The 57378-nt window shown below is 68.5% G+C and carries 53 protein-coding genes and 1 tRNA gene (2 of these 54 only partly in view); 28 read left to right on the top strand and 26 right to left on the bottom strand.

Annotated features, from left to right (window positions below; genetic code table 11):
- A protein-coding gene (locus K4B79_RS18430; RefSeq protein WP_232027825.1) for a serine hydrolase domain-containing protein crosses the window boundary here: on the bottom strand, window positions 1-1346 show its 5' portion. It extends 40 nt beyond the left edge of the window; 1346 of the gene's 1386 nt are visible here — the first part of the coding sequence; the start codon lies at window positions 1344-1346; its stop codon lies beyond the left edge, outside the window.
- Window positions 1347-1420: 74 nt separating this feature from the next.
- The gene (dnaB, locus tag K4B79_RS18435) at window positions 1421-2899 is read right to left on the bottom strand and encodes a replicative DNA helicase (protein ID WP_232027827.1); all 1479 of its coding nucleotides are present in this window, start codon (window positions 2897-2899) and stop codon (window positions 1421-1423) included.
- Between the two features lie 460 nt (window positions 2900-3359).
- Between dnaB and K4B79_RS18440 the strand changes: the two genes are divergently transcribed.
- A complete protein-coding gene (locus K4B79_RS18440) occupies window positions 3360-4697 on the top strand; it encodes an MATE family efflux transporter (protein WP_232027828.1) in 1338 nt (445 codons plus the stop codon).
- Window positions 4698-4833: 136 nt separating this feature from the next.
- Here K4B79_RS18440 and rplI read toward each other — a convergent pair whose 3' ends face one another.
- The 4 genes from rplI to rpsF all read right to left on the bottom strand — a co-directional run bounded on the left by rplI (window position 4834) and on the right by rpsF (window position 6566).
- Window positions 4834-5280: a 50S ribosomal protein L9 gene (gene rplI / locus K4B79_RS18445; protein WP_057609128.1), complete on the bottom strand. Its 447-nt coding sequence runs from the start codon at window positions 5278-5280 to the stop codon at window positions 4834-4836.
- 18 nt (window positions 5281-5298) lie between these two features.
- Window positions 5299-5535, bottom strand: a complete 237-nt coding sequence (rpsR, locus tag K4B79_RS18450; RefSeq protein WP_003949403.1) for a 30S ribosomal protein S18 — start codon at window positions 5533-5535, stop codon at window positions 5299-5301.
- A gap of 59 nt (window positions 5536-5594) precedes the next feature.
- On the bottom strand, window positions 5595-6197 hold the full coding sequence (locus K4B79_RS18455) for a single-stranded DNA-binding protein (protein ID WP_232027829.1): 603 nt from the start codon (window positions 6195-6197) through the stop codon (window positions 5595-5597).
- A gap of 78 nt (window positions 6198-6275) precedes the next feature.
- A complete protein-coding gene (gene rpsF / locus K4B79_RS18460; protein WP_017240415.1) occupies window positions 6276-6566 on the bottom strand; it encodes a 30S ribosomal protein S6 in 291 nt (96 codons plus the stop codon).
- A gap of 276 nt (window positions 6567-6842) precedes the next feature.
- Here rpsF and K4B79_RS18465 point away from each other — a divergent pair, with 276 nt between their 5' ends.
- The 3 genes from K4B79_RS18465 to K4B79_RS18475 all read left to right on the top strand — a co-directional run bounded on the left by K4B79_RS18465 (window position 6843) and on the right by K4B79_RS18475 (window position 9562).
- Window positions 6843-7154 carry a hypothetical protein gene (locus K4B79_RS18465; RefSeq protein ID WP_232027830.1) on the top strand — a complete coding sequence of 104 codons (312 nt, stop codon included), beginning with the start codon at window positions 6843-6845 and terminating at the stop codon, window positions 7152-7154.
- A gap of 180 nt (window positions 7155-7334) precedes the next feature.
- Entirely contained in the window at window positions 7335-8456 is a 1122-nt protein-coding gene (femX, locus tag K4B79_RS18470; RefSeq protein ID WP_232027831.1) for a peptidoglycan bridge formation glycyltransferase FemX, read from the top strand.
- A gap of 74 nt (window positions 8457-8530) precedes the next feature.
- Complete coding sequence (locus K4B79_RS18475; protein WP_232027832.1) at window positions 8531-9562, top strand: alanine racemase; 1032 nt, start codon at window positions 8531-8533, stop codon at window positions 9560-9562.
- Between the two features lie 103 nt (window positions 9563-9665).
- Here K4B79_RS18475 and K4B79_RS18480 read toward each other — a convergent pair whose 3' ends face one another.
- Window positions 9666-11165, bottom strand: coding sequence for a glycosyltransferase family 87 protein (locus K4B79_RS18480; RefSeq protein ID WP_232027833.1), 1500 nt, complete (start codon window positions 11163-11165; stop codon window positions 9666-9668).
- Between the two features lie 290 nt (window positions 11166-11455).
- Between K4B79_RS18480 and K4B79_RS18485 the strand changes: the two genes are divergently transcribed.
- Window positions 11456-11908 carry a DUF2690 domain-containing protein gene (locus tag K4B79_RS18485; protein ID WP_232027835.1) on the top strand — a complete coding sequence of 151 codons (453 nt, stop codon included), beginning with the start codon at window positions 11456-11458 and terminating at the stop codon, window positions 11906-11908.
- A gap of 93 nt (window positions 11909-12001) precedes the next feature.
- Here K4B79_RS18485 and K4B79_RS18490 read toward each other — a convergent pair whose 3' ends face one another.
- Window positions 12002-14674: a transglycosylase domain-containing protein gene (locus K4B79_RS18490; RefSeq protein ID WP_232027837.1), complete on the bottom strand. Its 2673-nt coding sequence runs from the start codon at window positions 14672-14674 to the stop codon at window positions 12002-12004.
- 353 nt (window positions 14675-15027) lie between these two features.
- Between K4B79_RS18490 and K4B79_RS18495 the strand changes: the two genes are divergently transcribed.
- The 3 genes from K4B79_RS18495 to K4B79_RS18505 all read left to right on the top strand — a co-directional run bounded on the left by K4B79_RS18495 (window position 15028) and on the right by K4B79_RS18505 (window position 18228).
- On the top strand, window positions 15028-15711 hold the full coding sequence (locus K4B79_RS18495) for a PadR family transcriptional regulator (protein WP_232027839.1): 684 nt from the start codon (window positions 15028-15030) through the stop codon (window positions 15709-15711).
- A gap of 44 nt (window positions 15712-15755) precedes the next feature.
- Window positions 15756-16838: an inositol-3-phosphate synthase gene (locus K4B79_RS18500; RefSeq protein ID WP_232027841.1), complete on the top strand. Its 1083-nt coding sequence runs from the start codon at window positions 15756-15758 to the stop codon at window positions 16836-16838.
- A 103-nt stretch (window positions 16839-16941) separates the two neighbouring features.
- Window positions 16942-18228: an MFS transporter gene (locus K4B79_RS18505; RefSeq protein WP_232027842.1), complete on the top strand. Its 1287-nt coding sequence runs from the start codon at window positions 16942-16944 to the stop codon at window positions 18226-18228.
- 91 nt (window positions 18229-18319) lie between these two features.
- Here the strand turns inward: K4B79_RS18505 and K4B79_RS18510 are convergent, their stop codons facing one another.
- Window positions 18320-19786: a CCA tRNA nucleotidyltransferase gene (locus K4B79_RS18510; RefSeq protein ID WP_232027843.1), complete on the bottom strand. Its 1467-nt coding sequence runs from the start codon at window positions 19784-19786 to the stop codon at window positions 18320-18322.
- A 279-nt stretch (window positions 19787-20065) separates the two neighbouring features.
- Between K4B79_RS18510 and K4B79_RS18515 the strand changes: the two genes are divergently transcribed.
- The 7 genes from K4B79_RS18515 to trxA all read left to right on the top strand — a co-directional run bounded on the left by K4B79_RS18515 (window position 20066) and on the right by trxA (window position 29902).
- Window positions 20066-22432: a DUF6049 family protein gene (locus K4B79_RS18515; RefSeq protein WP_232027844.1), complete on the top strand. Its 2367-nt coding sequence runs from the start codon at window positions 20066-20068 to the stop codon at window positions 22430-22432.
- Between the two features lie 47 nt (window positions 22433-22479).
- Window positions 22480-24792: a murein biosynthesis integral membrane protein MurJ gene (murJ, locus tag K4B79_RS18520; protein WP_232027845.1), complete on the top strand. Its 2313-nt coding sequence runs from the start codon at window positions 22480-22482 to the stop codon at window positions 24790-24792.
- Between the two features lie 119 nt (window positions 24793-24911).
- On the top strand, window positions 24912-26630 hold the full coding sequence (locus tag K4B79_RS18525; protein ID WP_232027846.1) for a protein kinase family protein: 1719 nt from the start codon (window positions 24912-24914) through the stop codon (window positions 26628-26630).
- 46 nt (window positions 26631-26676) lie between these two features.
- Window positions 26677-27402, top strand: a complete 726-nt coding sequence (gene sigM / locus K4B79_RS18530) for an RNA polymerase sigma factor SigM (RefSeq protein ID WP_232027847.1) — start codon at window positions 26677-26679, stop codon at window positions 27400-27402.
- The gene (locus K4B79_RS18535) at window positions 27399-28352 is read left to right on the top strand and encodes an anti-sigma factor family protein (RefSeq protein ID WP_232027848.1); all 954 of its coding nucleotides are present in this window, start codon (window positions 27399-27401) and stop codon (window positions 28350-28352) included. The genes sigM and K4B79_RS18535 overlap by 4 nt, the downstream gene beginning before the upstream one ends.
- Window positions 28353-28554: 202 nt before the next feature.
- On the top strand, window positions 28555-29523 hold the full coding sequence (trxB, locus tag K4B79_RS18540; protein ID WP_232027849.1) for a thioredoxin-disulfide reductase: 969 nt from the start codon (window positions 28555-28557) through the stop codon (window positions 29521-29523).
- Window positions 29524-29569: 46 nt separating this feature from the next.
- On the top strand, window positions 29570-29902 hold the full coding sequence (gene trxA, locus K4B79_RS18545; protein ID WP_019073362.1) for a thioredoxin: 333 nt from the start codon (window positions 29570-29572) through the stop codon (window positions 29900-29902).
- A 75-nt stretch (window positions 29903-29977) separates the two neighbouring features.
- On the opposite strand, the gene K4B79_RS18550 is transcribed toward trxA, so the two are convergent.
- From K4B79_RS18550 to rpmH, 9 genes are all read right to left on the bottom strand, one after another.
- Window positions 29978-30595 carry a GNAT family N-acetyltransferase gene (locus K4B79_RS18550; RefSeq protein WP_232027851.1) on the bottom strand — a complete coding sequence of 206 codons (618 nt, stop codon included), beginning with the start codon at window positions 30593-30595 and terminating at the stop codon, window positions 29978-29980.
- Window positions 30596-30920: 325 nt separating this feature from the next.
- A complete protein-coding gene (locus K4B79_RS18555; RefSeq protein ID WP_232027852.1) occupies window positions 30921-32015 on the bottom strand; it encodes a ParB/RepB/Spo0J family partition protein in 1095 nt (364 codons plus the stop codon).
- Window positions 32012-33085, bottom strand: a complete 1074-nt coding sequence (locus K4B79_RS18560) for a ParA family protein (RefSeq protein ID WP_269463641.1) — start codon at window positions 33083-33085, stop codon at window positions 32012-32014. The genes K4B79_RS18555 and K4B79_RS18560 overlap by 4 nt, the downstream gene beginning before the upstream one ends.
- A gap of 265 nt (window positions 33086-33350) precedes the next feature.
- Window positions 33351-34067 (bottom strand): 16S rRNA (guanine(527)-N(7))-methyltransferase RsmG, encoded by a 717-nt coding sequence (gene rsmG / locus K4B79_RS18565; protein WP_232027853.1) that lies wholly within the window; start codon window positions 34065-34067, stop codon window positions 33351-33353.
- A gap of 125 nt (window positions 34068-34192) precedes the next feature.
- Entirely contained in the window at window positions 34193-34705 is a 513-nt protein-coding gene (locus K4B79_RS18570; protein WP_232027854.1) for a Jag family protein, read from the bottom strand.
- A gap of 15 nt (window positions 34706-34720) precedes the next feature.
- Window positions 34721-35995 (bottom strand): membrane protein insertase YidC, encoded by a 1275-nt coding sequence (gene yidC / locus K4B79_RS18575; RefSeq protein ID WP_232027855.1) that lies wholly within the window; start codon window positions 35993-35995, stop codon window positions 34721-34723.
- Between the two features lie 3 nt (window positions 35996-35998).
- Entirely contained in the window at window positions 35999-36352 is a 354-nt protein-coding gene (gene yidD, locus K4B79_RS18580) for a membrane protein insertion efficiency factor YidD (protein ID WP_232027856.1), read from the bottom strand.
- On the bottom strand, window positions 36349-36720 hold the full coding sequence (gene rnpA / locus K4B79_RS18585) for a ribonuclease P protein component (RefSeq protein WP_232027857.1): 372 nt from the start codon (window positions 36718-36720) through the stop codon (window positions 36349-36351). Before rnpA ends, yidD begins: the two co-directional genes overlap by 4 nt.
- A 21-nt stretch (window positions 36721-36741) precedes the next feature.
- Window positions 36742-36879 carry a 50S ribosomal protein L34 gene (rpmH, locus tag K4B79_RS18590; RefSeq protein ID WP_018846094.1) on the bottom strand — a complete coding sequence of 46 codons (138 nt, stop codon included), beginning with the start codon at window positions 36877-36879 and terminating at the stop codon, window positions 36742-36744.
- Between the two features lie 383 nt (window positions 36880-37262).
- On the opposite strand from rpmH, the gene dnaA reads away from it, so the two are divergent.
- The 10 genes from dnaA (at window position 37263) to K4B79_RS18640 (ending at window position 51073) form a co-directional block, all read left to right on the top strand.
- Complete coding sequence (gene dnaA, locus K4B79_RS18595) at window positions 37263-39269, top strand: chromosomal replication initiator protein DnaA (protein WP_308280443.1); 2007 nt, start codon at window positions 37263-37265, stop codon at window positions 39267-39269.
- Between the two features lie 890 nt (window positions 39270-40159).
- Complete coding sequence (gene dnaN / locus K4B79_RS18600; RefSeq protein ID WP_232028337.1) at window positions 40160-41290, top strand: DNA polymerase III subunit beta; 1131 nt, start codon at window positions 40160-40162, stop codon at window positions 41288-41290.
- A gap of 131 nt (window positions 41291-41421) precedes the next feature.
- Entirely contained in the window at window positions 41422-42297 is an 876-nt protein-coding gene (gnd, locus tag K4B79_RS18605; RefSeq protein ID WP_232027860.1) for a phosphogluconate dehydrogenase (NAD(+)-dependent, decarboxylating), read from the top strand.
- Between the two features lie 51 nt (window positions 42298-42348).
- Window positions 42349-43470: a DNA replication/repair protein RecF gene (gene recF / locus K4B79_RS18610; RefSeq protein WP_232027861.1), complete on the top strand. Its 1122-nt coding sequence runs from the start codon at window positions 42349-42351 to the stop codon at window positions 43468-43470.
- Window positions 43467-44021, top strand: a complete 555-nt coding sequence (locus K4B79_RS18615; protein WP_232027862.1) for a DUF721 domain-containing protein — start codon at window positions 43467-43469, stop codon at window positions 44019-44021. The genes recF and K4B79_RS18615 overlap by 4 nt, the downstream gene beginning before the upstream one ends.
- A gap of 375 nt (window positions 44022-44396) precedes the next feature.
- A complete protein-coding gene (gene gyrB, locus K4B79_RS18620; RefSeq protein WP_232027863.1) occupies window positions 44397-46445 on the top strand; it encodes a DNA topoisomerase (ATP-hydrolyzing) subunit B in 2049 nt (682 codons plus the stop codon).
- Between the two features lie 42 nt (window positions 46446-46487).
- Window positions 46488-49097 (top strand): DNA gyrase subunit A, encoded by a 2610-nt coding sequence (gyrA, locus tag K4B79_RS18625; protein ID WP_232027864.1) that lies wholly within the window; start codon window positions 46488-46490, stop codon window positions 49095-49097.
- An 18-nt stretch (window positions 49098-49115) separates the two neighbouring features.
- Window positions 49116-49955: a DUF3566 domain-containing protein gene (locus K4B79_RS18630; RefSeq protein ID WP_232027865.1), complete on the top strand. Its 840-nt coding sequence runs from the start codon at window positions 49116-49118 to the stop codon at window positions 49953-49955.
- A 133-nt stretch (window positions 49956-50088) separates the two neighbouring features.
- Window positions 50089-50162: transfer RNA gene (locus tag K4B79_RS18635), tRNA-Ile, on the top strand.
- 683 nt (window positions 50163-50845) lie between these two features.
- A complete protein-coding gene (locus K4B79_RS18640; RefSeq protein ID WP_232027866.1) occupies window positions 50846-51073 on the top strand; it encodes a helix-turn-helix domain-containing protein in 228 nt (75 codons plus the stop codon).
- 116 nt (window positions 51074-51189) lie between these two features.
- Here the strand turns inward: K4B79_RS18640 and K4B79_RS18645 are convergent, their stop codons facing one another.
- On the bottom strand, window positions 51190-51405 hold the full coding sequence (locus tag K4B79_RS18645) for a hypothetical protein (RefSeq protein WP_232027868.1): 216 nt from the start codon (window positions 51403-51405) through the stop codon (window positions 51190-51192).
- Window positions 51402-51800 carry a DUF6415 family natural product biosynthesis protein gene (locus tag K4B79_RS18650; RefSeq protein ID WP_232027870.1) on the bottom strand — a complete coding sequence of 133 codons (399 nt, stop codon included), beginning with the start codon at window positions 51798-51800 and terminating at the stop codon, window positions 51402-51404. The genes K4B79_RS18645 and K4B79_RS18650 overlap by 4 nt, the downstream gene beginning before the upstream one ends.
- A 230-nt stretch (window positions 51801-52030) precedes the next feature.
- Between K4B79_RS18650 and K4B79_RS18655 the strand changes: the two genes are divergently transcribed.
- The 3 genes from K4B79_RS18655 to K4B79_RS18665 are packed head-to-tail and all read left to right on the top strand — an operon-like array spanning window position 52031 to window position 53672.
- Window positions 52031-52291 carry a hypothetical protein gene (locus K4B79_RS18655; RefSeq protein ID WP_232027872.1) on the top strand — a complete coding sequence of 87 codons (261 nt, stop codon included), beginning with the start codon at window positions 52031-52033 and terminating at the stop codon, window positions 52289-52291.
- Entirely contained in the window at window positions 52263-52790 is a 528-nt protein-coding gene (locus tag K4B79_RS18660) for a DUF6879 family protein (RefSeq protein ID WP_232027874.1), read from the top strand. The genes K4B79_RS18655 and K4B79_RS18660 overlap by 29 nt, the downstream gene beginning before the upstream one ends.
- A 27-nt stretch (window positions 52791-52817) precedes the next feature.
- Entirely contained in the window at window positions 52818-53672 is an 855-nt protein-coding gene (locus K4B79_RS18665) for a helix-turn-helix domain-containing protein (protein WP_232027876.1), read from the top strand.
- Between the two features lie 56 nt (window positions 53673-53728).
- Here K4B79_RS18665 and K4B79_RS18670 read toward each other — a convergent pair whose 3' ends face one another.
- The 6 genes from K4B79_RS18670 to K4B79_RS18695 all read right to left on the bottom strand — a co-directional run.
- Window positions 53729-54013, bottom strand: a complete 285-nt coding sequence (locus K4B79_RS18670) for a hypothetical protein (protein ID WP_232027878.1) — start codon at window positions 54011-54013, stop codon at window positions 53729-53731.
- Complete coding sequence (locus K4B79_RS18675) at window positions 54010-54240, bottom strand: holin (RefSeq protein ID WP_232027880.1); 231 nt, start codon at window positions 54238-54240, stop codon at window positions 54010-54012. Before K4B79_RS18675 ends, K4B79_RS18670 begins: the two co-directional genes overlap by 4 nt.
- A 15-nt stretch (window positions 54241-54255) precedes the next feature.
- A complete protein-coding gene (locus K4B79_RS18680; RefSeq protein ID WP_232027882.1) occupies window positions 54256-55362 on the bottom strand; it encodes a peptidoglycan-binding protein in 1107 nt (368 codons plus the stop codon).
- Complete coding sequence (locus tag K4B79_RS18685; protein WP_232027884.1) at window positions 55362-55895, bottom strand: hypothetical protein; 534 nt, start codon at window positions 55893-55895, stop codon at window positions 55362-55364. The genes K4B79_RS18680 and K4B79_RS18685 overlap by 1 nt, the downstream gene beginning before the upstream one ends.
- A 63-nt stretch (window positions 55896-55958) precedes the next feature.
- Entirely contained in the window at window positions 55959-56465 is a 507-nt protein-coding gene (locus K4B79_RS18690) for a hypothetical protein (protein ID WP_232027886.1), read from the bottom strand.
- Between the two features lie 9 nt (window positions 56466-56474).
- On the bottom strand, window positions 56475-57378 hold the 3' portion of the coding sequence (locus K4B79_RS18695; RefSeq protein ID WP_232027887.1) for a hypothetical protein. The gene runs 2879 nt beyond the window's last position; only the last 904 of its 3783 coding nucleotides appear in the window; its start codon lies off the right edge, out of view; its stop codon occupies window positions 56475-56477.

The raw sequence follows: 57378 nt of genomic DNA on the forward strand, positions 1-57378 counted from the left end.
GGCACGGAAGCCCCGTCGTCGTACGGCTGACGCGTGAAAACGAAGGACCCGAGGTCCAGATGGCTCACCGACCCGTCCGGCCGCCGTACGGCCTTCAGGAGCTCTCCGGCGTAGTACCCCTCAAGGCCGGTCCAGGTGCCGTCGCCGTTCGCCCGGAACCGTGAGCGGCGCCCCTTGCCGGAGAGGGGTTCCAGGCTGACGAGACCGTCGGCCGTGAACCGCAGGCCGAACGGGTGCGTCCCCCAGTACCACTGGCCCGCCAACTCCACCACGGACGCGTCGACTTCGGGCAGCGGGCGCCAGGGTTCGGGGATCCGCGGCTCGGCCTCGGCCACGATCCCGACGAGATCGGCGGCCACGGTGGCCACCAGCGGACCCGAGGTGCAGTTGGCCAGCACGACGGCCGCGACGTCGTCCGCGATGCTGAGGGTGAGGCCGGCCAGGAAGCCGGGCAGGGAGCCCGAGTGTCCGACCAGGGCCCGCCCGTCCTGGTGCCGGATCTCCAGCCCCAGACCGTAGGCGTACCCGGCCGACAGATCAGCCGTCGCGGACGGTGCCGTCGGCGTTCTCATCTCCCGCAGCGACTCGGCACCCAGGACCCGGTCGTCCCCCTTCGCCAGGAAGGCGGCGAAGCGCGCCAAGTCACCGGTGGTGGACCAGAGTTGACCGGCCGGCGCCATCCGGCCCAGATCCTCGACCGGTTCCGGCAGCAGGGCGTCCGCCCAGGGGTGCACCGCCCAGCCGCCCGCGTGCGGTGCCTGCGGTCGGGTGGTGGTGCGGTCGAGGCCCAGCGGTTCGAGCACCTCGCCGCGCAGCACCTCCTCCCACGGGGCCCCGCGCAGCTTCTCGACGAGCGCGCCCAGCAGGGTGTATCCGGGGTTGGAGTAGTGGAAGCGCCGACCGGCCGGATGCAGGAAGGGCTGCTCCCCCAGGACGTCCGCGAGGTCCGGGCGCAGGGATCCGGGAGTGCGTTCCCACCACGGCGCGGGCGACTCGGCGGCCAGCCCGCTGGTGTGGGCGAGCAGCTCGGCGACGGTCGCCTCCCCCGCACCGGTGCCCGGGACGTGCTTCTCCAGCGGGTCGCCGAGGTCGAGCACGCCCTCGTCACGCAGTCGCAGGACCAGAACGGCGGTGAAGGCCTTGGTGATCGAGCCGATCCGGTACTGCACGTTCTCGTCCGGCCCGTGTCCGTCCACCGATGTCCGCGACCCGTGCCACACCGCTCGTCCGCCCCGCACCACCGCCGCGACCAGTGACGGGGCGCGCCCCTCGGCCTGGGCCACGGCGATCCGGTGCAGCAACGCCCGCCGTGTGCCGGGGAGCAGCTCTTCCTGAGGTGTCGTCATGGCCCCAGTCCACCCCGCGGGGCAACCGGGCGTCGAGCTCATTTGCCCCGCGCTGGGTCCGTCCCGGCGGTGGATCAGGTCTGCGCCATGTCCACGAAGCGCGAGTAGTGACCCTGGAAGGCGACCGTGATGGTGGCCGTGGGGCCGTTACGGTGCTTGCCCACGATGATGTCCGCCTCGCCCGCGCGCGGCGACTCCTTCTCGTAGGCGTCCTCGCGGTGCAGCAGGATGACCATGTCGGCGTCCTGCTCGATGGAGCCGGACTCACGCAGGTCGGACACCATCGGCTTCTTGTCGGTGCGCTGCTCGGGGCCACGGTTGAGCTGGGAGAGCGCGATCACCGGCACCTCCAGCTCCTTGGCCAGGAGCTTGAGGTTACGGGACATGTCCGAGACCTCCTGCTGACGGCTCTCGGAGCGCTTGGAGCCACCGGCCTGCATCAGCTGGAGGTAGTCGATGATCACGAGCTTGATGTCGTTGCGCTGCTTCAGCCGCCGGCACTTGGCCCGGATCTCCATCATCGACAGGTTCGGGGAGTCGTCGATGTAGAGCGGGGCGGCCGAGACCTCGGGCATCCGGCGGGCCAGGCGGGTCCAGTCCTCGTCCGTCATGGTGCCGGACCGCATGTGGTGCAGGGCCACGCGCGCCTCGGCGGACAGCAGACGCATCGCGATCTCGTTGCGTCCCATTTCGAGGGAGAAGATGACGCTGGGCAGGTTGTGCTTGATGGACGCGGCGCGCGCGAAGTCCAGCGCGAGCGTCGACTTGCCCATGGCGGGTCGGGCCGCGATGACGATCATCTGGCCGGGGTGCAGACCGTTGGTCAACGAATCGAGGTCCGTGAAGCCGGTGGGCACACCGGTCATCTCGCCGCTGCGCGAGCCGATCGCCTCGATCTCGTCGAGGGCGCCTTCCATGATGTCGCCGAGCGGCAGATAGTCCTCGCTGGTGCGCTGCTCGGTGACGGCGTAGATCTCGGCCTGGGCCCGGTTGACGATCTCGTCGACGTCGTCGTCGGCCGCATATCCCATTTGCGTGATGCGGGTGCCGGCTTCGACCAGGCGGCGCAGGACCGCGCGCTCGTGCACGATCTCCGCGTAGTACTCGGCGTTGGCCGCCGTCGGCACCGTCTGGACAAGGGTGTGCAGATACGATGCGCCGCCGACCTTGTTGATCTCGCCGCGCTTGGTGAGCTCGGCGGCGATCGTGATGGGGTCGGCCGGCTCGCCCTTGGCATAGACGTCGAGGATCGCCTGGAAGATCGTCTCGTGCGCGGGCTTGTAGAAGTCGTGGCTCTTGATGACCTCGACGACGTCGGCGATGGCGTCCTTGGACAGGAGCATGCCGCCGAGGACGGACTGTTCGGCATCGAGGTCCTGCGGCGGTACGCGCTCGAACGCCGTCCCCCCGCCGTCCCACTCACCGGTGTCCCGGCCGCGATCGTGCTGTTCGTCGCGGCCCCGTCCTCCGGCGCCGCGGCCGCGGGAGGCGGGCAGACGATCACTGGGACCGCTGTCGGCCCACGGGTCGTCCAAGGGCTCGGAAATGCTCACCGAGCCACCTCCTCCCGTCCGCCGAGCGGACCTAGCCGTGCCACTCTTTTCTACGGCACGGCACTGACAAATGAGATGCCCAACTCCGTTTCTGGCGCGTCGGTTTTGTGATGGTTTCCAGACCGACGAAACGGAGCGGGCGCCGGACCACCGTAGGCCCGCGGGCACCGTCAGCCAATCTGGTTATCCACAGGCCATGTGGACGACGGCCCGGATGCTGTGGAGAACTCCACAAAACCTGTGCACGACACGGTGGACAGGCCTGTGAACAAGCTCGGCGCGGCACTGCTGCACCTACCCTGAGCTGCCCTTTTCCCGTCCACCGGCTGTGCAGAAGAAAAACTTCCCCAGTCGGACCAAGATCAGTTCGAACTGTACACAGGAGTGGACGACACCAGAGGAGCAGTAAGGGTCAGTATCGGATTGCATCTCTTACCTGTGGACGATTAGATTAGTGCTCATGACACAGGCTCCCGCGACTCCCAGGGCCGTCCGGCGACAGCACGATCGGGAGATCGTCGCGCTGGCCGTTCCGGCCTTCGGCGCACTCGTCGCCGAGCCCCTCTTCGTCATGGCCGACAGCGCGATCGTGGGCCATCTCGGCACCGCGCAACTCGCCGGACTCGGCATCGCCTCGGCCCTCCTCACGACGGCCGTCAGCATCTTCGTCTTCCTTGCCTATGCCACCACGGCCGCCGTTTCCCGACGGGTCGGCGCCGGCGATCTCCAGGCCGCCATCCGCCAGGGCATGGACGGCATCTGGCTGGCCCTGCTGCTCGGCGCCGGCGTCATCGCCATCGTGCTGCCCACGGCACCGTCCCTCGTGGAACTCTTCGGTGCCTCCGGCACCGCGGCCCCTTACGCGACGACCTACCTTCGCATCTCGTCCCTGGGCATCCCGGCCATGCTCGTCGTCCTCGCCGCGACCGGAGTGCTGCGCGGCCTCCAGAACACGAGGACGCCGCTGTATGTCGCCCTCGCCGGCTTCATCGCCAACGCGGTCCTCAACGTCGGCCTCGTCTACGGTGCCGACCTGGGGATCGCGGGCTCCGCCTGGGGCACCGTCATCGCCCAGTGGGGCATGGCCGTCGTCTATCTCGTGGTGGTGGTCCGCGGCGCCCGTCGACACGGAGCCTCGCTGCGCCCCGACGCGGCCGGCATCCGGGCCTCCGCACAAGCCGGCGTCCCCCTGCTGGTGCGCACCCTCTCGCTCCGGGCGATCCTGATGATCGCCACGGCCGTCGCGGCACGGCTCGGCGACGCCGACATCGCGGCGCACCAGATCATCCTGTCCCTGTGGAGTCTGCTCGCCTTCGCCCTCGATGCCATCGCCATCGCCGGACAGGCCATCATCGGGCGGTACTTGGGAGCCGGCGATGCCGCGGGCGCCCGCCAGGCATGCCGTCGCATGGTGGAGTGGGGTATCGCGGTCGGGGTCGTCCTCGGCGTCCTGGTCGTGATCTCCCGCCCTCTGCTGCTGCCCCTGTTCACCAGTGACTCCGTGGTCAAGGACGCCGCCCTGCCCGCTCTCGTGATCGTGGCCCTCTCCCAGCCGATCTCCGGAGTCGTCTTCACCCTGGACGGAGTTCTCATGGGCGCCGGAGACGGCCCCTATCTGGCGTGGGCGATGATCCTCACCCTGGTGGTCTTCACTCCGGTCGCCCTGCTGATCCCGACGCTGGGCGGTGGGCTGACGGCTGTCTGGACGGCCATGACGCTGATGATGACGGTGCGGATGCTGACGCTCTGGCCACGGACACGCTCGGGCCGCTGGCTCGTCACGGGTGCGACGCGCTGACCGTTTCACGTGAAACATCGTGGGCCGTCACGTTTCACGTGAAACACCACGTGCCGCGATACCTCTCAGGCATGGAAGAGGGGCCGCACCCTCATGGGTGCGGCCCCTCTCACAACTGCTCGAACCGAGCGCAGCGTCAGGCCGCGACGACCTCGATGCTGACCTTGGCGGCAACCTCGGGGTGCAGACGCACGGACGTCTCGTGGGCGCCCAGGGTCTTGATGGGCGAGCCCAGCTCGATGCGGCGCTTGTCGACCTCGGGGCCACCGGAAGCCTTGATCGCGGAAGCGACGTCGGCGGGGGTGACGGAACCGAAGAGACGACCGGCGTCGCCGGAGCGGACGGCCAGGCGGACCTTGACACCCTCGAGCTGGGCCTTCACAGCGTTGGCCTGCTCGATGGTCTGGATCTCGTGGATCTTGCGAGCACGACGGATCTGCTCGACGTCCTTCTCGCCACCCTTGGTCCAACGGATCGCGAAGTTCCGCGGGATCAGGTAGTTGCGAGCGTAACCGTCCTTGACGTCGACGACGTCGCCCGCGGCACCGAGGCCGGAGACCTCGTGGGTGAGGATGATCTTCATGAGTCGGTCACCCTTCCCTTATCGCGCGGTGGACGTGTAGGGCAGCAGCGCCATCTCACGGCTGTTCTTGACGGCCGTGGCGACGTCACGCTGGTGCTGCGTGCAGTTGCCGGTCACGCGGCGGGCACGGATCTTGCCGCGGTCGGAAATGAACTTCCGCAGCATGTTCGTGTCCTTGTAGTCCACGTACGTGACCTTGTCCTTGCAGAAAGCGCAGACCTTCTTCTTCGGCTTGCGCACAGGCGGCTTCGCCATGGTGTATCTCCTGTGTGATCAAGAAGTGTGGGTACGCCCCCCACCCTCGGCCCGAAGGCCTAGAAGGGGGGCTCGTCCGAGTAGCCGCCGCCCTGCTGGCCGCCGCCGGAGTTTCCACCCCAGCCGCCGCCACCGCCGCCGCCCTGCTGGCCACCGGCGGGAGCGCCGGTCGCCCACGGGTCGTCGGCGGGAGCGCCGCCGCCCTGCTGGCCGCCACCGGAGCCACCGCCCCAGCCGCCGCCACCCTGGCCGCCACCGCCACCGCTGTAACCACCCTGGCCCCCGCGCCCGGCACCACCGGCGGTCTTGGTGACCTTGGCCGTGGCACTGCGCAGGCTGGCGCCGACTTCCTCGACGTCCAGTTCGTAGACCGTGCGCTTGACGCCCTCACGGTCCTCGTAGGACCGCTGCTTCAGCCGGCCCTGCACGATGACGCGCATGCCTCGCTGGAGCGACTCGGCGACGTTCTCCGCCGCCTGACGCCAGACCGAGCAGGTCAGGAACAGGCTTTCGCCGTCCTTCCACTCGTTGGTCTGACGGTCGAAGGTGCGGGGGGTGGACGCGACACGGAACTTCGCGACCGCCGCACCGGACGGGGTGAAGCGCAGCTCGGGGTCATCGACAAGATTGCCGACGACCGTGATGACGGTCTCGCCTGCCATGGGGGAACCTCTCGGCGGGTTTGCTCTGGCTGCTTGGTTGCTGCTACTCGAATCCCGAGATCAGCTGAGCGGAGGAGCTCAGTGGGTCTCGGGGCGGAGGACCTTGGTCCGGAGGACCGACTCGTTCAGGTTCATCTGGCGGTCGAGCTCCTTGACGACCGCAGGCTCGGCCTGCAGGTCGATGACCGAGTAGATGCCCTCAGGCTTCTTCTTGATCTCGTACGAGAGACGACGACGGCCCCAGGTGTCGACCTTCTCGACCTTTCCGTTGGCCTCACGGACAACGGAGAGGAAGTTCTCGATCAGGGGGGCGACGGCGCGCTCCTCCAGATCGGGGTCGAGGATGACCATCACCTCGTAGTGACGCATGTGGAACCCACCTCCTTTGGACTCAGCGGCCACGGTCGTTCCGTGGCAGGAGGGTTGTGATGCGTACGCAACAGTGTCCACCAGTAAATCAGCCGCCACTGACAACCGGGGTTCCTCGGGGGATTCCCGGGTCGTGACGTGGGCAGACACCGGTGCAGACGGTACAGAGTACCCGCACAGCGGCTTCCGGTTGAAATCAGGCCCCGGAGGCCGTCAATCTGTACACATCGGGTGTGTATGGCGCTACGATGCGCCGCCTTTCGCAGGAGGTGCCCCATGGCACAGGCATTGCGACCCAACACCGTCGGAGGGCTGTTCGCCACGGACGGCAAGCCCCACCCGCTCCAGGACACGCTGCTCGCGGTGACCCTGGTGCTGGGCATCACGTCGTTCGTCACGGCGATGTTCCACGACCTGCACCTGCTGAGCTCCTGGACCGGTCTGGTGGGGATCCTCACCGGCGCGTACGGGCAGTGGATCTCGGAGACGACCCGCGAGCGCTTCGGGCTGATCCTCGGCCTCGGCGCGTCGGGAATCGGCTTCTTCCTCGGCATGGCGCACGGCGGGCTCTTCGGCGGGGTCTTCTGACGCCTGGGACACCCTTCCCGCAATCCCTCATATCGGACCACGGAACGTCTCGGCGGCCACCAGGGCCGGGGCGAAGGTTCCATACGCCCAGTCGGGGCGCTCGCCAGGCGCAGTAGGCTTCGGCGCGAGAGCCGGAGCCCCTGTACCCATGGGGACACACCAGCCCGAGGAGCGCCCCGAATGAGCCTGACCCTGAGGACGATCAGCCGCGAGCAGCATCTGGCGTACATCCAGAGCCTGCCGTCGGCGAGCCACATGCAGGTTCCGGCCTGGGCAGACGTCAAGGCGGAGTGGCGTTCGGAGAGCCTCGGGTGGTTCGACGACAAGACCGGTGAGCTGGTCGGCGCGGGCATGGTCCTCTACCGACAGCTCCCCAAGATCAAGCGCTACCTCGCCTATCTGCCCGAGGGCCCGGTCATCAACTGGTTCGCGCCGAATCTGACCGAGTGGCTGGAACCGATGCTCGCCCACCTCAAGCACCAGGGCGCGTTCTCCGTGAAGATGGGCCCGCCGGTCATCATCCGGCGCTGGGAGGCCACCTCCATCAAGGCCGGCATCCAGAACCCGGACGTGAAGCGACTGCGCGACATCGAGGCCGACTTCATCGAACCGCGCGCCTTCGAGGTCGCCGACAAGCTGCGCCGTATGGGCTGGCAGCAGGGCGAGGACGGGGGCGCCGGATTCGGCGACGTCCAGCCCCGCTACGTCTACCAGGTGCCGCTGGCGAACCGGTCCCTGGAAGAGGTCCACAAGAACTTCAACCAGCTCTGGCGCCGCAACATCAAGAAGGCCGAGAAGGCGGGCGTCGAGGTCGTCCAGGGCGGCTACCAGGACCTGGAGGAGTGGCAGCGGCTGTACGAGATCACGGCCGTGCGCGACCACTTCCGGCCCCGCCCGCTGTCGTACTTCCAGCGCATGTGGACGGCCCTCAACACCGAGGACCCCAACCGCATGCGGCTGTACTTCGCGCGGCACAACGGCGTGAACCTGTCCGCGGCGACGATGCTGATCGTCGGCGGGCACGTCTGGTACTCCTACGGCGCCTCCGACAACATCGGCCGCGAGGTCCGGCCCTCGAACGCGATGCAGTGGCGGATGCTGCGCGACGCCTACGCGCTCGGCGCGACCGTCTACGACCTGCGCGGCATCTCGGACTCGCTGGACGAGACGGACCACCTCTTCGGTCTGATCCAGTTCAAGGTGGGCACCGGCGGCCAGGCCGCCGAGTACCTGGGTGAGTGGGACTTCCCGCTCAACAAGCTGCTCCACAAGGCGCTCGACATCTACATGTCGCGCCGCTGACGTCGCGTTCTTCGCTTCAATAGCTCCCATACCTCTGATACACCGCAGCGACCAGAAAGGTTCCAGGTCCGGCCATGGCGCTCACGCTCTACGTCGACACCGCGCGCTGGCGGGCGCACCACAAGCACGTGCAGGAGCAGTTCCCGGGCCTGGTGCCGGTCTGCAAGGGCAACGGCTACGGCTTCGGACACGAGCGGCTCGCGGAGGAGGCCACCCGGCTGGGCTCGGACGTCCTCGCCGTCGGCACGACGTACGAGGCCGCCCGGATCAAGGACTGGTTCGGCGGCGACCTGCTGGTGCTGACGCCGTACCGCCGCGGCGAGGAGCCCGTCCCGCTGCCCGACCGGGTCATCCGTTCGGTGTCGTCGATCGACGGGGTGTACGGCCTGGTGGGCGCCCGGGTGGTCATCGAGGTGATGTCATCGATGAAGCGGCACGGCATCAGTGAGCAGGACCTGCCGCAGCTGCACGCCGCCATAGAGAACGTGCGCCTGGAGGGTTTCGCGATCCACCTGCCGCTGGACCGTACCGACGGCTCGGACGCCGTCGAGGAGGTCATCGGCTGGATGGACCGGCTGCGCGCGGCCCGGCTGCCGCTGCACACGATGTTCGTCAGCCACCTCAAGGCCGACGAACTCGCCCGTCTCCAGCAGCAGTTCCCGCAGACCCGCTTCCGCGCCCGCATCGGCACCCGGCTGTGGCTGGGCGACCACGACGCCACGGAGTACCGCGGCGCGGTCCTGGACGTCACCCGCGTCTCCAAGGGAGACCGCTTCGGCTACCGGCAGCAGAAGGCGGCCTCCGACGGCTACCTGGTCGTCGTGGCGGGCGGTACGTCGCACGGGGTGGGCCTGGAGGCCCCCAAGGCCCTGCACGGCGTCATGCCGCGCGCCAAGGGCGTCGCCCGCGCCGGCCTGGCCACGGTCAACCGGAACCTTTCTCCGTTCGTCTGGGGCGGCAAGCAGCGCTGGTTCGCCGAGCCGCCGCACATGCAGGTCTCGATCCTGTTCGTGCCGTCCGACGCCCCCGAGCCCAAGGTCGGCGAGGAGCTCGTGGCCCATCTGCGGCACACCACCACGCAGTTCGACCGCATCGTCGACCGCTGAGCTCCGTAGAGGCAGCAGCCGAGGGTCGTAGAAGCAGCCGAAAGGCCGTACACGGAAGGTTCCGTGTACGGCCTTTGTCGTACGACGCCCAGGGACCGTTCGCTCAGAGCGAACCGTCGGCGGTGTCCTGTTTGCCCCACTCGACCCGGGGGCTCTCGAAGTGGGCCGCGTGCCGCGGCGGGTGGGCGGCGGGGCCCAGGACGAAGACGTCCTCGGCGCCGTCGAGCACACCGCCCGAGGGGTCGTCGTCACCGGCCAGGCGCACCACGTCCCGCTCGGGCATGAGGATGTCGCGCACGATCACGGCGCACAGGTAGAGCGTGCCCAGCAGGTGCACGGCGATGGCCCAGTGGTAGCCGTCGGTCGGCAGTCCCTTGTGGGCGTTGCCGCTGGTCGTGTAGGCGAGGTACATCCAGATGCCCAGGAAGTACGCCACCTCGCACGCCTGCCAGATCAGGAAGTCCCGCCACTTCGGCCGGGCCAGAGCGGCCAGCGGCACCAGCCACAGGACGTACTGCGGCGAGTAGACCTTGTTGGTGAGGATGAACGCCGCGACGATCAGGAAGGCCAGCTGGGCGAAGCGCGGACGGCGCGGCGCGGCGAGCGTGAGCGCCGCGATGCCGCCGCAGCACAGCAGCACCAGCAGCGTGGCCATCGTGTTGACGGAGTCGGTGGTGGGCGGGTTGGTCGAGTTCTGGGCCCAGATCAGCCAGAACGAACCGAAGTCGACGCCGCGTTCCTGGCTGAACGTGTAGAACTTCGACCAGCCCTCGAAGGCGAAGAGCATCACCGGCAGGTTCACGACCAGCCAGGCGACCGCCGCGCCGGCCAGGGCGGTCCCGAACTCCCGCCACTTGCCCGCCCGCCAGCACAGCACCAGCAGCGGACCGAGCAGCAGGAAGGGATAGAGCTTGGCGGCCGTGGCCAGGCCCAGCAGGACGCCGAAGGCGAGGGCGCGGCCACGCGACCACATGAGCATCGCGGCGGCCGTCAGAGCGACCGCCAGCAGGTCCCAGTTGATGGTGGCGGTCAGCGCGGCGGCGGGCGCCAGGGCGACCAGCAGGCCGTCCCAGGGGCGCCGGGCGTGCGTACGGGTCACGCAGACGACGATGACGGCGGCGCACACCATCAGCATCCCGGCGTTGACCATCCAGTACCACTGTTCCTGGTCCTGGATGGTGCCGCTGCCGGGCGTGAGCCAGGAGGCGACCTCCATGAACACGCCAGTCAGCACCGGGTACTCGAGGTACTGCATGTCGCCGGGCAGCCGGTCGAAGTACGGCACCAGCCCGTCGGCGAAGCCGCGTCCCTGGTAGAGGTGCGGGATGTCCGAGTAGCACGCGTGCGTGTACTGCGAGCTGGCGCCGAAGAACCAGGCGCCGTTGTAGCAGGGCGCCTTCTGGACCAGGCCGAGGGCGAACATCCCGATCCCCACCAGCGCGATCACCCGCACGGGAGTCCACCAGGACGTCCCGATGAGGGCACGCCGTCCGAGCGGGCCACCGATCAACTCGCTGCCGGCCGCGGCCACCTTGTCGTCCCGGGTGGGCCGTACCGTATCCGGCTCCTGCACGCGCGCCGGCGTCGATTCTGCACTGGGCATGGAGACATCCTGCCGTACGCCGCCGTAGGTGCCCCCCTGTGCCGCCCGGACGGTGTCACCGGACCCGCGGTCGCGGTCGGTGCATTGGCCGGGGAATACCCGGACCCACACGCCGGGAATCCGCCACGCGTGGCGCGTTTACGCCAATCTTTCGTCCCCGTATACGCAGAAATATCGGCATTGAAAAATCTTGCTGGTGTCCAGCGCCGACACATAAAGTGAGCGTCGCGAACCGGAATGCAGAATTTACCCGGAATTCTTCGCTTTATGCGAAAAGGCAAGGGGGAACGATGAGGACATCGACAAAGGTCAAGGCCGCCGCCGTCGCCGGAGCGGCGATGACCGCCGTACTGATCCCGCTGGGCGGGACCTCGTACGCGGCCGGCTGCAACAGCACCGGGTGCGACAACAAGGGCCCCATGACCATGGACTGCAGCGACCAGTACACGACCACGGCGCGGACGGTGAACAACAACAACCGGATCGCCGAGCTGAGATGGTCGAGCACCTGTGACGCGGCCTGGGTCCGTGTGCACAACGAGTCGAGCAACCCGATCTACGGCGCGTCCGGGTACATCGAGAAGTACAACTCGTCCGGGACGCTCCTCAGGTCGCTCTCCGTCGACGTGCCGAGTTCCGGGAACGACTGGTCGAACATGCTGGGCGGAGCCTCGTACCAGTACCGGATCTGCATCAGGTTCCAGGGTGACGAATACCCCATGAAGTGCAGCACCAAGTTCTGATCCGTTCCGGATGACAAAAAATATCGGGGCCCGCCGTTCGGCGGGCCCCGATATTCGTCATCCCGGTGTCATGCCGGGCTCGTCACCCGGCGGTCATCCGAAGATGCCTCCGTTGTTGCCGTTCCCTCTGCTGCTGCCGTCCGTCTCCGTGGGTGTCGGCGTGGGCGTCACGCCTCCACCCCCGTCCGTGCCACCGGTGTCCGTACCGCCGGTGTCGGTGCACTGCCAGTCGAACTGGCAGGTCGGCGTGGGCGTGGGCGTCGGGGACGGCGCGGTCTCGCTGGGCGTCGGACTCGGCGTCGGGCTGGCCGACTCAGTCTCGCTCGGCGTCGGGGTCGGCGTGGGCGTCGGGGCGGCGTTGACGACCTCACCGATGGGCTCCGGCGTCGGGAAGTCCATCACCGGCGCGCCCTCGAGTGCCTGCTCCATGTAGTCGTGCCAGATCTCGGCCGGGAACGACGCACCGTGGATCTTCTCCTGGCCACCCGTTCCGTACATCTTCAGGAACTGGCGGTTCTTCTTGGTCTCGTCGTCGTCCATCCGGAACATGCTGATCGCGGTGGACAGCTGCGGGGTGTAGCCGACGAACCAGGCGGACTTGTTGCCGTCCGTGGTACCGGTCTTGCCCGCCACGTCACGGCCGGGCAGCTGGGCGTTGGTACCCGTACCGTCGTCGACCACGGTCTTGAGGACGTCCGTGACGTTGTCCGCGACATTCTTCTCGAACACCTGGGTGGGCGCGGACTTGTGGGTGTAGACCGTGCCGTCCTTGTCGTTGACCTTCTGCACGGAGAACGGCTCGTTCTTCTTGCCGCTGGCCGCGAAGGTGGCGTAGGCACCCGCCATACGGATCGCGCTGGGGTCGGAGATACCGATGGAGAAGGACGGGAAGTTGGTGCCGGCCAGGCTGTTCTCCTTGACGCCGGCGTCCATCGCCGCCTCCTTCACCTTGTCCAGCCCGACGTCCATGCCGAGCTGCACGAAGGCGGAGTTCACGGACTCCCGCATCGCCTCACGGAGGTCGATCCGGTAGTTCGGGGGAGAGCCGTAGGACTGCTTACCGTCGTTCTCCTGGAGCCACTCCTTGCCCTTCTCGTTCTTCCAGATCGTGCCGTCGTAGTTCTTGATCTTCAGGTTGTTCTTGCCGTTGAACAGGCTCTTCGGGGAGACCTTGGTGCGCTCGTCCTGAGCCTGGGTCGGCCCGAGGTCCGGGTCGCGCACGCCCCACTTCATCGCCGCCGCGAGCACGAAGGGCTTGAAGGTCGAACCGACCTGGGCACCGGTGGCGTCGGCGTTGTTGGTGAAGTGCTTGGTGGCGTCCTCACCGCCGTAGATGGCCTTGATGGCACCCGTCGCCGGATCCACCGAAGCCCCGCCGAACTGGACGTGGGTGTCCGTGTCCGGGCGTTCCTTGGGCTTGATGTTCGCCTTCTGGACCTTCTGTACGGCCGTCTCGAGCTCCTTGACCTTCTTCTTGTCGAAGGTCGTGTAGATCGAGTAGCCGCCCGTCTGGAGCTTGTCGGCGGGAACGATGTCGTTGTTGATCAGGTACGCCTTGGCGAGGTCGACGAGGTAGCCCGTCTGGCCGCTCAGAGCGTTGTTGCTGCGCGGGTTCTGCCACCGGGGAAGCGTCGTGTACTTGGCCCGCGTCGCGGGGTCCAGGTGCTTGTACTCGACCATCTTGTCGAGGGTGTCCTGCATCTGCGTCAATGCACGCCGCTGGTTGGCCTCGGGGGTGGCGCCCGGGTCGATCGAGGTCGAACCCGCCGGGTCGTAGTACGTGGCGCCCTTCAGCATCGCCGACAGGAAGGCGCACTCACCCTCGTTCAGGTCCTTGGCGTCCTTGTTGAAGTACGCCCGCGCGGCCGCCTGGATCCCGTAGGCCCCGCGACCGTAGTACGCGGAGTTCAGGTAGCCCTCCATGATCTTGTCCTTCGACACGGTGGAGCCCACCTTGATCGAGACGAAGATCTCCTTGAACTTCCGCGAGACGGTCTGGGACTGGTCGTCCAGCATCGCGTTCTTCACGTACTGCTGGGTGATGGTGGAGCCACCCTGCGTCTGGCCGCCCCTGGCCATGTTGAACACGGCACGGGCGATGCCCTTGGGGTCGATGCCGCTGTCGCTGTAGAAGGTCTTGTTCTCCTGCGAGATCACGGCGTACTGCATCGCCTTGGGGATCTGCGCGAGATTGACGTTCTGGCGGTTCGTCTCGCCGCCGGTCGCGACCATCTCCGTGTTGTCGGACCAGTAGAAGACGTTGTTCTGGGCCGACGCGGTCTTCGCGATGTCCGGCACGCCCACCATGGCGTACGCGATGCCCGCGACGGCCACCATGCTGCCGAAGAACCCGATGAACAGGCCCGTCACGAGCTTCCAGGACGGCACCCAGCGCGCCACGCCGTACTTGCCCGCGCGGGGATAGTCGATGATCCGCTTCTTGTCGGGGACGGGTCGCCCCCGGCCGCGGCCGGGCCCGGCGGGGGCACCGCGGCGGCCCCGGCCCGCGGGCTCGGCAGCTCTGCGCCGGCTTCCGCCGCTTCTCTGGGCCGCCCGGCGGGCCTCGGCCCGGCCGCCTTGCGGACGATCCTCGCCTCCCGGGTCGTAAGAGTCCGACGCATGGGAACTCAGCCCATAGTCGGAAGGAGATCCGGTGGCGCCTCGCGGTGCCGCGCGGCGGCCGGAGGACGAACCGGACTGGCCGCGTCGGGCCGCGGCACGTCCGCCTCCCTGCGGCTGCGGCGGTTTGCGACGGTGCTCGCTCATCGAACGACTACTCCTCGGGCAGGCGCACCCTTGCGCGCCTGGAAACGGCGGCTGGTTTCCGGTCCCCCCGAAGTACGGATGCGGTCGCTTCTGCATTCACCCGTACTGCACCAAGGACAGTGACGCCCCCCAGGCGTCACTTGGTTCCCGGTGGCGTACATGGCGCACAGCCTACGCACCGTCAAAACCTGCCTAGCCCCGAAGTTCACCCCAAATCAGGCAACTTGCTTCCGATGAATCGTTGATGTGATCCCGTTCACCGATCTCCCACTTGCCGCATACACAAGGCCGTTCTATCGTCCTGATGTATCGAGTCGATACATCGGAGCGACATAAGGCGAGGAGGCGAGCGTATGAGCCGGCGTTCCGGGATCCTCGAGTTCGCCGTCCTCGGCCTGCTTCGTGAGTCCCCGATGCACGGCTATGAGCTGCGCAAACGACTCAACACCTCGCTGGGCGTGTTCCGAGCCTTCAGCTACGGGACCCTGTACCCCTGCCTCAAGACGCTGGTCGCCAACGGCTGGTTGATCGAGGAGCCGGGGAACACCCCCGAGGACGCCCTCGCCGCACCACTCGCAGGGCGTCGCGCCAAGATCGTCTATCGGTTGACGGCGGAAGGTAAGGAGCACTTCGAGGAGCTCCTCTCGCAGACCGGTCCCGACGCCTACGAGGACGAGCACTTCGCCGCTCGGTTCGCCTTCTTCGGGCAGACCTCGCGCGATGTGCGCATGCGCGTCCTCGAAGGTCGGCGCAGCCGGCTGGAAGAACGCCTGGAGAAGATGAGCATCTCTCTGGCGCGAACCCGGGAGCGCCTCGACGACTACACGCTTGAGCTCCAGCGCCACGGGATGGAGTCCGTGGAGCGCGAAGTGCGCTGGCTGAACGAGCTCATCGAGAGCGAGCGGGCCGGACGGGACCTGAAGGGTTCCGCCTCAGGGGGGTCCGCTCAGCACGACACCACATCTGGAGCGTCGGGCGATCTGCCCCGTCCCGGGGACACCCCCGGGACGGATTCGCCGGACGACACCGCCACGTGAGAGCCCCGTCAGGGCCTCACTCGTACACACAGGGAGCAACCGGAATGGGTTCGGTTCGCGTAGCCATCGTCGGCGTGGGCAACTGCGCCGCGTCGCTGGTTCAGGGAGTCGAGTACTACAAGGACGCCGATCCGGCGTCCAGGGTCCCCGGTCTGATGCACGTCCAGTTCGGCGACTACCACGTCCGTGACGTCGAGTTCGTCGCCGCGTTCGACGTCGACGCCAAGAAGGTCGGCCTGGACCTCGCGGACGCCATCGGCGCCTCCGAGAACAACACCATCAAGATCTGCGACGTGCCGAACACCGGCGTCACGGTCCAGCGCGGCCACACCCTCGACGGTCTGGGCAAGTACTACCGCGAGACCATCGAGGAGTCCGCCGAGGCCCCGGTCGACGTCGTCCAGGTCCTCAAGGACAAGCAGGTCGACGTCCTGGTCTGCTACCTGCCGGTGGGTTCCGAGGCCGCGGCGAAGTTCTACGCCCAGTGCGCCATCGACGCGCGGGTCGCCTTCGTCAACGCCCTTCCGGTCTTCATCGCCGGGACCAAGGAGTGGGCGGACAAGTTCACCGAGGCGGGCGTCCCGATCGTCGGCGACGACATCAAGTCGCAGGTCGGCGCCACCATCACGCACCGCGTCATGGCGAAGCTGTTCGAGGACCGGGGCGTCGTCCTGGACCGCACGATGCAGCTGAACGTCGGCGGCAACATGGACTTCAAGAACATGCTCGAGCGTGAGCGCCTGGAGTCCAAGAAGATCTCCAAGACGCAGGCCGTCACCTCCCAGATCCGCGACCGTGACCTGGGTGCGGACAACGTCCACATCGGCCCGTCCGACTACGTCGCCTGGCTCGACGACCGCAAGTGGGCCTACGTCCGTCTGGAGGGCCGCGCCTTCGGTGATGTCCCGCTGAACCTGGAGTACAAGCTCGAGGTCTGGGACTCCCCGAACTCCGCCGGCGTCATCATCGACGCCCTGCGCGCCGCGAAGATCGCCAAGGACCGCGGCATCGGCGGCCCGATCCTGTCGGCGTCGAGCTACTTCATGAAGTCCCCGCCGGTGCAGTACTTCGACGACGAGGCCCGCGAGAACGTCGAGAAGTTCATCAACGGCGACGTCGAGCGCTGACCGGCACAGCGAACCACGCACTGAAAAACGCTCCTGCCAGGGCTATCGAGGGTCTCCGGGTGGTATCGCCCGGGGACCCTCCCCGTATGTGAGGCTGTCCTCCATGTCCGTCGTGCGTGACCTGCGCGTCCTGCTCCGCCTGAGGAACTTCCGACGTCTGCTCGCCGTACGGCTGCTCTCCCAGGGGGCCGACGGCGTCTACCAGATCGCGCTCGCCGCCTACGTCGTCTTCTCACCGGAGAAGCAGACCTCCGCCACCGCGATCGCCTCCGCGATGGCCGTCCTACTGCTCCCGTACTCCCTGGTGGGCCCCTTCGCCGGCGTCCTGCTCGACCGCTGGCGCCGCCGCCAGGTCTTCCTCTACGGCAATCTGGTGCGCGCCGTGATGGCCACGGCCACCGCCGTGCTGATGATCAGTGATGTCCCCGACTGGCTCTTCTACGTCTCCGCGCTGTGCGTCACCGCCGTCAACCGCTTCGTCCTCTCCGGTCTGTCCGCCGCGCTGCCCCGCGTCGTCGACGCCGAGCGCCTGGTGATCGCCAACTCCCTCTCCCCGACCGCGGGCACTCTCGCGGCGACGGCCGGCGGCGGCCTCGCCTTTCTGCTGCGCCTGGTGGTCGCCGACTCCGACGCGGCCGTCGTGCTGCTGGGAGCCGGACTGTATCTCTGCGGCGCGCTCGCCTCCCTGCGCATCGCACCGGAACTGCTGGGGCCCGACCGCGAGTCGGTGCAGCCCCGCCTCGGCGCGGCGCTCGCCGGAACCGCCCGTGATCTGGTGGCGGGGGTACGTCACCTCGCCGAACCCTCCCGCCGGGAAGCCGCCTGGGCGCTCGGCGCGATGTCCCTGATGCGGTTCTGCTACGGCGCCCTGCTGGTGATGCTGCTGATGCTCTGCCGGTACGCCCTGACCTCCGACGCCGATGACGGACTCGCCCTCCTGGGCCTGGCGCTGGGCATCTCCGGTGCCGGCTTCTTCGCGGCGGCCGTCGTGACGCCCTGGGCGGCGGGGCGGCTCGGTCCCGGCCGCTGGATCGTCGTGTGCGCCGCGGCCGCCGCGGTCCTGGAACCCGCGCTCGGCCTGCCCTTCGCCACCGCACCCATGCTCGCCGCGGCGTTCGTACTGGGACTGACGACCCAGGGCGCGAAGATCGCCACGGACACGATCGTGCAGTCCTCGGTCGAGGACGGCTTCCGCGGGCGGATCTTCTCCGTCTACGACGTGCTCTTCAACGTCGCTTTCGTGGGCGCCGCCGCCGTCGCCGCCCTGATGCTTCCGCGGGACGGCCGCTCGGTGCCGTTGGTGGTCACGGTCGCGGTGATCTACGGGGTGGTCGGGACGATGTTTCACGTGAAACATCGCCGGACGGCGGATCCGAGCGCATCCCGATAAGGCGTCGGGGTCATGTTTCACGTGAAACATGACCCCGTTTCGCGGGCCCGGACCCGCTTCGTTTCGCGGACCTGGACCCGCTCGACGTACCTCAGGCCTGTTCGGCCCACCACTCCTTGAGCGCGGCCACCGCGTCGTCGTGCCCCATGGGACCGTTCTCCAGCCGCAGTTCCAGCATGTGCTTGTAGGCACGGCCGATCGCCGGACCGGGGCCGACCTCGAGGATCTCCATGATCTGGTTGCCGTCGAGGTCCGGCCGGATCGCGTCCAGCTCCTCCTGCTCCTGGAGCTGCGAGATCCGCTCCTCCAGACCGTCGTAGGCACGGGAGAGCGCGGCGGCCTTGCGCTTGTTCCGGGTCGTGCAGTCCGAGCGGGTCAGCTTGTGGAGGCGATCGAGCAACGGCCCGGCGTCACGGACGTAGCGGCGGACGGCGGAGTCCGTCCACTCTCCGGTGCCGTATCCGTGGAAGCGCAGATGGAGCTCGACCAGCTGCGAGACGTCCTTCACCAGGTCGTTGGAGTACTTCAGCGCGGTCATGCGCTTCTTGGTCATCTTCGCCCCGACCACCTCGTGGTGGTGGAAGGAGACCCTGCCGTCCTTCTCGAAGCGGCGCGTGCGCGGCTTGCCGATGTCGTGCAGCAGCGCGGCCAGACGCAGGGTCAGGTCGGGACCGTTCTCCTCCAGCGCGATCGCCTGCTCCAGGACGATCAGGGTGTGCTCGTAGACATCCTTGTGGCGGTGGTGTTCGTCGCTCTCCAGACGCAGCGCCGGCAGCTCGGGCAGCACGTGGTCGGCGAGTCCGGTGTCGACCAGCAGGGTCAGGCCCTTGCGCGGGTTGCCGGACTGGATCAGCTTGTTCAGCTCGTCCCGCACCCGTTCCGCCGAGACGATCTCGATGCGCCCGGACATCTCCTTCATGGCCGTGACGACCTCGGGGGCGACCTCGAAGTCGAGCTGTGCGGCGAAACGCGCGGCCCGCATCATCCGCAGCGGATCGTCGGAGAAGGACGCCTCCGGAGTGCCGGGGGTGCGCAGCACCCCGGCCGCGAGGTCGTCTAGTCCGCCGTGCGGGTCGATGAACTCCTTCTCCGGCAGCGCGACGGCCATCGCGTTGACGGTGAAGTCGCGCCGGACGAGGTCCTCCTCGATGGAGTCGCCGTACGAGACCTCGGGCTTGCGCGAGGTCCGGTCGTACGCCTCGGACCGGTAGGTCGTGACCTCGATCTGAAAGCTTCGATCGATGTCTCCGACGCGGGCGTCCTTCTGTGCCCCGACGGTACCGAAGGCGATCCCGACCTCCCACACGGCGTCCGCCCACGGCCGGACGATCTTCAGTACGTCCTCGGGGCGGGCGTCGGTCGTGAAGTCCAGGTCGTTGCCCAGCCGGCCGAGCAGCGCGTCCCGGACCGAACCGCCGACCAGGGCGAGCGTGAACCCGGCCTCCTGGAAACGGCGGGCGAGATCGTCGGCGACAGGAGCCACTCGCAGCAGCTCGGTCACCGCGCGGTGCTGCACCTGACTCAGGGCACTGGACTTGTCTTCGTTGGCGTTCGGCACAACAGAAAAGGGTACGTGGCCCGGGCCACCGAGGGCGCATGCATTACCCGGGCGCAGGTCCCCCACGCGTCCGCGCACAAGGTCTGCCCGTGAAGATCACGGAAGCCGCACGGAAGCGGCACCGGCGAGACTCCCTTTATACGTGCACATTCGGGACAGCACGACAGTGTCCTCCGATCTTGTGGAGCAGTCCGCGGCACTTCCCCTCAGCGCGCATCGTTACCATGCGTGGACGCACATTCCGACGACCACTGACGACGACGAGGGACGGGCGAGCGCGTGGCCGAGGCGGCAGACTTCCAGGGGACCAGTGCCTCACCTGCCCGCCGGTGGCTCCGGCGTACCGGAGCCCTGCTCGCCGGGGCGCCGCTGCTGGCCGGACTGTGCCAGCTGTCCGCCGCCACGCCCGCCGAGGCCGCCGACTCGGGCACCGTGTCCGTGGCCCTCGACACCCTCACCCCCAGCGCCCCCACGGAGGGCGACACGATCACCGTGTCCGGCACGGTGACCAACAACGGCAAGCAGGCCGTCACGAAGGCCCACGTCGGACTGAGCGTGGGATCGGAGATCACCACCCGGTCCTCGATCGACACGGCCGCCAAGGACAGCAGCGACATCCAGGACCCCACCGGGCCGGAGGTCGGCGGCAAGTACGTCGCGAAGTTCGCCAAGCTGACGCCCGGCGTCGCCGAACCCTTCTCCATCTCCGTGCCGGCCGACGAGCTCGACCTCGGTGGCAGCGGGGTCTACCCGCTCGCCGTCGCACTCTCCGGCGAGACCTCCGCGCAGCCGTGGGAACAGCTCCTCGGCGTGCAGCGGACGTTCCTGCCGTGGCAGTCCGACGAGGCCGACACCAGGACCAGGACGACGTATCTGTGGCCGCTCGTCTCCTCCGTCCACATGACGGCGGAGACCGGGTCCAACGAGCAGCAGACGCCGGTGTTCCTCAACGACGACCTGACCAAGGAGATCGCGCCGGGCGGACGGCTGGACCGGATGCTGTCGCTGGGCAAGAACCTGGACGTCACCTGGGTGATCGACCCGGACCTGCTGGCCTCGGTCGACGCGATGACACGCACCTACCGGGTGAAGGCGGGCGACACCACCAGGGCGGGCACCGTCGAGGAGCAGAACCTCGCCAAGGCCTGGCTCGCCGAGTTGCAGAAGGCGGTGGCGGACAAGGAGGTCGTCGCCCTGCCCTTCGGCGACCCCGACCTCGCGTCCCTGGCACACAACGGCACGAGCGTCACCGGCTCCCTCAGCCACCTCGACGAGGCGACCGACGTCGCCACCACCACGGTCAGGACGGTGCTCCACGTGACGCCGAACACCGACTTCGCCTGGCCCGTGGACGGCGCCGTGGACCCCTCGATCGTGAAGGTCGCCACCTCCGCCGGCGCCGACAAGGTGCTCGCGCGCAGCGACAGCCTGCAGGAGACGAGCGGCCTGTCGTACACGCCCTCCGCGGCCCGGCCGATCGGCGGCGGCACCACGGCGGTCGTCGCGGACGCGCGGCTGTCGACGGCGTTCCAGGGCGACCTGACGAAGGCCTCCGCGGCCACGCTGGCCGTGCAGAAGTTCCTCGCCCAGAGCCTCGCCCTGAACCTCCAGACGGACAAGCAGCGCAGCATCGTCGTCGCACCGCAGCGCATGCCCTCGGCGAGCCAGGCCCAGGCGATGGCCGAGGCACTCACGGCACTCCAGGGCGCCAACTGGTCCCAGCCCCAGGAGCTGACCGCGGCCGCCGCGGCCAAGCCCGACCCGGAGGCCACCAGGACGGTCCCGTCGGCATCGCGGTACCCCTCCTCGCTGCGCAGGCAGGAGATGCCGCGGACGGCCTTCGAGGAGATCGCCAGGACGCAGGACGAGCTCGACAACTTCAAGGTGGTCCTCAGCGACCAGTCCCGCGTGGTGACCCCCTTCGGGCGGGCCATGAACCGCGAGATGTCCACGTCCTGGCGCGGTCACGCCACCGAGGGAGCCGGCTTCCGCGGCGACGTGGAGGCGTACCTCGACTCACTGGCCGACCAGGTCAAGCTGATCGACAAGTCCGAGACCAAGCTCTCCGGACGCAGTGCCACGATCCCGGTGACCGTTCAGAACAACCTGGTCCAGGGTGTGGACCACCTGGTACTGCGGCTGACCTCGCTGAGCCCCAACCGCCTGGAGATCGGCGGCCGGGCCTACAGCGAGCAGAAGGTCGAGGTCTCCGGCGGTCACAGCCAGACGGTGAAGTTCACCACCACGGCCAACGCCAACGGCCGGGCGTCGGTGATCGCGCAGCTGTACACGGTGGACGGCCAGCCGTACGGCGACGCCGTGCAGTTCGACGTGCGGGTCACCGAGTTCACGGCCACCGTGATGCTGGTCATCGGCGGCGGTGTCCTGCTGCTGGTGCTCGCCGGCTTCCGGATGTACACCCAGCGCAAGCGCGCGGCCGCCCGCGAGGCCGAGGAGCCCGGCCCCGACGAGGCGGACGGGGCCGCGGACGCCCCGGAGAACCCCCAGAGCCCCGCAGACCGTCTCACGGAGGAGTCCGGCACCCGGGCGGGGGCAGACGCCCCGCAGCAGCCGAGTGACCCGACACCGGACACCGCAGCGGAAAGCGCCGACCCGTCCGGCACGGGTGAGAGAGTGGACCGTTGAGGATGTCGTGGCCGCCGATGGGCCCGGGACGATGAGGTGGGGTAACCATGAACGCGCCGTACGACGGTGACCGCGGCCGGGCGGCGGGCAGCTCGGGCCACCCCGAGGGCCCGCCGCCCGAACACGGCCAGGTACCGCCGCAGCCCCCCGCCGACATGTACCTCCAGGACGCCTACGAGCAGGACCCCTACCGGGCCCAGGACCTCTCCGCCCAGGACCCGGTGGCCGAGGCCCTCTACGACCGCGCCGCACACCCCCCGCCGCCGCCCGGCACCTACCAGCCGCAGCAGCAGCTGTACGCACAGCCGCCTCCGTCCCCCTACGCCCCGGACCCGCGCGTGTGGGCCCAGACCCCGGCGCCGGAGCCGGAGGGCCCGACCCAGTACCTGCCCTACGGCGACGACCCCCGCACCACCCAGTACGTGGGCGTCGACGACCTGGTGACCCGGGCCGCCGAGGAGCGGCACGAGCCGGACGCCTTCGCCCACCTCTTCCGGGACCAGCAGCAGGGCGGGCGTCCGCAGTCCGAGCCCCCCTCGGTGCCGGGTCCCGCGCCGGCCCCGGGCGGGCAGGCTCCGGCGCCCCAGTACCGGCAGTACCAGGCTCCGACGGCTCCCGCGCCCGCGCCCGCGGCGGACGAGACCATGAACCTCGGCACCGCGGCCGCCGCGACTCCTCCGGCGGGGGCTCCCACTGCCGCTGCGGCTCCCGCGGCTCCCGCGAAGAAGGGCGGGAAGGCCGCCGGTCTGCTGAAGTCGAGCGCCGTGATGGCCGCGGGCACGATGGTCTCCCGCCTCACCGGCTTCATCCGCTCGGCGCTGATCGTGTCGGCGCTGGGCGTCGGCCTCCTCGGTGACACCTTCCAGGTCGCCTACCAGCTGCCGACGATGATCTACATCCTGACCGTCGGCGGCGGCCTCAACTCCGTCTTCGTGCCGCAGCTCGTGCGCGCGATGAAGGAGGACGAGGACGGCGGCGAGGCGTACGCCAACAGGCTGCTGACCCTGGTGATGGTGGCGCTCGGCGTGCTGACAGGGCTCGCGATCCTCGGTGCGCCGATCCTGATCCGCCTGCTGTCCGACTCGGTCGCCAGCGACCCCGCGGCCAACGAGGTCGCCATCACCTTCGTCCGCTACTTCCTGCCCTCCATCTTCTTCATGGGCATCCACGTGGTGATGGGCCAGATCCTCAACGCGCGCGGCAAGTTCGGCGCGATGATGTGGACGCCGGTCCTGAACAACATCGTCATCATCGTGACGCTCGGCATGTTCATGTGGGTCTACGGCACCGCGGCCGACTCCGGCATGAAGGTCACCACGATCCCGCCGGAGGGCCAGCGGCTCCTCGGCATCGGCGTCCTGCTCGGCCTTGTGGTGCAGGCGCTGGCGATGATCCCGTACCTGCGCGAGACCGGCTTCCGGATGCGGCTGCGCTTCGACTGGAAGGGCCACGGCCTCGGCAAGGCGGTAACCCTCGCCAAGTGGACCGTCCTGTTCGTGCTCGCCAACCAGGCGGGCGCACTCGTCGTCACCCAGCTGTCCACCGCCTCCGGCAAGGCGTCTCCCGTCGACGGCACCGGTTTCGCCGCCTACGCCAACGCCCAGCTGATCTGGGGCCTGCCGCAGGCCATCATCACCGTCTCCCTGATGGCCGCCCTGCTCCCGCGCATCTCGCGCTCGGCCGCCGAGGACGACGCCGGCGCGGTACGGGACGACATCTCCCAGGGCCTGCGCACCACGGCCGTCGCCATCGTGCCCATCTCCTTCGGCTTCCTCGCCCTCGGCATCCCGATGTGCACCCTGATCTTCGGCTCCTCGGGCATCAGCGAGGCCACGAACATGGGCTTCATGCTGATGGCCTTCGCCCTCGGCCTGATCCCGTACTCCGTGCAGTACGTCGTGCTGCGCGCCTTCTACGCCTACGAGGACACCCGCACCCCCTTCTACAACACGGTGATCGTGGCCGCGGTCAACGCGAGCGCCTCAGCGCTCTGTTACGTCGTCCTGCCGCCCCGCTGGGCCGTGGCGGGCATGGCGGCCTCGTACGGTCTCGCCTACGCCATCGGCGTGGGCGTCGCCTGGAACCGGCTGCGCAAGCGGCTGGGCGGCGACCTGGACGGCAACCGCGTCCTGCGCACGTACGCCAGGCTCTGCATCGCCTCGGTACCGGCGGCGCTGCTCAGCGGGGCGGCCTGCTACGGCATCGGCCACTCGCTCGGCCAGGGCGTCCTCGGATCGTTCGCCGCGATCATCGCGGGCGGTGCGGTGCTGCTCGGGATCTTCTTCGTCGCCGCCCGCCGCATGCGCATCGAGGAGCTGAACTCCCTGGTGGGCATGGTGCGCGGGCGCCTGGGACGCTGAGGTGGGGGTAGGCGCACAACCATCGTCCGCCACCGTGTGTCGTGCATAGCGGCGGACTGTGGGCACAATTGGTTTCGGCGTCGTACGACGCGCAATGGATGGGGAGGCAGGGAACGACGGTGGCGGAACGGAGCACGGCTGCCGTCGACGTGGCAGACAACAGCGGTGACGAGCCGCTGACCGCCAAGGCGGACCAGTCCACGGCCGACGGGGTGGCCAAGAACCGGGAGCGGGACACGGAAGACGTCGAGGCACAGGGGAGTGGCGGGACCGAGAGTCCCGGGAAAGCCTCACCGCCGGAGCTGCACAGCGGCCACAAACTGGCCAGACGCTACCGTCTTGAGGAGTGCGTCACCCGTCTGGACGGATTCAGCAGCTGGCGGGCGGTCGACGAGAAACTCCGTCGCGCCGTCGGCGTCCACCTCCTTCCCGCCGACCATGCCCGCGCCCGTTCCGTGCTCGCCGCGGCCCGCTCCGCGGCGCTGCTCGGCGATCCCCGCTTCGTCCAGGTCCTGGACGCCGTCGAGGAGAACGACCTCGTCTACGTCGTCCACGAGTGGCTGCCCGACGCCACCGAACTGACCACGCTGCTGGCCCCCGGCCCGCTCGAGGTCTACGACGCCTACCAGATGGTCAGCCAGGTCGCCTCGGCCATGGCCGCCGCCCACCGTGAGGGCCTGGCGCATCTGCGCCTGAACCCCAATGCCGTCCTGCGGACGTCGAGCGGCCAGTGGCGCATCCGCGGTCTCGCTGTCAACTCAGCGCTGCGCGGCATCAGTTCCGACACCCCGCAGCGCACCGACACCGAGTCGATCGGCGCCCTGCTCTACGCGGCGCTCACCCAGCGCTGGCCCTACGAGAGCGACGCCTACGGCCTGTCCGGCCTGCCCAAGGACGTCGGCCTCATCGCTCCCGACCAGGTGCGCGCCGGCGTCCACCGCGGACTGTCCGAGCTGTCCATGCGGGCTCTCGCCAACGACGGCGCGACCGCGTCCCGTCACGAGTCGCCGTGCACCACGCCCGAGGAGCTGGTGAAGGCGATCGGCGAGATGCCCCGCATCCGCCCGCCGGAGCCCTCGTTCACCGCCCCGCCGGACTACCAGCGCACGACCTACCAGCAGGGCACGTACGGCCGCCAGTCGTCCCACCCCGGTCGCACTCAGCCGGTACCGACGCCGCCTCCCCCGCTCCAGAGCCGTACCGGCCGCGCGCTGAAGTGGGCGGTCTCCGCCCTGCTGATCGCCGCACTGGGCCTGGGCAGCTGGCAGTTGGCGGACGCCCTGATGGACCAGGGCGGCAAGTCCGACGAGAACCAGACCCAGACCAACGACGGCGACGACAAGAACAGCGCGGCGCCCAAGCCCACCAAGCCCCTCTCGATCGAGGGCGCCCAGGAGTACGTGGCCGCGGGCGACGCCCAGCATCCCAACGACGTGGGCCTGACGTACGACGACAGCATGACGACGGGGTGGCGGACCAGCAGCTACAAGGACGGTCCGGACATGGTGATCAAGCCCGGTGTCGGCATCGTCTACGACCTCGGCTCCGCCCAGGACGTGTCGGCCGCTACGCTCTCGCTCCGGTACGGCGGCAACCACACCACGGTCGAGCTCTACGCGACCGACTCCCTGGGCTCGTCCACGCCGCTGAGCTCGATGACCAAGCTGGGCTCGAAGACCACCAACGGCACCACCGCGAAGGTGACGGTCGACAAGCCGGTGAAGAGCCGTTACGTGCTCGTCTGGCTGACCGCGCTGCCGTACTCCGGGGAAGATTCCGCCAACTTCAGCGATGTCGGCTACAAGCAGGCCATCACCAACGTGAAGTTCACGGGCTGAGAGCTCACCACAGACAGGCTCACCACAGACAAGGGGAGGGGGTCCGATGGCAGACGGCACCGCGTACGGCGACGTGAGCGATCGGGACCTCCTGGCCCGCCATGTCGACGGCGACCCGGATGCCTTCGGCGAGATCGTGCGGCGGCACCGCGATCGGCTCTGGGCGGTGGCCCTGCGGACGCTGGGGGACCGTGAGGAGGCCGCTGACGCCGTCCAGGACGCCCTTGTGTCGGCGTACCGGGCCGCCCACACCTTCCGCGGCCAGTCGGCCGTCACGACCTGGCTGCACCGGATCACGGTGAACGCCTGTCTGGACCGCGCCCGCAAGGCGGCCTCCCGCAAGACCTCCCCGGTCGACGACACCGAGCGCCTGGAGCAGTTGCTGGAGCCGCACGAGTCGGCCTCGGCGCCCGCGGAGCGCAACGACCTCCACCGCCAGCTCCTGGAAGCGCTCGGCACGCTTCCGCCCGATCAGCGGGCCGCACTCGTCCTGGTGGACATGCAGGGCTACCCGGTCGCGGAAGCGGCCCGCATCCTCGACGTGCCCACCGGAACCGTGAAGAGCCGCTGCGCCCGGGGGCGAGCCAGACTCCTGCCCCTCCTCACTCATCTGCGGCCGGAAACCACCGGCGACGGCAGAGAGGCGGATGCGCGACGGAACCGGACGCAGGGGACATCCGTCCCACCCGCAGCGGGACCGCGTCCAGCGGATCCGCCGCATACGGGACCAGGCGATTCAGCTGCTGTGAAGGGCGGAGGTGGGCGAGCGTGACATCCACGACAGACATGGCCGGACACCCGGACGTCGCGGAGATCTCCGACCTCACCGAAGGCCTGCTCCCACCCACCCGGACCGCGGACGTACGGCGGCATCTGGACGAGTGCGAACTCTGCGCGGACGTCCACGCGTCGCTGGAGGAGATCCGAGGGCTCCTCGGAACCCTGCCCGGCCCGACGACCATGCCCGCCGACGTCGCCGGCCGGATCGACGCGGCGCTCGCCGCCGAAGCACTGCTGGACGCCACGGCGCCCGATTCCCCGGACGAGAAGATCCCCGTCGAAGCGACAGCCCGGTCTGTGGCCGACGTGGACGACACGCATTCAGCTGCTTCGGACGACGGCGCGCGTGTTTCACGTGAAACATCGACCCCGGCGGACCGTCCCTCCGGTCATGCCCGTGCCTCGTCCACCGGCCCCGGCCGCAAGGAACGCAAGAAGGGCAACCGTCGCAGGAGCGTCGTCCTGGGCGCGGTCTTCACGGCCGCCGCCCTCGGCTTCGGGTCCGTCCTGCTGTCCTCGATGAACGACGGCAACCCTGCCGCTCCGGAGGCGCGGAGCCCCCGCTCCGGTGCCGCGGACACCTTCTCCGAGGGCACGTTGGAGAAGGAGGTCTCGGACCTCCTGGCCAAGAACCAGAGCGCCACGGGCGGATCCCGCAATCCGCACACGCTGGGCGCGGAGTCCTTCCCCAGCAGCAAGGACCCCCGGATCCTTCAGGGCCCGGACATCCCCGCATGCATCCAGAAGGGCATCGGCCGCAGCGACTCACCGCTCGCGACCGAGCCGGGACGGTACAACGGAACCGACATCCTGCTCGTCGTGCTCCGGGACAGCTCTGCCGGCGCCGGGGTCACCGCCTACGTCATGGACAGGGCCTGCGAAACGGACCCGTCCCTCGGCAAGGCCGACGTCCTGCTGAAGCGGTCTTACCCCCAGCCCTGAGCGGGGTTCTATCCCCAGCCCTGTGCAATGCCCTGAGCCGGCACGCTTCGTCTTTCTCCTGCGTGGTATCCCGTACGGTGTGGCGTCCCCGTGTGCCCGGCCACAGCGGGAATGCACGCCCCTTAGGATCCGTTGGGTGGGGTGAGAGTTCTGAAAGGGGCTCCCCCGGTCCACGACGCAGTCCAGAGACGAGGAATCCAGCGTGAGCGACGTCCGTAACGTGATCATCATCGGGTCCGGGCCCGCCGGCTACACGGCGGCGCTCTACACCGCGCGCGCGTCGCTGAAGCCGCTGGTGTTCGAGGGCGCCGTCACCGCCGGTGGTGCGCTCATGAACACCACCGAGGTGGAGAACTTCCCCGGATTCCAGGACGGCATCATGGGCCCGGAGCTCATGGACAACATGCGCGCCCAGGCCGAGCGCTTCGGTGCCGAGCTCGTTCCGGACGACATCGTCGCCGTCGACCTGACTGGCGAGATCAAGACCGTCACGGACACCGCGGGCACGATCCACCGGGCGAAGGCGGTCATCGTGACCACCGGCTCGCAGCACCGCAAGCTCGGCCTGCCGAACGAGGACGCCCTCTCCGGTCGTGGCGTCTCCTGGTGTGCCACCTGTGACGGCTTCTTCTTCAAGGACCAGGACATCGCCGTGATCGGCGGTGGCGACACCGCGATGGAGGAGGCCACCTTCCTCTCCCGCTTCGCCAAGTCCGTGACGATCGTCCACCGCCGTGACACCCTGCGCGCCTCCAAGGCGATGCAGGAGCGCGCCTTCGCCGACCCGAAGATCAAGTTCGTGTGGGACAGCGAGGTCGCCGAGATCCAGGGCGACCAGAAGCTGGCCAGGCTGAAGCTGCGCAACCTCAAGACCGGCGAACTCTCGGACCTGCCGGTGACCGGCCTGTTCATCGCGATCGGCCACGACCCGCGCACCGAACTCTTCAAGGGCCAGCTGGAGCTGGACGAGGAGGGCTACCTGAAGGTGGAAGCCCCCTCCACGCGGACCAACCTGACCGGTGTCTTCGGCGCGGGTGACGTCGTCGACCACACCTACCGTCAGGCGATCACCGCGGCCGGTACCGGCTGTGCCGCCGCTCTCGACGCCGAGCGCTTCCTCGCCGCTCTCGCGGACGAGGAGAAGGCCGAGCCCGAGAAGACCGCTGTCTGACCGACCCGTCTCACCCCACCCCGCACAACCAGTTAAGGAGCCCGCCGTGGCCGGCACCCTCAAGAACGTGACCGACGACACCTTCGAGCAGGACGTCCTCAAGAGCGACAAGCCCGTCCTGGTGGACTTCTGGGCCGCCTGGTGCGGACCCTGCCGCCAGATCGCGCCGTCGCTCGAGGCGATCGCCGCCGAGTACGGCGACAAGATCGAGATCGTCAAGCTCAACATCGACGAGAACCCGGGTACGGCCGCCAAGTACGGCGTCATGTCCATCCCGACCCTCAACGTCTACCAGGGCGGCGAGGTCGCGAAGACCATCGTCGGCGCCAAGCCGAAGGCCGCGATCGTTCGCGACCTCGAGGACTTCATCGCCGAGTGACGTTTCACGTGAAACACGAGTGGGGCCGACCCTTTCCGGGTCGGCCCCACTCGTGTTTCAGAGACCTCTCCTGCTTCACAGAGGTCGTAGCGCCGGCTCCTTCTGCACCGCTCCCAGGAGCCGGTCCAGCGCCATCTCCACGTCTTCCTTCCAGGAGAGCGTCGTCCGCAGCTCCAGCCTCAGCCGCGGATACGCGGGATGGGGCCGTACGGTCTTGAAGCCCACCGCCAGGAGATGGTCCGCGGGCAGCAGACAGGCGGGCTCCTTCCAGCGCGCGTCCCCGAACGCCTCGATCGCCCTGAAGCCGCGTCTCAGCAAATCCTTGGCCACCGTCTGGACCATGACTCTGCCCAGCCCCTGCCCCTGGTAGCCCGGCATGATGAACGCCGTCATCAGCTGTACCGCGTCGGGGGACACAGGGCTGGTGGGGAAGGCCGACGAGCGCGGCACGTACGCCGGAGGGGCGTAGAGGACGAAGCCCACCGGCACGTCGTCGACGTACACGACCCGACCGCAGGATCCCCAGTCCAGCAGGACGGCGGAGATCCAGGCCTCCTTCTCCAGAGCGGAGGTGCCCGTCTTTACCGCGGCTTCTCCGCTGACTGGGTCCAACTCCCAGAAGACACACGCGCGACAGCGCTGGGGAAGGTCCTGAAGGTTGTCCAGCGTGAGCGGTACGAGCCGACGCCCCATGAAGGCTGTTCCTCGCTTCCTTCGCCCGCCGCGTCGCGGGCGGCCGTCAGAGCATTCCGTTCCCTGAGCAGGCTGCCGACGAACCCGCCGACCGCGCCCAGCCCGAGACCCGCGCTCACCAGTCCGGTTCGGCTCACCGTTCGCATGGTCCCTGCCTCTCCCCTCACAGGTCCTGCCGGGTGGATGCGCCATACCCGAACGCATCGTATCCACGAAGCCAATCCGCCGATACCGCCTGAAAGCAAAGGGCGGGCCGTGTCCGGTACACATCGGACACGGCCCGCCCTGTCGGCCGTCCCAGCGGCTCACCGCGACGCCCGGAGGATCAGTCCTCCGTGTCGTCGGAGTCCTCCAGAAGGCTCTTCTGAAGGACCGGTCCCTCGCCGGGGGCGAGCGAGGTGAGGATGCGCTCGAGATCCTCCATGGAGGCGAACTCCACGGTGATCTTGCCCTTCTTCTGGCCCAGGTCGACCTTCACGCGGGTCTCGAAGCGGTCAGAGAGCCGCGTGGCGAGGTCGGTGAGCGCCGGGGACACCAGGGCGCCGGCCCGCGGTCCCTTGGGCCGCTGAGCCTTCTGCGGCCGCGAGCCCATGAGGGTGACGATCTCCTCGACGGCCCGCACCGACAGCCCCTCGGCAACGATCCGATGAGCCAGCCGGTCCTGCTCCTCCGAGTCCTCGACGGAGAGCAGCGCCCGCGCGTGTCCCGCCGAGAGCACTCCCGCGGCCACCCGCTTCTGGACCGACGACGACAGCTTCAGCAGACGCAGGGTGTTGGAGACCTGCGGCCGGGAGCGACCGATACGGTCCGCCAGCTGATCGTGCGTGCAGTTGAAGTCCTTCAGCAGCTGGTCGTAGGCGGCGGCCTCCTCCAGCGGGTTCAGCTGGGCACGGTGGAGGTTCTCCAGCAGGGCGTCCAGGAGGAGCTTGTCGTCCTCCGTGGCCCGTACGATCGCCGGAATCGCTTCCAGACCGGCCTCACGGCAGGCCCGCCAGCGCCGCTCGCCCATGATGAGCTCGTAGTGCGTGGGGCCGATCTGCCGCACGACGACGGGCTGGAGGAGACCGACCTCCTTGATGGAGGTGACGAGCTCCTGCAGCGCGTCCTCGTCGAAGACCTCACGGGGCTGCCGCGGGTTCGGCTTGATGAAGTCGAGGGGGATCTCCGCGAAGTGAGCGCCCACGGGAGCCGCGAGCAGATCCGCACCGTCGGCCGTCGACAGCTCCTCGGCCTCCTGTACGACAGGCGGCAGCGTGGCCACCTTGGCCGCGGCCACTCCGCGATCGGTGGTCAGAACCGGAACCGCTGTGGGGGACGTCGAGGCGCCACCCCCCGCGGCCTGGGCCACCGTCTTCTCCGTCGGGGCAGCAGGGATCAATGCGCCGAGCCCACGGCCCAAACCCCTCCGTCGCTCGCTCACTGGACGCCCTCCACCATGCTCGGGTTGCTCTGGATGCCGATATGCGCCTGCGTCGGGTCGTAACTGACGCCCACGCCCTTCAGCGCGATTTCTCGTGCCGCCTCAAGATAGGAGAGGGCACCGCTCGATCCTGGATCGTAGGTCAGCACCGTCTGCCCATAGCTCGGCGCCTCGGAGATACGGACCGAGCGAGGGATGCTCGTGCGCAGCACCTCTTCACCGAAGTGGGTGCGCACCTCCTCGGCGACCTGGGACGCGAGTCGCGTCCGGCCGTCGTACATGGTGAGCAGGATCGTCGATACGTGCAGGGCGGGGTTGAGGTGCCCCCGCACCAGGTCCACGTTGCGCAGCAGCTGGCCCAGCCCCTCCAGCGCGTAGTACTCGCACTGGATGGGGATGAGGACCTCGGCACCGGCGACCAACGCGTTGACCGTCAGCAGACCGAGCGAGGGCGGGCAGTCGATGAGGATGTAGTCCAGGGGGTGTTCGTACGACTGGATGGCCCGCTGGAGCCGGCTCTCACGTGCCACCAGGGAGACCAGCTCGATCTCCGCACCGGCGAGATCGATCGTGGCCGGCGCACAGAAGAGACCCTCGACATCCGGGACCGGCTGGACGACTTCGGCCAGGGGCTTGCTGTCGATCAGCACGTCGTAGATGGACGGCACTTCGGCGTGGTGGTCGATACCGAGGGCCGTGGACGCGTTGCCCTGTGGGTCGAGGTCGATCACCAGGACACGGGCGCCGTGCACGGCCAGCGAAGCGGCAAGGTTGACGGTCGTCGTCGTCTTGCCCACCCCGCCCTTCTGGTTGGCGACCACCATGACACGGGTCTGTTCGGGCCGTGGCAGACCCTCACCGGCACGGCCGAGAGCCTCTACGGCCAGTTGGGCAGCACGACCGATCGGAGTGTCGTCCATCGGAGGCGGTGTTTCACGTGAAACATCGTCCCCCATCGACTCGGTACGGGGACCGGGGACCGGATCGGTCATCGGTCCCGCGATGTTGGCGTCGGACCGCAAGGATTCACTCTCCTCGACTTCAGGCTCGCAATGAACAGAGCCTCCCATGTCTTCGGGGTCGTGAACCAGTGAGGCCTGTTGTTCTGTGGAGAAATCCACCTCTGTGGACAACTCCGTGCCCTCTCGGAGTGAACCGAGAGGCTTCCGGTCGCGGGGTTCGGCCGCAGCGCGGCCCCGGCTGATGATGCCGTGCAGCAGTGAGCGACGTTTCACGTGAAACACGATGCACAGCTACTGCGGCCGAATCGTCGCGACACTCCGGCATGCGTAGGTTTGGCAGCTTGTGTGGAGTACGTCTCGTCGTCAGGACGGATCAGCGACGACGTCGCGTTCGACCCGTCCGGGCCGCCTTCGCTCGCTTGGCCGCGAAGCGCACACCGCCGGGGCTCTCCCCGACCTCGACGCGCACCACCGTGGACAGCGGATCCACGACACCCTCGCCCACATGGAGGATCGAGGTCTCCACCGCGCCGAGTTTGCTCAGTGCCGTACCCGCCGCCTTCAGCTCCTCCTCGGCGGTGTCCCCCTTGAGCGCGAGCATCTCGCCGTAGGGGCGTAGCAGCGGGACGCCCCAGGTCGCCAGGCGGTCGAGCGGGGCCACCGCCCGGGCCGTCACCACATGCACGGGGGTGATCTTGCCCATGACCTCCTCGGCCCTGCCCCGCATGACCGTCACATGGTCCAGGCCCAGCAGCTCCACGACTTCCGTGAGGAAGGTGGTCCGCCGCAGCAGTGGCTCCAGGAGTGTGATCTTGAGGTCCTCCCGGACCAGCGCCAGGGGGATGCCGGGCAGGCCGGCACCGGAGCCGACATCGCACACCGTCACATTCTCGGGAACGACCTCGGAGAGTACGGCGCAGTTCAGCAGATGCCGCTCCCACAGCCGAGGCACCTCACGCGGGCCGATCAGACCGCGCTGCACACCCGCCTCCGCGAGCAGCTCCGCGTAGCGAACCGCGTCGGCGAAGCGATCACCGAAGACCTCACGCGCCTGCTCGGGCGCGGGGGGAAGCTCCGCTGCCTCCGTCACGGGGGACCGTCCTTCCGTACGGCGTCGGCGCACAGGGACACCGATGCCAGAACCACCAGAACTATCAGGCTGACAAAGTTCGGCCCCGTCTGCGCTACAGACGGGGCCGGAGGAACGTAAACGGATCAGGCGGGAAGCACAACGACGAAGCGCTGCGGCTCCTCGCCCTCGGACTCGCTGCGCAGGCCGGCGGCCTTGACCGCGTCGTGCACGACCTTGCGCTCGAACGGGGTCATCGGCTTGAGCTTGACGGACTCGCCGGTGTTCTTCACCTCGGCGGCGGCCTTGGCGCCCAGCTCGGACAGCTCGGCGCGCTTCTTGGCCCGGTAGCCCCCGATGTCCAGCATCAGACGGCTGCGGTCGCCGGTCTCCCGGTGCACGGCCAGGCGGGTGAGCTCCTGGAGGGCTTCCAGTACCTCGCCGTCGCGGCCCACCAGCTTCTGCAGGTCTCGGCCGCCCGCGTCGCTGATGATCGACACAGCGGCGCGATCGGCCTCGACGTCCATGTCGATGTCACCGTCGAGGTCGGCGATGTCCAGCAGACCCTCGAGGTAGTCCGCCGCGATCTCGCCCTCCTGCTCCAGGCGGGTCAGGGTGTCTGCACCCTCGGCAGCGGCGGAGGTGGTGCCTTCCGTCACGGGATGGACTCCTTCTTACTTCTTGGACGGGGACTTGGGCCGCTGCGGACCCTTGCGCTGTCCGGACTGGGCCTTGCTGCGGGTACCGGAGGCGGGCTTCGAGGCACCCTTGCCGGCGGCGGGCTTGGCGTCCTCGGGCGCGTCGGTCTTCTTCAGCGACGTGGGCTCACCGGCGGCCTTCGGAGCGCCCGCGGCGGCACCGGACTGACGCTGGGACTTGCTCTGCCGCTTGGGCTGCTGGCGCTTCGGGGCGGCCGCACTGGTCGGCGTACCGTCCTCGGTCTGGGCGGTGACCTGGGCCTCGCCCTTGATCACGGTGCCGTCGGGCTGAGCCGCGAGGCCCGCCTTGTTCAGACCGTTGATGAACTTGCGCTCGAACTCGTTGCGGTCGCGGCCCTTGGCCACGATGGCCTTGACGATGGCCTTCTCACCGCGGCTGCGCGTCTTGCCGTGGTGCGTGACGTGCTTGTACAGCCGCTCCAGGTACGCGGCCTGAGCCTTGGAACCCGGGGTCGGGTTGTTGTGGATGACGTACATCTGCTGGCCCATGGTCCACACGTTGGTGGTCAGCCAGTAGACGAGGACACCGACCGGGAAGTTGATGCCGAAGACGGCGAACATGACCGGGAAGACGTACATCAGCATCTTCTGCTGCTGCATGAACGGCGTCTTCACCGTGGTGTCGACGTTCTTCGTCATCAGCTGGCGCTGCGTGTAGAACTGCGACGCCGACATCAGGACGATCATGACCGCGGTGACGATCCGGACCGTGGTCAGCGAGGCGTCGAGGGCCGCGACGTCAGCGGAGCTGTCGGTGAACTTCGCCGCGAGCGGGGCGCCGAAGATGTGCGCCTTCTGCGCGCTGTCCAGCAGGCTCTGGTTGATGGAGCCGATGGTGTCGTTGTTCGCGATGCTGTTGAGCACGTGGTAGAGCGCGAAGAAGAACGGCGACTGCGCCAGGATGGGAAGGCACGAGGAGAGCGGGTTGGTGCCCGTCTCCTTGTACAGCTTCATCATCTCTTCGGACTGGCGCTGCTTGTCGTTCTTGTAGCGCTCCTGGATCTTCTTCATCTCGGGCTGCAGCGTCTGCATGGCCCGGGTCGCCTTGATCTGCTTCACGAAGAGCGGGATCAGGCAGATACGGATCAGAATCACCAGGGACACGATGGACAGGCCCCAGGCCCACCCGGAGTCGTCGCCGAAGAGGGCGCCGTACACCTTGTGGAACTGGACGATGACCCAGGAGACAGGTGTCGTGATGAAGCTGAAGAAGCTGGCAATCGTGTCCACTAATCATGCTCCTTGGGCATGGGACGGGGTCTCTGCGGCCGGGCTCGAAGGAGCCTGCCCCTCGGTGGCCGGTTCGGCGGCGGAGGGCCCGCCCTTGCGTGCACGCCAGGCGTTACGCAACATTTCGTGCCACCGCGGACGCTTGCGCGGCGGGACATGGTCCACGCCGCCCAGCGACCACGGATTGCATCGCAGGATGCGCCAGGCCGTGAGTGCCGTTCCCTTGACCGCACCATGCCGGTCGATGGCCTGGTAGCCGTAGTGGGAGCACGACGGGTAGTACTTGCACACCGGCCCGAGCAACGGGCTGATGGTCCACTGGTACAGCTTGATCAGCGCCAGCAGCGGGTACTTCATCGCGCGCCCCCTCCCAGCAACCGCTGAAGGGCGGCATCCAGGTCTCGGGCCAGTTGTGCGTGGTCGGCGTCGCCCGCACCGGGCAGCGCTCGTACGACTACCAGGCTACCGGGGGGCAGCTGGGCGATTCGATCGCGCATCAGATGGCGAAGCCTGCGCTTCACCTTGTTGCGCACCACCGCACCTCCCACGGCCTTGCTGACGACGAAACCCGCACGTGTCGGGGGAGCGCTCTCCCCAGGCGCGTGCGGGTTCGTGGCACCGCTACGAAGATGGACGACGAGGGACGGGCGTCCAGCCCGACGACCCCGTCGTACCGCGGTCGCGAAGTCCTCGCGCCGCCTCAGCCGATGCTCGGTAGGCAGCACGACGTCATGACCTGATCGGGATCAGGCGGACAGGTTGGCGCGACCCTTGCTGCGACGGTTCGCGAGAATCGCGCGGCCGGCACGGGTGCGCATCCGCAGGCGGAAGCCGTGGGTCTTCGCGCGGCGGCGGTTGTTCGGCTGGAAGGTGCGCTTGCTCACTCGGGGGCTCCAGAATAAATCGGTGGTTGCGGGGTGCCGTCCTGGCTGTCACCGTGCGCCCACGAGTAGCTCGCAGTAACGCCCGAGTGCACCGCTTCCCGATCACCCGAAGCGATCTGTGCCCATCGGAGGCAGGCGGCAGCAGCCATCGACAACTCGACCTGGTTACGGTACGCGCGGCTACGCCATCCGGTCAAACCAGCGGTCACCGGGAGACACTATCCACAGCCTGGGGACAACAACTTGAACCGCACCCATCGCCCTGACTACCGTGGCCGGACTCCCATTCGTTCCTTTGACCCCTTCGTTTAGGGCTCCACCCCATTTGAATCCCGACCCGTCCCGAACCACACGTTCGTGGGACCCGTGAGAGAGCGTGCCCTGTGGCTGACGTACCTGCCGATCTTGCCGCAGTGTGGCCACGAGTACTGGAGCACCTACTGGGTGAGGGCCGCGGACAGGGGGTGGAGAGCAAGGACGAGCGCTGGATCCGTCGCTGCCAGCCGCTCGCGCTCGTCGCGGACACCGCCCTGCTCGCCGTACCGAACGAATTTGCGAAGGGCGTACTGGAGGGCCGGCTGGCCCCGGTCGTCAGCGAGGCGCTGAGCCGTGAGTGCGGCCGGCCGATCCGTATCGCGATCACCGTCGACGACTCCGCGGGCGAGCCCTCGGCCCCGTCGGCGCCCCCGGCCCGGCCCCAGCCCCGCTACGACGAGCCCGAGCACCCGCCGTCCCCGTACGAGGGATACGGCCGCCACCGCGCCGACGACCAGCGGCCGGACCAGCGGCCCGAGTACGACCAGCCGCGTCCCGGCCCCCAGGGCGACCACCAGCCCCGTGCCGACCAGCTGCCGACCGCCCGCCCCGCCTACCCCGGTGAGTACCAGCGCCCGGAGCCCGGCGCCTGGCCCCGTTCCTCGCAGGACGACTACGGCTGGCAGCAGCCGAGGCTCGGCTTCCCCGAACGCGACCCGTACGCCTCGCCCTCCCAGGACTCCTACGGTCCGCCGTCGCAGGATCAGTACGGGGCACCGCCCCAGGACTCCTACGGGCCCCCGTCCCAGGATCAGTACGGGCAGGACTACCGCCCGCAGTCGATGGAGCGCCCGCCGTACGACAACCAGCGCCCCGACTACGACAAGCCGCGCCCCGATTACGACCAGCGGCCTGACTACGACAAGCCACGCTCCGACTACGACCAGCGGGACGGGCGCCGTGAGCTGCCCGAGCAGCCGTCCGGCCCCGGACACTCCGGACACGTCCACCGGGGCGGACCCGTCGGCTCCGCGCTGCCCACCACGGGCGCCCCCGGCCCGCTGGCCGCGAAGCCCGCGCCAGCGACCGGTCCCGGTGAGCCGACCGCCCGCCTGAACCCGAAGTACCTCTTCGACACGTTCGTCATCGGCGCCTCCAACCGCTTCGCGCACGCGGCCGCGGTGGCGGTCGCCGAGGCGCCGGCGAAGGCGTACAACCCGCTCTTCATCTACGGGGAGTCCGGGCTCGGCAAGACGCACCTGCTGCACGCGATCGGGCACTACGCGCGCAGCCTCTACCCGGGCACGCGGGTGCGGTACGTGAGCTCGGAGGAGTTCACCAACGAGTTCATCAACTCCATCCGCGACGGCAAGGGCGACAGCTTCCGCAAGCGCTACCGCGAGATGGACATCCTGCTCGTCGACGACATCCAGTTCCTGGCGGACAAGGAGTCGACGCAGGAGGAGTTCTTCCACACCTTCAACACGCTCCACAACGCCAACAAGCAGATCGTGCTCTCCAGTGACCGGCCTCCGAAGCAGCTGGTCACGCTGGAGGACCGGCTGCGGAACCGTTTCGAGTGGGGCCTGATCACCGACGTCCAGCCGCCCGAGCTGGAGACCCGTATCGCCATCCTCCGCAAGAAGGCGGTCCAGGAGCAGCTCAACGCCCCGCCGGAGGTGCTGGAGTTCATCGCCTCCCGGATCTCGCGCAACATCCGCGAACTGGAGGGCGCGCTGATCCGGGTGACGGCGTTCGCGTCGCTCAACCGGCAGCCGGTGGACCTGGGCCTGACCGAGATCGTCCTCAAGGACCTCATCCCCGGCGGCGAGGACTCGGCCCCCGAGATCACCTCGACGGCCATCATGGGCGCCACCGCCGACTACTTCGGCCTCACGGTCGAGGACCTGTGCGGCACCTCCCGCGGCCGCGCGCTGGTGACGGCCCGCCAGATCGCGATGTACCTGTGCCGCGAGCTGACGGACCTCTCCCTGCCGAAGATCGGCGCCCTGTTCGGCGGCCGCGACCACACCACGGTCATGCACGCCGACCGCAAGATCCGCAATCTGATGGCCGAGCGGCGCTCCATCTACAACCAGGTGACAGAGCTGACGAACCGCATCAAGAACGGCTGATCGGGACAGCCTCACGTCCGATCGCGACACCTCACGACGACGAAGGGCGCCCCGGGACGAGTTCCCCGGGGCGCCCTTCGTCGTGCCGTGGCATCCACCGTGGCCATCCGCTGTTCGATTACCTGCCGCGTTACGGCCTCTCTCCACAGATTCGGCGACTTTCTCCCGTCCACACCCTGGGGACCGGGAAGTTGTCCAGATCGCGTCCACAGGCGCCCCAGCCGCGAGACCATCGGAGGAGGTCAGGTGGCTGTGGATTCGTGGACGAACGATCTCCACAGACTGTGGACAACGCGGTGATCCACAAGCTGTGCACGGAGTTGTCCACCGACAACCCACAGGCTGAGGACGGTTGTCCCCAGAGATCACCGGCTTCTCCACATCCCTGTCCACTGTTCGGCAACGCGACGCGCCAGATCACCGGGTCGAGTGAAAGGCGTCACACGAAGGTGCCGGGTTGGGCTGTGGGAAAGGTGGGTAAAGCTGGGGACGACGTTGGGGAGAAGTCGCCTCTGCCTGTGCACGGGGTGTGCAGAACTTTCCGTTCTCCACAGAGAACCCCGGTTGTCCACCGCCTCCGCCCACAGGGCCAGTGGACAAAATTTCCGGTCTGACCTGCGAAAACGCGGTTATCCACGGTATCCACAGCCCCTACTACTACTCCCAACTAGAGAGAGCTGGGAATCCGTTTCGAAGTGGGTCCTGTGCACAACTCGCCGTCCGGCCCCCGGCTGCCCCTCGTCACGACTTGACCCCGAGAGGCACCTACTGTCAGTGGGGTGCGTCAGACTGTTCCCGGCGTCCTTCCCCTCACAGGGGCCGACGACACCGAGACAGACGACGAAGCCAGGCAGGCCGAGAAGCGCCGGCAACAGCAGGAGGCGGCAACAGTGAAGATCCGGGTGGAACGCGACGTACTCGCGGAGGCAGTGGCCTGGGCGGCTCGCAGCCTCCCGGCCCGTCCGCCGGCGCCTGTCCTCGCCGGCCTTCTGCTGAAGGCCGAGGAGGGCCAGCTCAGCCTCTCCAGCTTCGACTACGAGGTCTCCGCACGGGTGTCCGTGGAGGCCGAGGTCGAGGAGGAGGGCACGGTCCTCGTCTCCGGCCGACTGCTCGCCGACATCTGCCGCGCCCTCCCCAACCGCCCGGTGGAGATCTCCACAGACGGTGTACGGGCGACCGTGGTCTGCGGCTCCTCCCGGTTCACCCTCCACACCCTGCCTGTGGAGGAGTACCCGGCGCTGCCGCAGATGCCCACCGCGACCGGCACCGTCCCCGGTGAGGTCTTCGCCTCCGCCGCCGCCCAGGTGGCCATCGCCGCCGGCCGCGACGACACGCTGCCGGTCCTCACCGGTGTGCGCATCGAGATCGAGGGCGACACCGTCACGCTGGCCTCCACCGACCGCTACCGCTTCGCGGTCCGCGAGTTCCTGTGGAAGCCGGAGAACCCCGAGGCGTCCGCGGTGGCCCTGGTGCCCGCCAAGACGCTCCTGGACACCGCCAAGGCCCTCACGAGCGGCGACAGCGTCACCCTGGCGCTCTCCGGCTCGGGCGCGGGCGAGGGGCTGATCGGTTTCGAGGGCGCCGGGCGCCGGACGACGACCCGCCTCCTGGAGGGCGACCTCCCGAAGTACCGCTCGCTGTTCCCGACGGAGTTCAACTCCATCGCCGTGATCGAGACCGCCCCCTTCGTGGAGGCCGTCAAGCGTGTGGCGCTGGTCGCCGAGCGCAACACCCCGGTGCGGCTCAGCTTCGAGCAGGGCGTGCTGATCCTGGAGGCCGGCTCCAGCGACGACGCACAGGCTGTGGAAAGGGTCGACGCCCAGCTGGAGGGCGACGACGTCTCGATCGCCTTCAACCCGACCTTCCTGCTGGACGGCCTGAGCGCCATCGACTCCCCGGTCGCCCAGCTGTCCTTCACGACGTCCACGAAGCCCGCGCTGCTGAGCGGCAAGCCCGCGGTGGACGCCGAGGCGGACGAGGCCTACAAGTACCTGATCATGCCGGTGCGGCTGAGCGGCTGACCTCGGAGAACTCGCAGGTCGGGGCGTACGTTTGAGCGCGTATGCCCACAGGTGTGCGTGAGCGTCCGGGTTTAGGCTCGGACGTGGGTACGAAGGTGCCTCTCACGTCACAGCAACCTAAGGAACCACTGATGGAGCTCGGTCTCGTCGGCCTCGGCAAGATGGGCGGCAACATGCGCGAGCGGATCCGCCGCGCGGGCCACACCGTCGTCGGATACGACCGCAACCCGGACCTCGCGGATGTCCACAGCCTCGAAGAGCTTGTGGGCAAGCTCAAGGGCCCGCGGGTCGTGTGGGTGATGGTCCCGGCCGGGGCCGCGACCCAGTCGACGGTCGACGAGCTGGCCGAGCTCCTGGAGCCGGGCGATGTCGTCGTGGACGGCGGCAACTCCCGCTGGACGGACGACGAGAAGCACGCCGAGGAGCTGGCCGCCAAGGGCATCGGCTTCGTCGACTGCGGTGTCTCCGGCGGCGTCTGGGGCCTGGAGAACGGCTACGCGCTGATGTACGGCGGCGACGCGGAGAACGTCGCCAAGGTGCAGCCGGTCTTCGACGCCCTCAAGCCCGAGGGCGACCTCGGCGCGGTGCACGCCGGCAAGGTCGGCGCGGGCCACTTCGCGAAGATGGTCCACAACGGCATCGAGTACGCGATGATGCAGGCCTACGCCGAGGGCTGGGAGCTGCTGGAGAAGGTCGACTCCGTCACGGACGTGCGCGAGGTCTTCCGCTCCTGGCAGGAGGGCACGGTCATCCGTTCCTGGCTGCTGGACCTCGCGGTGAACGCCCTCGACGAGGACGAGCACCTCGACAGGCTGAAGGGTTTTGCACAGGACTCCGGCGAGGGACGCTGGACTGTGGAGGCCGCCATCGACCACGCCGTGCCGCTGCCCGCGATCACGGCCTCTCTCTTCGCGAGGTTCGCCTCGCGCCAGGAGGACTCTCCGCAGATGAAGATGATCGCGGCGCTGCGCAACCAGTTCGGTGGCCACGCGGTCGAGAAGAAGTAATCCACAGGGCTGCACGGCAGTCCACAAGCTGGGGGAGGTCGCCGCCCGACCATGCACGTCACGCATCTGTCGCTGGCCGACTTCCGCTCGTACGCCCGGGTCGAAGTGCCGCTCGATCCGGGCGTCACCGCTTTCGTGGGCCCCAACGGGCAGGGCAAGACGAACCTGGTCGAGGCGGTCGGCTACCTCGCCACCCTCGGCAGCCACCGCGTCTCCTCCGACGCCCCGTTGGTCCGCATGGGCGCCGACCGGGCCATCGTCCGGGCGCAGGTCCGGCAGGGCGAGCGGCAGCAGCTGATCGAACTGGAGCTGAACCCCGGCAAGGCCAACCGCGCCCGGATCAACAGGTCCTCGCAGGTCAGGCCGCGTGACGTGCTGGGGATCGTGCGGACCGTGCTGTTCGCCCCCGAGGACCTCGCCCTGGTGAAGGGCGACCCCGGGGAGCGGCGCCGCTTCCTCGACGAGCTGATCACCGCCCGCTCCCCGCGCATGGCCGGCGTCCGGTCCGACTACGAGCGCGTCCTGAAGCAGCGCAACACCCTCCTGAAGTCGGCCGCGCTCGCCCGACGGCACGGCGGCCGTTCCATGGACATGTCCACGCTCGACATCTGGGACCAGCACCTCGCGCGCGCGGGCGCCGAACTGCTCGCCCAGCGGCTCGACCTGATCGCCGCGCTCCAGCCGCTCGCCGACAAGGCGTACGAGCAACTGGCCCCCGGCGGCGGCCCGGTCGCCCTCGACTACAAGCCGTCGGCTCCGGGCGAGGCCCACACGCGCGACGACCTCTACGAGCAGCTGACGGCCGCGCTCGCCGAGGCACGCAAGCAGGAGATCGAGCGGGGCGTCACCCTCGTAGGACCGCATCGGGACGACGTGCTGCTCAGGCTCGGCCAGCTGCCCGCCAAGGGGTACGCCTCGCACGGGGAGTCGTGGTCCTACGCGCTCGCCCTGCGGCTGGCCTCCTACGACCTGCTGCGGGCCGAGGGCAACGAACCGGTGCTCGTCCTCGACGACGTCTTCGCCGAGCTGGACACCCGGCGGCGCGAGCGGCTGGCCGAGCTGGTCGCGCCCGGTGAGCAGGTCCTGGTCACCGCCGCGGTCGACGACGACGTACCGCATGTCCTGACGGGGACGCGGTTCACGGTGTCCGACGGGGCGGTGGAGCGCGCATGAGCACCGACGAGCCCGTACCGCCCCCGGCGGACGCCCCCCGCAAGGCCGCCGAACCCTCGGGCGTCGACCTCGCGCGCGTGGCGCTGCGGGCGGCGAAGGAACAGGCACGCGCGCGTGGGGACGCGGCGCAGCAGAAGAAGCAGGCGCGCCGCGGCGGCGGCCTGCGCTCCGGCGCGCGCGCCGACGGCCGCGACCCCATGGCGCTCGGCTCCGCCATCAACCGGCTGATCACCGAGCGCGGCTGGGAGACACCGGCCGCGGTGGGCGGGGTGATGGGCCGCTGGCCGCAGATCGTCGGCGAGGACGTCGCCAAGCACTGCGAGCCGGAGACGTACGACGAGGACGAGCGGGTGCTCGTCGTGCGCTGCGACTCCACGGCCTGGGCGACGAACCTGCGCCTGCTCGCGCCGCAGCTGGTCGCCCGTCTCAACCAGGACCTCGGGCACGGCGCGGTGACGCTGATCAAGGTGCAGGGGCCCAGCGGCCCCGCCCGTCGTTACGGCCCGCTGAGGGCTCCGGGCAGCGGTAAGCCCGACGACACTTACGGGTGACTTACATCACCTTTCTCCTGTGTGGGCGGTCCTGCCGTACCACTGCACGCGGTTGCGAATTTCGACCTGACTCCCAAGTAGCAAAGGGTTGACAGCCGGAAGCGCTGAGTGCCTCCGTGAGCCTCTTGGAGCCCCGCTCCGTATATGGGGACCCGGAAGACGCCGGTTGAGGGCGCCACATGAGGACTCAGGTACCGGCAAACCCCCATCACTGTCGGCGCTACCGGTAGACTGGAAGCTAATCCCGCCCCATTCGTGGGGACCGTCCGGGACAAGCTGAGCAACGCTGATCAAGGCTTACCAACGCAACATGCCGCAGCCGCTCCGGCAACCCGCCGACGAGCCCGGCTCGTGCTGTGCCAGAAAGGGCGCTTCGTGGCCGATTCCGGCAACCCCAACGAGAACATCCCGTCCACCGACGCCGCGGCGATCTCGTCGAACGGCGAGGTCACAGCCTCGTACGACGCCAGCGCCATCACCGTCCTCGAGGGTCTGGACGCGGTCCGCAAGCGACCCGGTATGTACATCGGCTCAACAGGCGAGCGCGGACTGCACCACCTGGTGCAGGAAGTCGTCGACAACTCGGTCGACGAGGCGCTGGCCGGTCACGCGGACACCATCGACGTCACGATCCTCGCCGACGGTGGCGTGCGCGTCATCGACAACGGTCGTGGCATCCCCGTCGGCATCGTCCCCTCCGAGGGCAAGCCGGCCGTCGAGGTCGTGCTGACGGTCCTGCACGCGGGCGGAAAGTTCGGTGGCGGCGGCTACGCGGTCTCCGGCGGTCTGCACGGCGTGGGCGTCTCCGTCGTGAACGCCCTGTCGACCAAGGTCTCCGTCGAGATCAAGACCGACGGCTACCGCTGGACGCAGGACTACAAGTTGGGCGTGCCGACGGCTCCGCTCGCCCAGCACGAGGCCACGGACGAACACGGCACCACGGTCACCTTCTGGGCCGACCCGGACATCTTCGAGACCACCGAGTACTCCTTCGAGACGCTGTCGCGGCGCTTCCAGGAGATGGCGTTCCTCAACAAGGGTCTGCGGATCAACCTCACCGACGAGCGCGAGTCGGCGAAGGCCACCGCCGGCGCGGACGAGGCGGGCGAGGACGAGAAGCACGAGGTCAAGCACGTCTCGTACCACTACGAGGGCGGCATCGTCGACTTCGTGAAGTACCTCAACTCCCGCAAGGGCGAAGTGGTGCACCCGACCGTGATCGACCTGGAGGCGGAGGACAAGGACAGGAGCCTGTCCCTCGAACTCGCCATGCAGTGGAACGGTGGCTACAGCGAGGGCGTGTACTCCTTCGCCAACATCATCCACACGCACGAGGGCGGCACGCACGAAGAGGGCTTCCGGGCCGCGCTGACCTCGCTGATCAACAAGTACGCGCGCGACAAGAAGCTGCTGCGCGAGAAGGACGACAACCTCACGGGCGACGACATCCGCGAGGGTCTGACCGCGATCATCTCGGTGAAGCTGAGCGAACCGCAGTTCGAGGGCCAGACGAAGACCAAGCTGGGCAACACCGAGGTGAAGACCTTCGTGCAGAAGGTCGTCTACGAGCACCTCAACGACTGGCTGGACCGCAACCCGAACGAGGCCGCGGACATCATCCGCAAGGGCATCCAGGCGGCCACCGCGCGCGTGGCGGCCCGCAAGGCCCGTGACCTCACCCGCCGCAAGGGTCTGCTGGAGACGGCCTCCCTGCCGGGCAAGCTCTCCGACTGCCAGTCGAACGACCCCACCAAGTGCGAGATCTTCATCGTCGAGGGTGACTCCGCCGGCGGCTCGGCCAAGTCCGGCCGGAACCCGGAGTACCAGGCGATCCTCCCGATCCGCGGCAAGATCCTGAACGTCGAGAAGGCCCGGATCGACAAGATCCTCCAGAACCAGGAGATCCAGGCGCTGATCTCGGCCTTCGGCACCGGAGTCCACGAGGACTTCGACATCGAGAAGCTCCGCTATCACAAGATCATCCTGATGGCGGACGCCGACGTCGACGGCCAGCACATCAGCACCCTGCTGCTGACCTTCCTGTTCCGCTTCATGCGGCCGCTGGTCGAGGCCGGGCACGTGTTCCTCTCCCGTCCTCCGCTCTACAAGATCAAGTGGGGCCGGGACGAGGTGGAGTACGCGTACTCCGACCGCGAGCGCGACGCGCTGATCGAGATGGGCCGCCAGCGCGGCAAGCGCATCCGCGAGGACTCGATCCAGCGCTTCAAGGGTCTCGGCGAGATGAACGCCGAGGAACTGCGCATCACGACCATGGACCAGGAGCACCGCGTCCTGGGCCAGGTCACCCTCGACGACGCCGCCCAGGCCGACGACCTGTTCTCGGTCCTGATGGGCGAGGACGTCGAGGCGCGCCGCCAGTTCATCCAGCGCAACGCCAAGGACGTCCGCTTCCTCGACATCTGAGTCGGTCTCAGCTGACCGCACCAGGAAGGATCTTCACCAGCAATGACCGACGAGACCCCAGACCTTTCTTCCGGCCCGCTCACGCCTGAAGAGGGCGGCGCCATCGCGCAGCGTGTCGAGCCCGTCGGGCTCGAGACGGAGATGCAGCGCTCGTACCTCGACTACGCGATGTCCGTCATCGTCTCCCGCGCGCTGCCGGACGTCAGGGACGGCCTCAAGCCCGTCCACCGCCGCGTCCTGTACGCGATGTACGACGGCGGCTACCGCCCCGAGCGCGGCTTCTACAAGTGCGCCCGTGTCGTCGGCGACGTCATGGGCAACTACCACCCGCACGGCGACTCCTCGATCTACGACGCGCTGGTCCGCCTCGCGCAGTCCTGGTCGATGCGGATGCCGCTGGTGGACTCCAACGGCAACTTCGGCTCTCCGGGCAACGACCCGGCGGCGGCCATGCGCTACACCGAGTGCAAGATGGCGCCGCTGTCGATGGAGATGGTCCGTGACATCGACGAGGAGACCGTCGACTTCACGGACAACTACGACGGCCGCTCCCAGGAGCCGACCGTCCTGCCGGCGCGCTTCCCGAACCTGCTGATCAACGGTTCGGCCGGTATCGCGGTCGGCATGGCCACCAACATCCCCCCGCACAACCTGCGCGAGGTCGCCTCCGGCGCCCAGTGGTACCTGGAGAACCCCGAGGCCTCGCACGAGGAGCTCCTGGACGCCCTCATCGAGCGCATCAAGGGCCCGGACTTCCCGACCGGTGCGCTCGTCGTCGGCCGTAAGGGCATCGAAGAGGCGTACCGCACGGGGCGTGGCTCCATCACCATGCGGGCGGTCGTCGAGGTCGAGGAGATCCAGAATCGCCAGTGCCTGGTGGTCACGGAGCTGCCGTACCAGACCAACCCCGACAATCTCGCCCAGAAGATCGCCGACCTGGTGAAGGACGGCAAGGTCGGCGGCATCGCGGACGTCCGGGACGAGACCAGCTCCCGTACGGGTCAGCGTCTCGTCATCGTCCTGAAGCGTGACGCGGTCGCCAAGGTCGTACTGAACAACCTGTACAAGCACACAGACCTGCAGTCGAACTTCAGCGCCAACATGCTGGCGCTGGTCGACGGGGTGCCGCGCACGCTGTCGCTGGACGCGTTCATCCGGCACTGGGTGACGCACCAGATCGAGGTCATCGTCCGGCGGACGAAGTTCCGGCTGCGCAAGGCCGAGGAGCGGGCGCACATCCTGCGCGGTCTGCTGAAGGCCCTGGACGCCATCGACGAGGTCATCGCGCTGATCCGGCGCAGCGACACCGTCGACATCGCCCGCACGGGCCTGATGGAGCTCCTGGCGATCGACGAGATCCAGGCGAACGCCATCCTCGAGATGCAGCTGCGCCGACTGGCCGCCCTGGAGCGCCAGAAGATCGTCCAGGAGCACGACGAACTCCAGGCGAAGATCACCGAGTACAACGAGATCCTGTCCTCGCCGGTCCGTCAGCGCGGCATCGTCAGCGAGGAGCTCGCCGCGATCGTCGAGAAGTTCGGCGACGACCGCAAGACCATGCTGGTGCCCTACGACGGTGACATGTCCATCGAGGACCTGATCGCCGAGGAGGACATCGTCGTCACGGTGACGCGCGGCGGGTACGTCAAGCGCACCAAGACCGTCGACTACCGGGCGCAGAAGCGCGGCGGCAAGGGCGTGCGGGGTACGAAGCTCAAGGAAGACGACATCGTCGACCACTTCTTCGTGTCGACCACGCACCACTGGCTGCTGTTCTTCACCAACAAGGGCCGCGTCTACCGGGCCAAGGCCTACGAGCTGCCGGACGCCGGGCGCGAGGCGCGCGGCCAGCACGTCGCCAACCTGCTGGCGTTCCAGCCGGACGAGGCGATCGCCGAGATCCTCGCCATCCGTACCTACGACGTGGCGCCGTACCTTGTCTTGGCCACCAAGGGCGGTCTGGTGAAGAAGACGCCTCTGAAGGATTACGATTCGCCGCGTTCCGGTGGTGTGATCGCGATCAACCTCCGGGAGACGGAGGACGGTTCGGACGACGAACTGATCGGAGCCGAACTCGTTTCATCCGAGGATGATCTGCTCCTGATCAGCAAGAAGGCACAGTCGATCAGGTTCACGGCGACGGATGACGCACTCCGTCCGATGGGCCGCGCGACCTCGGGTGTCAAGGGCATGAGCTTCCGTGAGGGAGACCAGCTGCTCTCGATGAATGTTGTTCGACCCGGTACGTTCGTGTTCACTGCCACAGACGGCGGGTACGCGAAGCGGACCGCCGTCGACGAGTACCGCGTCCAGGGTCGCGGCGGCCTCGGCATCAAGGCCGCCAAGATCGTGGAGGACCGTGGATCTCTCGTCGGCGCGCTGGTGGTCGAGGAGACCGACGAGATCCTCGCCATCACGCTGGGCGGCGGTGTGATTCGTACGCGAGTCAACGAGGTCAGGGAGACGGGCCGTGACACCATGGGCGTCCAACTGATCAACCTGGGCAAGCGCGATGCCGTGGTCGGTATCGCACGTAACGCCGAGGCTGGGCGCGAGGCGGAGGAGGTCGACGGCGATGTGGCCGTCGACGAGGCCGCCGAGGGTGTCGCGACCACCGGCACGGACGAGGGCGAGGTGCCCTCGACCGAGTAGCACGAGGAGTGAGTCATCGTGAGCGGAGCCACGGGCGCCGGATCGACCGGAACCTCCACCGGTCCTTCTACCGGTCCGGAGACGGACGGCGGCGGCCGTGGCTCCGCCGCGAAGGCAACAGACTCGCACACGACCAACCTGCAGGCGATCAAGCCGCCTTCGACCGAGGTGCGCTCGCCAGACACGCATGGATCCCAGGGGGGAACTGTGACGGACACCCGAGGCGCGCAGGCCAAGCGGCCCGCCGGCGGCGCGGACCGGGCCTCGGCGCCGGCCACTCCGGGCGCCCAGCCGCAGCCTCAGCCGGCGGCTCAGCCTCAAGCACAGCCCGCCTCCCAGGCGGCACCGAAGACGACGACCTCTCCGCTGCCCGGCGAACGGCAGCCCGAGCAGCCGGCGGGTCCCTATCACCCGCCGCAGGCCTACCCGGCGCAGGCGCCCTCCAGTGCCGTACGACGTCCGCGCACCGGCGCGCGCACCACTCCGCGCACCCGCAAGGCGCGTCTGCGGGTGGCCAAGGCCGACCCGTGGTCCGTCATGAAAGTCAGCTTCCTGCTCTCCATCGCTCTCGGCATCTGCACGATCGTGGCGGCCGCCGTGCTGTGGATGGTCATGGACGCGATGGGCGTCTTCTCGACGGTAGGGGGCACGATCTCGGAGGCCACCGGCTCGAACGAGTCCAACGGCTTCGACCTCCAGTCGTTCCTCTCCCTGCCGAACGTTCTGATCTTCACGTCGATCATCGCGGTCATCGACGTCGTCCTGGCGACGGCCCTCGCGACTCTCGGCGCTTTCATCTACAACCTCTCCGCGGGCTTCGTCGGCGGCGTCGAGCTGACGCTGGCCGAGGACGAGTGAGACCGGTACGAGTAGGGACAGCGACCGGTTCAAACCCTCGCTGAGCGTTCTGTGAGAACCGATTTTGGGACTGCCCGCGTCGTGCGCTAATCTTCAGGAGTCAGCGCGCGGGACACACTCCGCAGAGCGCGGCGGGGCTATAGCTCAGTTGGTTAGAGCGCATCCCTGATAAGGATGAGGCCACAGGTTCAAATCCTGTTAGCCCCACAACGGCATAGCGCCAGGTCAGATGGCCGGTAGATTCTCAGAATCTACCGGCCATCTACATTTCTGAATCTAGGTATCCCGCTACTCCCCCGTAACTTGCAGGATACCCCTTGAACCGGTGACGCTGGCTATCTCCTGTGCTCTGCATCACATTTGCTGGCTCGCCTGCAATGCCGAACACCGAAAAACAGTCCAAGCGGTCTTGTACATGTCCGGAACTACACCCAGACCAATGGGGTCAAAGTGACCCGATAGGCCTTGAATGGCTGTGGATTTCTCGTGTGAAGGGTGCCCTACGGGCTGTAGATCAGCCGCAGCAGTCGGTAAAGTGCAGCCTGGGGAGACGGACGTGACCATTCCATCCGTCTGACGCATAACCCCAAGACAGGCCCGGCCGGGCGTTCGGGAGACCCCGGTCGGTAAGGGCGCCCCCCTGTCGCATCACACGCGACAGGGGGGCGTCTGGGAACAGTAAACCGCCCCGCCCTCCATACGGAGAGCGGGGCGATCGTGCTCAGCCACACGGGCGAGCACTCGATGGGGTCGGCGGACGCATATCACGCCCCCCACCGCCAACGGCCACCTACGGCAACCGTCGGTCCATGGACCCTTCCCGACCACCTTCCCCGAAATGCTTCACTTCTGATGCTGACAGGTGATCAACTACACAGCAGCTTGGACGGGTGCCCGCCGAACACCCCGAATGGGAGCGCCTCGCCTGCCAGAAGCAGGGCGACCGTCTCCGCCAGGCGCGCGAGCACGCCCACCTGAGCCAGGAGAAACTCGCCGAGAAGGCAGCCCTGGGCCGATCCACCGTTCAGCGCATCGAGTCCGGCGAGGGCATCAAGTACATCCACCTGATCCGCATCGCACGGGCCCTCGACGTAGACGTAGCTGATCTCGTACGGTGACCCGCCGCCAGCGCAGGGCCCGGGCGCCGGCGGCGGGCCGTGGCCACCCCTCGGGGGTGGGGCGGCCGTCATCTCTCCCACACGGGCCCGACGCCGCATGCAGGAAAGGTGTCGGGTCAGTTGTCTCGCCGGAGAGCGCGGGTGATCAGCACGCGGGCCAGGATGGCTGTCCCTACTGGATCGGGTCGCACCAGGGCGACGTGTGCGCGGTGAGCCCATATATCCCAACCGGGGCCGGAGTTGCCCGGCTCGTGCCCCACGCGGACCGCGTCGTCGGGGTCGGCGATCGACTCGTCGCAGTACCGGCACACGTGCAGGGGGCCGCTGCTCACCGCGTAACCCTCGTGAGGGCTTCCCAGTGGTCGCACACGGCGTTTAGGGTGCGAGCCAGGCGGCGCGCGTGCCCGGGGATCCCGCCGTATCTGGGAGTGGGGTCGGCGCGGAGCCGCTCGCGGGCCTCACCGACGCACGCCAGCGCGCAGAAGCGCGGGATGCTCTGCCGCGGGAGCTTCCCGGCTGCCTCCTCGACCTCGGGGAGGAGCAGTGCGAGGTGCCCGCGGATCTGGGCGGTGAGCGTCTCCAACTCACCGGGGGCCGGCGGAAGCGTCTCGGGTACGGCGTCCGGGTCGAGGAGGCGGTCGATGACGCCCCGCATCGTCTCGATGTCCGGCGGGGCCTCACTCATCTGCTCTTCTGCGCTGGGCGGGCGGGCGGTAGCGTGCGCCATGTCGTCGCTCCCTCGAAGCGTCGGCCATGCCCGGGGCCGTTCACGCGGCCGCCGGGTTTCGTCGTGTCTGCCGACGCTAGGAACACGATGTGCAGCACTGCCAGCAATGTGCAGATGTTTGCAGATACCGCTGACTGGCACAGGTGATGGCGACTTCGTGCTCTTGACCGGTGCCACCGTGAGGGCGACGGTGATGCAAACAACTGCACAACACGTGGACGGAGACCGCCATGTCACTACTGTTCATCGGCATCGACCCCAGCACCGGTGACGACAAGAGCCCTACCGTGTGGGTCGACCAAGAGAAAAAGGAAATCGTGTTCCAGGGCTGGAAGCCTGGCCAGGAGCTCGAAGCAGAGTGCGCCGCATTCGAGGTGCCCGGGCACGCCAAGGGCATCCCGGACGACGAAGCTGTTGTCCGTATCCCGGCCAGGATGGTGCAGATGATCAGGGAGGCCTGCGATGCCGTCGAGCGTTCCGCCGTTCGCTGACCTGATCTCCAGCTGCACGCGCTCCGCCGTCCACCTGGAGATGCGCGACCGCTACGCCGTAGATGAAGAAGACGAGGCCTTCCAGGCATGGCGCAACGGCTACCGCCACGACCCTGACGACCGCGCGTCCTGGTGGCGCCCATGGCTCGACCTGATCCAGGAGACCGTGGGCCGCGGAGTCGTCGTCCGCCGGGCCCGAATCGTCTCCGAACCCGTCACCGAGTACATCCGCTTCGAGCACTCGGGCACGTTCACCAACGTCGCCGCGGGCGAACAGGTGCGGTGGCTGCCGCGCCGGCGCGCCTCGGACATCGCCCTGCCAGGCAACGACTTCTGGCTGTTCGACGACCGTCTGATCCGCTGGAACCACTTCACTGGGGACGGCGCATGGGCGGGTGACGAACTCTCCGAGGACCTCGCGGCCGCCAAGCTGTGCACCGACGCTTTCGAGGCAGTGTGGGCGCGCGCTGTCCCGCATGACCTGTACGAAATCCGCTAAGCGGGGAAGGCACCGGTAGGCCAGCTCATGCCCGTTTCTCCGTCCTCGTCCGCCCAGGCCGCGCGCGAGACCGTCGCCCGACGGCTGCGCGACCTCCGCAAGGGGGCCGGACTGACGGTCGTCGAGCTGGCCGCCGCGTGCGGCTGGCACTACTCGAAGACCTCCCGCATCGAGAACGCCCTCACCGGGCCGTCCGCCAAGGACATCCGCCGGTGGTGCGCCGCAACCCAGGCCGAGGACCAGGCGCAGGACCTCGTTGCCCAGTCCATCAACGCTGAGTCGATGTACACGGAGTGGCGCGACCAGGTCCGGAGCGGGCTCAAGCAGTTGCAAGGCAGTTCAACCCAGTTGTACCGAGACACCGAACTGGTTCGCGTGTACTCCTCGACAGTGGTTCCTGGCCTGGTGCAGACCGAGGGCTACGCCGCTGCTGTGCTCGGCATGTCTGCCCGTTTCCACGGGCTCCCAGTCGACGACAGCGCGGAAGCCGCTCGGGCGCGTATGGAGCGCTCGCGCGTCATCCACGAGCCGGGCCACCGCTTCGTGCTGCTGGTCGAAGAATCCGTCCTCCGGTACCAGATCGGGGATGCGGATGTGATGGCCGGCCAGCTCGGCTACCTGCTCACCGTTGGTTCGCTGCCAGCGGTCTCGCTCGGCGTCATCCCCCTGGCTGCACGCGAGCGGGCCCAGTGGCCCGAGGAGACGTTCCACGTCTATGACAACACCCTTGCCACGGTTGAGCTGGTGTCGGCGCGGGTGAAGGTCACGCAACCGTCTGAAGTCGCGCTCTACATCAAGACGTTCGAGCAGCTGCGCACCATGGCGGTGTACGGCGCCGACGCCCGCTCTCTGATCCTGCGGGCGATCGAGGCCCTGCACTGACCCCAGGAACAGCGGAAGGCCCCCTCCCGCCCGAAGGCGGAAGGGGGCAAACCGCGTTATCGGACCAGGAGCGAGATCACACCCGTCGCCGCGCCGGCCACACCGGTCAGCGCACCGACCGCGGGCAGCGGCCACCGGCTCCTTTTCAGGGCCTCGACCTCGGCCCGCAGTTCGTCGACGTCCTTCTCGGTGTCCTCGCGGAGCTGCTTCAAGTCCTGCTCGTTGCGCGCCGATCGCTCGACGAGAACGGACAAGGAGCCCTTGACCTCAGCGAAGCCGGTGGCGACCGTACCGCGGAGTCGCTCCAGCTCCACGGCCACGGAGGCCTCCGGCACGGTCACCGGCGGTACCTCACGGTCTCCGTGATGCCCGGCCCCTCCGTGCCTCCGGACGTGGCCACGGCGGTCAGTACCGCCAGGACCGCGGCGCCGGCGCCGAGCGCCAGGCCCTCGTTCCAGTTCGCGTTGATGATGCCGAGCGTGTCCAGCCCCAGGGAGCCGACGAGGACCTGGGCGAAGGTGCGCACGCTGCGCTCGCCGGTCGCCTTCCAGAACGCCTTCGTGAACATGAGCCATCAGCCCTTTCAGGAGAGGAGGAGCCGCCAGGTGAGCGGCCCCGGGTAGCCGTCCGCGGCCCCGGCGAGGGCCGGGGTGGCGCGCTGGAAATCCCGCACGTTGAGGCGGGTGTTCTCGCTGAACAGCGGGCCAGGCGCGTAGGCCTTGCCCGCGTGGTGGCGCGTGAAGCCGCGCCGGACCAGGCCGCCGTCGAGCACCGTGACAGCCGGGTTGGTCTTGCCGAGGATGAAAGCGGACCGACCCGGATACGGCGGCGCCGTGGCGGTCGTCGCCTTACCGGGCAGCGTCCCGAGCAGCCGCTGAAGACTCACCGGCCCCGGGACACCGTCCGCGTCCTCGTGCGGAGCCGTCCCCTTGTAGCCCAGCGACAGCTGGAAGGCCTGCATCGCCCGAGTGTCAGCGTCGGACCACTCCGGCCCCGGACCGACCGCGTAGAAGCGTCCGAACCCCTTCTTCACCAGGGCGGTGCCGACCGCTGTGACGTGGGCGCCGGTGGCCCCGTAGCCGTACGGCAGGCCGTTGACCGTGACCTGGTAGCGGGCGATCGCCGTCCCTCCGACGGGCTCGCCGCCAGGCCCGCCCTGCGGCGCCTCGCCGTCCGGCCGGCGCGCGCCGGCCTGAACCCAGGCGTACAGCGGGTCACCGGGGCAGGAGGTCGCGTGGCCGTCGCGGTGTCCGCGGACGCGCTTCCCTGCGGCGCCGCCCGAGCGGAGCCACTGGATCGCGTCGACCAGGCCGTCGAGCTGAGCATCCGGCGGCTGTACGAGTCCGGAGTTCCCGAGCATCGCCAACACCGCGTAGTCCTGGGAGTTCAGCGTGCTGGAGCCGTTGGCGCCGGTCCGGCGGTGCAGCCCACGCCCCTCGAAGACGACCCCGTGCGGGCACACCGCGGCGTTGTACGCGATGTCGCTGTAGTCCTCGCGGGTGTTCGCGAGATGAGAGGCCTGGATGTCCCGCATCCGTCCAGCGCAGGAGCTGTGAGCGTCCGCGGCCGCGAGCGATTTCGGGACGTAGGCGCCCTCGTAGTGCACCTTCACGCCCAGCGTCGAGGCGATGTACGCCAGCGAGTGCTTCGACGGTTGCGCTCCCCAGGCGGCCCGGGTGACGAGCTTCATCAGACCGCCCCCTTCCTGGTCCACTGGCCCAGGCCTTCACCCTCGGCCCGTGACGTCGCCCACCACGTGTCGCTGCCGTCGAGAAGGACCCGCAGGTTGCAGGTGACGGTGCTCTCGGCGTGGACCCGGACCACAACGGCAGGCAGCACGTCGCCCTCCTGGACGTGGTTGCCGAGGTGTCCGATGAAGCCGAGGCGGGACTGTGCGGAGCCGCTTCGGTGGAAGTCGGCACGCCACGGGTTGATGTGAGCGACGTCGCCGCGGGTCAGGCGGTAGAGCACCATGTCGCCGACTGCGGGCGCGGGTGCCGGCGCTCCCTCGAGGGCGTTGTTGCTCGCGGCGACGACCGCCCAGTTCTTCGCCGCCCACAGCTCGTCGAGTGCCTTCGTCACCTCCGGCCCAGTGAGCGTCTCCGCGAGTCGGTGCGCCAGGTCGTGGAACGGCCGGCTCACGGCCTGGAGGTGCTCGGGCAGGTGGTCGTACCGGAAGTTGCTGAGCATCTGCGCGGTGGCGGGATGGATTTCGACAGCCATGCGTGCCTCCAGGGCATGAAGAAGGCCCCGGCCAGATGGCGCGGGGCGGGCAGGAGCGGATGACTAGAAGGTGCCGAGACCAGGCATGTCGCTGGCCGGTCCGACGTCCCAGACGGTGAGCAGACCCGGCGTGCTCGGCGTCGCCGCGACTGTGAACGTCGCCGTCGACCCGGTGTCCCAGGACGCCGTAAGGATCACTGTGTCCGTGAATGTCGCCGCAGGCGTGCAGGTGACGGACAGCTCAACCCCGACGTTCCTGTTCGCCGTGGCCCGGTTGGCGACGACGACCGAGCGGAGATCCCGGATGGACGCGTTGTTGCCCCGGCGTAGCCGCAGGTAACACAGATCGACCAGGGACGCCGTCGCGTGCTGGATCAGGCCTGTGAACTCGAACCGGTAGGCGCGGCCCGCCAGGAAGGTGGCGGACGACGTCGTGATGACCGTGACCTCGGTCGCGCTGTTGATGGCGGCCGAGTTCGCCGTCTGGGCCCCGTGTGCGACCACGAAGGGACTTCGGTAGGTGAGCAGTTCGCTCGTGATCACACGGCCCGGCTGCACAACATCAGGCACAGGAACTCCTCACAGAGCGACGATGGTCGGATTGGCGAGCTTCACCTTCGTGGCCGCCGCCTGCGGCTTCACGACCCCGTTCACAGACCGGGTCACATGGAAGGTCTGCGGGTCGGCGAGCCTGAAGTTGTCGAACCGCAGCTGCGGATTCACCGGCGTGCTGCCCGTGTTCGCGAAGCTCCGGGTTCCGACGTTCGCGGCCGCCGTCAGCGACGAGTCGGTGACCTCGATCTGCCACGCCACCGGCTCGACCGCGCTGGCGAGCCACACCTTGGCCTTCAACGCGGTCCCGTACGCCTGGAACCGGACCCGGTAGAAGGTGCCCGCGACGTGGGTGAGGCCGCTGGTGAAGGTGCCCAGCTGCGTCTCCACGCCCGCTACGCGCTTCCGCACCGTGATGGCGACGCCCGCCGAGGTGGTGAAGTCGACTCTGACCGCGTAGTGGTTGTTGTTGTCGACGGCCCGCACGATCGGCCCGGCGAAGAGGCTCGCCCCGGAGGCGAGCACGCTGCTCGCGACGTCGACGTACAGGTCGATGTCCGCCGACGGCGCTGGCGCCAACGTCAGATGCGCGATGCCGGTCGAGGGTTGAGTGGCCGAGCCGTAGCCCGAGCCGACCGCGTAGTCCGCAGCCGCCCCCACAACCGTCCAGGCCTGCCCGGAGCCGGCGTTCCCCCAGCCGGACGCCACGGTGCGGCCGAAGGTGTCCCACACGCCCGGCTCGATCGCCGAGACAGTCATGGTCTCCCCGCCCGCCTTCACGTCCATCGGGAAGTTGCGCGGAAGGTCACCAGCGGCGGCAGTGCCCGCCTTGCGGAGCGTGACCCGGTGTAGCCACAGCACATCCGTGGCCGGCGGGAAGTCCGGCACCGTCGGCGCCAAGTTCGCCGTGAGCGCGGTGGCCGGGGCCGTA

Source organism: Streptomyces lincolnensis (assembly GCF_021173675.1).
Classification (GTDB): domain Bacteria; phylum Actinomycetota; class Actinomycetes; order Streptomycetales; family Streptomycetaceae; genus Streptomyces; species Streptomyces lincolnensis_B.

Coding starts and splice junctions, on each gene's coding strand:
- K4B79_RS18505 (WP_232027842.1), top strand. CDS start 16,942: ATGTCCGTCGTGCGTGACCTGCGCGTCCTGCTCCGCCTGAGGAACTTC.
- rplI (WP_057609128.1), bottom strand. CDS start 5,280: ATGAAGATCATCCTCACCCACGAGGTCTCCGGCCTCGGTGCCGCGGGC.
- K4B79_RS18660 (WP_232027874.1), top strand. CDS start 52,263: ATGCCGTCGAGCGTTCCGCCGTTCGCTGACCTGATCTCCAGCTGCACG.
- K4B79_RS18650 (WP_232027870.1), bottom strand. CDS start 51,800: ATGGCGCACGCTACCGCCCGCCCGCCCAGCGCAGAAGAGCAGATGAGT.
- K4B79_RS18500 (WP_232027841.1), top strand. CDS start 15,756: ATGGGTTCGGTTCGCGTAGCCATCGTCGGCGTGGGCAACTGCGCCGCG.
- gyrA (WP_232027864.1), top strand. CDS start 46,488: ATGACCGACGAGACCCCAGACCTTTCTTCCGGCCCGCTCACGCCTGAA.
- K4B79_RS18615 (WP_232027862.1), top strand. CDS start 43,467: ATGAGCACCGACGAGCCCGTACCGCCCCCGGCGGACGCCCCCCGCAAG.
- K4B79_RS18475 (WP_232027832.1), top strand. CDS start 8,531: ATGGCGCTCACGCTCTACGTCGACACCGCGCGCTGGCGGGCGCACCAC.
- yidD (WP_232027856.1), bottom strand. CDS start 36,352: ATGAAGTACCCGCTGCTGGCGCTGATCAAGCTGTACCAGTGGACCATC.
- K4B79_RS18455 (WP_232027829.1), bottom strand. CDS start 6,197: ATGGCAGGCGAGACCGTCATCACGGTCGTCGGCAATCTTGTCGATGAC.
- K4B79_RS18465 (WP_232027830.1), top strand. CDS start 6,843: ATGGCACAGGCATTGCGACCCAACACCGTCGGAGGGCTGTTCGCCACG.
- murJ (WP_232027845.1), top strand. CDS start 22,480: ATGAACGCGCCGTACGACGGTGACCGCGGCCGGGCGGCGGGCAGCTCG.
- K4B79_RS18490 (WP_232027837.1), bottom strand. CDS start 14,674: ATGAGCGAGCACCGTCGCAAACCGCCGCAGCCGCAGGGAGGCGGACGT.
- K4B79_RS18675 (WP_232027880.1), bottom strand. CDS start 54,240: ATGTTCACGAAGGCGTTCTGGAAGGCGACCGGCGAGCGCAGCGTGCGC.
- gnd (WP_232027860.1), top strand. CDS start 41,422: ATGGAGCTCGGTCTCGTCGGCCTCGGCAAGATGGGCGGCAACATGCGC.
- recF (WP_232027861.1), top strand. CDS start 42,349: ATGCACGTCACGCATCTGTCGCTGGCCGACTTCCGCTCGTACGCCCGG.
- K4B79_RS18665 (WP_232027876.1), top strand. CDS start 52,818: ATGCCCGTTTCTCCGTCCTCGTCCGCCCAGGCCGCGCGCGAGACCGTC.
- sigM (WP_232027847.1), top strand. CDS start 26,677: ATGGCAGACGGCACCGCGTACGGCGACGTGAGCGATCGGGACCTCCTG.
- rpsF (WP_017240415.1), bottom strand. CDS start 6,566: ATGCGTCACTACGAGGTGATGGTCATCCTCGACCCCGATCTGGAGGAG.
- K4B79_RS18485 (WP_232027835.1), top strand. CDS start 11,456: ATGAGGACATCGACAAAGGTCAAGGCCGCCGCCGTCGCCGGAGCGGCG.
- K4B79_RS18685 (WP_232027884.1), bottom strand. CDS start 55,895: ATGGCTGTCGAAATCCATCCCGCCACCGCGCAGATGCTCAGCAACTTC.
- K4B79_RS18560 (WP_269463641.1), bottom strand. CDS start 33,085: ATGGGAGGCTCTGTTCATTGCGAGCCTGAAGTCGAGGAGAGTGAATCC.
- rpsR (WP_003949403.1), bottom strand. CDS start 5,535: ATGGCGAAGCCGCCTGTGCGCAAGCCGAAGAAGAAGGTCTGCGCTTTC.
- K4B79_RS18440 (WP_232027828.1), top strand. CDS start 3,360: ATGACACAGGCTCCCGCGACTCCCAGGGCCGTCCGGCGACAGCACGAT.
- K4B79_RS18550 (WP_232027851.1), bottom strand. CDS start 30,595: ATGGGGCGTCGGCTCGTACCGCTCACGCTGGACAACCTTCAGGACCTT.
- K4B79_RS18480 (WP_232027833.1), bottom strand. CDS start 11,165: ATGCCCAGTGCAGAATCGACGCCGGCGCGCGTGCAGGAGCCGGATACG.
- K4B79_RS18680 (WP_232027882.1), bottom strand. CDS start 55,362: ATGAAGCTCGTCACCCGGGCCGCCTGGGGAGCGCAACCGTCGAAGCAC.
- femX (WP_232027831.1), top strand. CDS start 7,335: ATGAGCCTGACCCTGAGGACGATCAGCCGCGAGCAGCATCTGGCGTAC.
- K4B79_RS18495 (WP_232027839.1), top strand. CDS start 15,028: ATGAGCCGGCGTTCCGGGATCCTCGAGTTCGCCGTCCTCGGCCTGCTT.
- K4B79_RS18655 (WP_232027872.1), top strand. CDS start 52,031: ATGTCACTACTGTTCATCGGCATCGACCCCAGCACCGGTGACGACAAG.